This window comes from Paenibacillus sp. GCM10027626 (assembly GCF_042676285.1).
Taxonomy (GTDB): Bacteria; Bacillota; Bacilli; order Paenibacillales; family Paenibacillaceae; genus Paenibacillus_Z.
This window is the reverse complement of record NZ_JBHTHC010000013.1, coordinates 57,672-115,342: the sequence shown is the minus strand read 5'-3', so window position 1 is coordinate 115,342 and position 57,671 is coordinate 57,672. Positions and strand designations below refer to the sequence as shown.

Genomic DNA, 57,671 nt, shown 5'->3' with positions numbered 1-57,671 from the left:
TTGGCTTTGCAGCGCGACAAGCATCGCTTCACCCGACTGCCGATAGGTATCGGCAATGACAGCCGCTGAAGCAGGAGCAGACTCCTCGCCCTCCGGAGCGGCAAATTCCAGCCCTGTGCGGGCCAACATTTCATGAACGGTCGTAGCGATATGCCAGGCAATTTGTCCAAGCGTCCGCTGATTAGGCGCCACTGATTGCTTAAGAGATTCGTCGGTCAATGCGTCCAGCACTCGCTGTGTAGCTGCAGATTCGTGGTTCCAGGCTGCTATAAAATCCTTAATCGTCACAAACATAGTGTCCCGTCCCTCCCAGATCTAGAACGCGCTGCGTTCGTTAGTTACCTCTAGATCATAAGACACCAACACTGACAGCTGTATGTCAGTGATGATCGTACAAGGAAACAATCTCTTTCGCTTTCTCGACCAGCGCAGCAATGACTGACTTCGGCTCCAGCACCTGCACATCCCGGCCATAGCCAAGCAGCATGCTGTAGAGCCAGGGCTCATCAGGCTGTTCTGCAGTAACAAGCAGCGTTCCCTCTGGTTCCACGACAATAGATTGCGGAGAAAAATAGTCCTGCACCCGGGCCTTCGCCCTGGGCTGGAAACGCAGTTTCAGACGCACCATTGGGTGATGCTGATCGATTCCCATCCCGAATCTGAGCTGCTCCACATCCGTTTCTCGCCGTGCAAACGCTTCGTCGAGCTGGCTCAGCCCGCTAATCCGCGACAAGCGGAATATGCGGTAATCTTCCCGCAGACGGCAGTAGCCGTACAGATACCATACGTACCCCTTCAGCACAACAGCCATCGGCTCGCAGACTCGCTGAGAATCCTCCCCGGCTGCGGATGTGTAGGCAAACCGGACAAGTCTCGATTGTCGTATCGCCTGCCGCAGGCCGCTCAGCTTTTCCTTTTCTGCCCGTCCGTCCTGCCACGGGTTGATATCGATAAGCAGCTCTCTGCTCATCTGCTCAGCAGCGCCTTGTTCTGCCCTCGCGACAAGCGCCCCCACTTTATCCAGAAGATTGCCGAACTCACGGTCGTCCATGACAAATCTGACCCCGCGCAGCGCTGTAATAATGGACTGCAGCTCCTCAAGCGAAAGCATCTGACGCTCCAGCCGGTAGCTGTCCATTATCTCATAGCCGCCGCTCGCACCGGCAAACGAAACAATCGGAATACCCGCCTGATTAATCGTCTCCAGATCACGATAGATGGTACGAAGCGATACCTCGAAGCGGTCTGCCAGCTCTTTTGCCCCTACTCGTCTCCGGTTAAGCAGCAGCATCGTAATCGCCAGCAGGCGATCCAGCTTCATTTCCATCCCTCCCAACTAGTTACGATTATATCGTTTTTTTCACGAAATAGCTCCAGCCCCCTAGCAGAAATATTAGGAAGCTGCCCCCGATTACGCCAAACAAAGTAACAGCAGAAATATTAAAAGCGCCAAAGCTCATTTCGGTTGAGGGAATCATCGCCAGCATCGGCTGCGCCCAAGGATAATAAGGTCCATAATCTGCAGAGTTGGCTATCAGCATATTCGGAATGGTAAAAATGACATTGACCGCAAGCGGCGCCGCAAAGCTCGCCCAGGCGCTTGCGACCGCCAGCTGGAGTGCGGCAAGCGGCAGGCAGGCCAGCCAGCCGCCAAATACTGAAAAGAAGAGCGTACTCCAAGGGATCGGCTCCTGAAAGCCAAGCATCGTACCCGTTAACAGCAGCGCAAGCAAAAATAGCGCCTGCGTTACGCCAAGCAGCAGCATAATGACAGCAAGCTTTGTCATATATACCTGCGTGCGCGATACCGGCAAAGCCAGCAGCTGTTTCCAGCCGCCCCCAATATGCTCATAGCGGCACACCAGAGCAGCAAAAACGCCAGTCAATAGCGGCAAAAACAGCATCGCATGCAGTACCGACATCAGACCAAGCGCCTCAAGCCAGCCGCCCTCGTCTCCAGCCGTTCCTTTGCTGCTCAGCCAGCCGGTAAAGGCCGCTAACAGCGGACTGGCGACGATCAGAACCCACATGAGAGAGCCGCGTACCTTCATCCACTCGGAGCGAAACATTTTGATCATACTAGTTCACATCCTTTCGGATAAAATACAGCAGCCCGATCAAAAACAAGGCGATGCCTAAAGCGATGCCGGCGATTGCCGGATAAAAAGGATTGTTGGCAGTAAGGTGCAAATAGACCCATTTATAGGGCACCCAATCCGCGAAGCGGAAGGCAAACATCGAAATAACTGTCCCTGCTATGCCAACCATTAGCGACACAGCCTGATGCTGAAACAGTACAGACAACGATACTTGCAGGGCGATGAAAGGCATGACACCAATATATGACAAATAAATCGCCTCGAGCATCCGCTTATAAGGCAGCTGCTCCAGCGGAAAGCCCAGCGCCGCGCCAAGCGCGATGAAGCCAGGGATCAGCAAGGTTGCAGAGCAAAACAACAGCAGCACATTTAACAGAAACTTGCCGGCAAAAATACGAGTCCGCGATACCGGCAGCGCCAGCGTCTGCTTCCATGTGTTCGTCTGATGCTCGATGCCTGCCGTCATCGAGGCGATAATGGCCAGCCCGACAAATAAGGTCGGCACTGTCAGGAACAATATATTATCAAGCAGACCGCCCCAGAGATCAGCAGCGTGCAGTTTTGTTAAATAATCGTATCTGAGCCCAAAATTCAGCGACTGCAGCCCGACCACGCCAACCGGTCCGAGGAAGATGAGAAACCAAATCATCTTTTTGCGAATTTTCAACAGCTCGGAGGAGAATACAGCGCCCATTACAAACTCCCCTCTCCGCCTGTCATATCGAGGAAAATGCTTTCCAGCGACGCCTTCTCCTCTTCTACCCGGTAGACTGCGAAGCGACTTGAGACCAGTTCCGCGACCATGGCGGCAATTTGGTCGTCAGTTGCTCCTTCTGCCGAAAGCTGCCGACGATCCCAATCCACCCGGTGCCCCTTTGCGAGCAGCAGCTGCCAAGCCGCTTCAGGTTCACTGACGCCTAGCCGGATTCGGCTGCGCGCTTGCTGTCTCAGCACTTCGATGCCATCCTGAAAAATGAGCCGGCCTTTTGTAATAATGCCGACCCGCGTGGCCATCTGCTCAATTTCCGACAAAAGATGGCTGGACACGAGTATCGCGACGCCGCGCTCCTTGGGCAAACTTTTAATCAGCTCTCTAATTTCCAAAATGCCCGCTGGGTCAAGACCGTTAGTCGGTTCATCCAGGATGAGCAGCTCCGGATTGCCGAGCAGCGCGGTCGCAATCCCCAAGCGCTGCTTCATGCCGAGCGAATATCCTTTTACCGCCCGTTTTGCATCCTTAGTCAGACGGACTATGGCCAGCACCTCATCGATTCGCGATTTGGGCACCTCGAGCAATCTCCGTACAACCTCCAAATTATCGATGGCATTCAAATGACCATAATAAGAGGGGTACTCAACGAGCGATCCTACTTTCCGTAATACAGCAATTCTTTCTTTGCGCAGCTCCTTGCCAAAGATGCGGACACTGCCCTCCGTTGGCCGCGTCAGCCCGAGCAGCATGCGGATCGTGGTCGTTTTTCCCGCGCCGTTCGGCCCGAGAAACCCATAAATATCGCCTTTTCCCATGCGGATGTTGACATCATTGACAACAGCTGTACCACCTATTTTTTTCGTCAAACGCTCTGTTTGCAAAATCCATTCCTTCACTCTCGATCACCTCGATAACTATCGTAAACGATCAAGTTTAAAGGTGAGGCGCGATGACGTTTAAATCGCGTTTAAAATTTGCGCGGCATAATTTGAATGGCCGTGCCGCCTTGGCCAGTCTCAACCTCATAATGGAGCTGCATTTCCTTCAGCATAAACTGGACGATCGAAAGCCCCAGGCCAGCCCCCTTTTCCGCTGAGCTGCCGCTCATTCCCGGTCCCCGGTCGCGAATCAGAATCCGCCCTCCCGCTTCTGCAGTAACGGCTACACCAATATAGCGCCCTTCCTTGGCATGACGCAGCACATTTTGAAAAAAGTTGTCCAGCACCCGCTCAAGCCAGGACGGATCAACCTCCCAATAGAGCGATTGTTCCGGCAGCTCGAGCTCAATCTGGAACTGCTGCTCCTCAAATACCGGAAACCAGCCGGCCAGCAGCGTCCGCGTCATGCGAACAATGTCTACCTTGCGGGGATGATAAGGATATTTGCCTGCCGACAGCAGCGCATAAGAAAACAGGTTCTCAATCAGTTGGCCCAAATAATCAATTTTGCGCTCGACAAGCGCCAGCGATTGCTCCCCTTTGGCTGTCAGCGATTCTTGACGCAGACCGAAAGCATGGCCGCGGATCGTTGTCAGCGGTGTACGCAGGTCATGCGACAGCTTGGCGATGAGCTCGCGCCGCAGCGCCTCGTCCTGCGCCTCGCGCCGGCGTCCCGCTTCCAGCTGGAGGATCATACTATTGAACGCCTGCTCCAAACGCCCGATTTCATCGTCATTAAGCACTTCAACCTCGGCAGGGATGCCATGCTCTGTCGGTGTGGTCATCGCCTGCTGCAGGCGTACCAGCCGTTTGCGGATACGGTAAAAGAACATGAAGGACACAAATAAAAATAAGCCCAATATAAACAGCGACCCAATTAAAAATATCACGTTATATCTTTCCCGGCCCTGTACCATGTCCGCTTGCATATATTGCCGCGGCAGCTCAAACACCATAAACGCGCCCTGCTGCTCTGCGCCTATAAAAGCTACAATCGTAAACGGATCGCCGCCGAAGCGCTGCTTCATAAATTGAATGGTATAAGCAGGCGTCCACTGCTCCGGCAGCTCAAGGTTATCCGGCAGGCGCAAACGGGTTGCGCCGCGCTCATCGACCCAGAACATCGCAGCTTTCTCATATTGCCGCTTCAGCTCCCGCAGCCGCTTGTCGATTTCATCGGTATCAGAGACCGAGAGCAGCCGGGCCTCCTTGTGCCACATCGCTTCCAGCGCCTTTCCGTCTTGGTAGCGGTCGCCGCCGCCTTGCTCACTTAACATGAACGGATAATAGACCAGTATGGTGACTAGCGGAAACATGAGCGGCAGCAGCAGCATGGCGCATACAATAATAAGCGCATACTTACTCAACAAAGAGCCGCGTAGGGTAAGCCGCCTCATTGCTTCACCCGGTAGCCCAGACCGCGAATCGTTTCGATAATTGTCGGCTCTCCCGGATTAAGCTCGATTTTCTCCCGCAAATAGCGGATATGCACCATCACAGTTTTGTCCCCTTCCATAAAGGGCTCCTCCCACACCGCCTCGTAAATTTGCTCTTTGGTCAAAATTTGATTAGGATGCTGCACAAAAAAGAGCAAAATTTGCCACTGCTTGGCCGTCAGCGGAACTTCAGCGGATGAACGGTTGTCAATAACGGTTTGCAGCTTAGGCATAATAGTAATATGCCCAAGCCTGATCTCCTGCTCTACCGGCGCAAAGCGGCGCAGCAGCACCTCAATGCGGGCAGCAAGCTCGTCAGGGTGAAACGGTTTGGTCAAATAATCGTCGGCAAAATGCAGGCCATGCAGCTTATCGTCTACAGAGGTGCGCGCCGACAGCATCAGAATCGGCACTTCCGGCGCCTCCTGCTTAAGACGGCGTCCGACTGTAAACCCATCCAGCCCCGGCAGCATGACATCCAGGATGACCAGATCGGCGGCTAGCACACGTTCCGGCGCCTCTTCGCCACTGGTCAACCAGTCCACCTTATACCCGCGCCGCTGCAAATCCTCTTTCGTCCACTGGCCAATTTCAACATCGTCCTCAATATATAAAATGCACTTCATTTTCTCTAATCCTCGTTTCTAATCGCTAAACATTTTTCTCTCATCATAGGAAACGCTGCCGGAAAAATAAAGTTAAATTTGGTGTGAACTACCTCCACCTACGCTACCACTTAGAGGTGGGGGCTTCTAAGGTAATCGCACCTAATGGTACGAAATTGACTTAGCTATCGAGCCTGAACCATGCTCTGGAGATGAATTACGTCAACAACCGTAATCCTTCATTTTTGATATTGATCGCAGCGTTCCAATCCCGATCGGACACAAAACCGCATTCGCAGCGAAATGTACGCTCGGATAACGATAAGGATTCCTTTACCTGACCGCAACAGGAACAGGTTTTGGACGATGGAAACCATTTGTCGATTTTGATCAGCTGCTTTCCTTGTTCGGCTAACTTGTAGTCAAGGAATGTGGTGAACATGCCCCACCCATTATCGGCAACGCTTTTGCCGAAGTTGAGCGCCCGAGACATGCCCTTCATATTCAGGTCTTCGATCGCCACACCATCATAGGTTTGGGCGAGTTGGTAGGACTTTTTGTGCAGAAAGTCCTTGCGTTGGTTCGCGATTTTCTCATGAATCTTGGCAACGGCTATCCGTTGTTTATTCCAACGTGAGGAACCCTTCTTCCGTCTGGATAGAACGCATTGTGCTTTGGCTAATCGCTCTAATGTCCGGCGATAGAATTGAGGGTAATTGGCTTTCTCACCCTCACTATCGACATACAGTTCAGCCATGGCAAAGTCTAATCCGACAACCGTTTCGATTTGTTTGGGCGTGATCTTGGCCTCATATTCCGTCAGAATGGACACATAGTATTTTCCCGTCGCTGTCATCGAGATGGTACATGATTTAATAATGTGTTCAGCAGGAATTTTTCTGTGCTGTTTGATCTTCACCTGTTTCAGTTTGGGTAATTGGATATAACCGTCCATAAGCTTGATGTTTCCGTTGACCACATTGGTTGTATACGATTTTCTCGCCTTCTTACTTTTGAATGCCGGGAAGTCGGCCGTCCCACTAAAGAAGTTTTTGTAAGCCTCCTGCAAGTTGAGCTGTGCGTTTGCCAAGGCTAACGAATCGACTTCTTTCAGCCAACCGAACTCCTCTTTGTACTTGGCGGGAGTAGGGAGTTTCTGCTTTTTCAAAGCTGCTTTGTCGTCCTTGAATTGTTCGTATGTTTCCTTGCGTTCAGCTAGCATTTTATTATACACAAAGCGAACGCAACCGAACGTTTTATGGATCAGGGAGGCTTGTTCTTCCGTTGGATACAAGCGGAACTTATAAGCTTTGTTGGCCATCTCCTTTCACCTCACTTCATCCCCTGGTTTTCGATGTACTTCTTTATCACTCCACAACAAGTAATACAGCAAGAACACGGAATGATAATTACGATTTAACTTCACTGTTATATCAGTTGCTATACTTGATAGGAATGATTATAACAAACCAAAGATACAAAGTAATGATTTTGGCTGCACCAAACCGAAATTCATCTCCACCTTATCATTGGGCTACGCCCCTTCACATGCTTGAAGATGGAGACTTCTTTCGGAAGATCGTTAAAAAAGCGGCCATGCAAGAAGTTATCCTTCCCGCATGACCGCTCATCCTATCCTTATTAATTGCGCAAAGGCGCTTCCTTCAGGTCTGCCTGAACAGACAGGTAACGGAAAAACGCTGTAGCCGCTTCAGCACGCGTTACATCGCGCTCGGGGCTAAATTTGCCATCCTTCAGACTCATAATGCCCAGACCAACGACGATCGCCGCTTGCCCTTTTTGCTTCGTTTTGTCCGCATCCTTAAAGTCGATCTTGAACAGCTCGCTATGCTCAGCCAGCGGATTGTAGCCAAGCGCCCGCACAATCAGCTCCGCCATTTCGCCGCGGTCTACTTTCGCTTCCGGATTAAAGGTGCCGTCGCCGACATCGATCAGATTTTGCTGCAGCGCATTTTGCACGTAGACGAAGTAGCCGGAATCCGCGCTGACATCTTTGAAATCGGCTTTTGCTGCAGTTTCTCCTTCAAACGGCCGCGGCTGGCGCCCGCTATTCATAGCCAGTACGAGCATTTTTATCAGCTCGCCTCTTGTGATGACCTGATTAGGGCGAACCTTGCCATCTACCACATCAAGCGCTTTGTAATCGACCATAAGCTGCAGCTCGCGTTGTGCCCAGTGTCCCTCAATATCCGCTGCATGCGGCTTCTCAAGCGAAGTTCGCTCACCCGTCTCGCGATTGCGCCATTCGCCGGTTTGCGCATCCAGGTACACCCCTTCGTCAATCGGCTTCGGTACAAGACGATAGACGAGCGAAAATTGTGAATCAGCTTCAACTTTTCCCACTTGCGGATCGCCGGAAGCGAGCATTAAATTATATTTTTCAATCGGGATCGGCTGGCCATTGAACCGGTACTGCGTCTCCGAGACATAAGTCAATTCCAGCTTATAGTAGTCCATCCATGCAGCGACTGCTTTATCGCGATCGATGACAGCCGGCAGCTTGCTCGCATATTCAAATGGCGAAACACTTGCATAAAAGTCGCGCACCTCTCCGGTATACGCATCGACGGAAACATTGACATTATCGTAATCCACCCGTGCGCCGGCCACCTTGCGTACAAATTGGAAGGAGATGTTGCCATACTGCTGCTCATCGATTTTCTTTATCTCTTCATCGCCCAGCTCATACATATAAAGCTGATCGGCCAGCCATGGCAGCTGTTTTTTCACGAGCTCCACCGCCGTATTGCGGGCATCCTTGTAAGCAATCCGCTTGTCGCTTTTATTATTTTGCTCCCTCTCCCAATTGTAGGAATTGAAGCTGTTAATGAAGCCTGTATTGCTGTCTACAGACGCATGTACACTGCCGATTTCCTTGTCGCCGTCCTTGATCGTCCAGCTTATATTCCAGCTTGAGGTTGTTATGCCTGTATTCTCATCCTTGTACTCGTTGTAGCTGGAATTTGCCTCGACAGCGTTCGCCGGAATGGCAAATTGCCCGCGCACAATTTTTTCCGCCTCTTCGCGCGTCAAGTTTTTAGCCGCCGCCGGCTTGCTGCCAAGCGCTTTGTCGGCTATCGGCTTCTCTGCCAGCTGGCTAGAGCGGTCATAAGCTTCCTTCACTTGGCCTGTGACGGCGTCAAGCGACAGGGCTGGCATTTCATACGCGAGCTGCGGCTTGCGCGGCTGTTTCATCGCATACGGAATGTAGTAGGCCAACTCCGGCTTTAAGGAAGCTTTAATTTTGGCCAGTGCTTCGTCCTTGGAGATTCCCGGCTTGAGCGGCGTGATTTTCAAATTTTCATTCCATGACACATTATAGCTCAGCACCCGGCCTTCGCTATCGACATCCACCATAATGTAATTTTCCATAAACGGCAGTCCGTCGATGACGCGATTATAGCGTAAGGAATGGCGGAACTGTCCGTTTAACGGCGGCTTGTCGGCTGCGCCATAGTCAGCGTCTGCTTGAATCTGCCCTTTTAATTTAGGCGAGATTTTGGCAATAAACGACTGCGCGATTTCGTCCGCCTTTGCCCGATCCACCTTCAGCGGGTATGACGGCTTGGCCCCCGGATCGTCAATATAGGAAGAAAAGCCGATCAGGCTGCCGTTATCCGCATCAATGCTAGTGTCAATGCTGCCCTTATGCTTGCCGTTGACCATTTTGACAAAGGTTAGATTCCATACGTTTTTATTATTGGCATATTCCCCGCTCGTCGTATAAAGATTGACGCTTTGAAGCTTATAGTCGTCAGGTATGCTGACATAATTTTTCGCTAAGGCTACTGCCTTTTCCTTCGTGATTGTCGCTTTGACCGGCGCAGCGCTTCCCGGATCTGCAGGCATCGTCGATTCAGCCCCTTCTTTCACTGCCACGGATACGCGTGGATCAGTTACTGCTTTATCGGCATATGCTACCGGTACGACTGAAGTTAATGCGACTGCAGCAGAGATTGTGACTAACCATCGTTGTTTACGTTTATTCCGTTTTGCCATTTCACAATTACCCCCTACCATAATTTGCACTTCTGCCATCCTAAACGCGGCATAAGCGGTAAAGGTTGCGAGGCATGCCCTATCTTTTTTAAAAAAAATTTAGAATTAGGCTGGCAATAGACTGTTACTGGCATGCTTCCCATAAAAATGACAATAGATGTGAAGAGAAGCCCTTCACACCGCAGTGCAACGGAACGAAAAAACGCGCCAACCCACCCGGCTGGAACGTCAATCAGGTGAAAAACATTTTTTTAGCATCTCCAAAGACTCCAGCATATGCCGGGCCAATTCAGGGATATCGCCCATCTGCTCTTCATTGATCTGTCTATGAAAGCTCAGCTCAACCGCATTGCTCCAACCTGCCTGCCGATGCCCATATAGATGGCTTAGCGTCTGGCGAATGGAGACTGAAGGTTCCCATATTTCTTTTAAAACCTTGTCGATCCGGCTGCACTGCTCCTGCTCCTCCATCACCGTCATATAGAAAAATATCGACAGCGCACAGCCTGGCTCCGTCCCGGGCTGCTCCAAAATTTCCGCGGCCAGGTCCTTCAGTGACATGTGCATGCTAATCTCCGCGCTAATTTCGGGCTGGCCGGCAAGATGGAAGTGCAGCCTGAATTCGCGCTCCATAACGGAAAGCTCTACCGTATCCTTTCGGCCGGAAATAACAATGCGCTGCTCCAGATTATCCAGATCATACAGTTCATTTTCAAAGGCAACTTTCAAATTATCAAATACAGTCGGATCAAACATGCCTTATTCCCACCTTCTTTTTTTCAGAACATTCTAACGCCACAGTCCGGTGCAACAGGAGCTAACGAACTAGACAATCGTTATCGTCACAAAAATGGCGCCATAAAAATTTTAACGAATCTCACAATCGTTATTGGGGTGAAATATTGCCTGATTCCTCTTTATTTTGCCAAATAGCGTTCCCCAGATTCGTTAGAAAATTAAAAAGCTCCATTTTGCCCGAATAACGATTCAGAAAATAGCGGCCGTTACATCCGTTAGCGTTCGTTCATGCGCCAGGAGGCTGTCAAACCCCGTGGTGGTCACGAATCTGCAAGTTAGGCCAGGTCCAGTTTGAAGCCGCGCACTATTACATTAAAAAAAGCCGCCTCAGAGAGGCAGCCCGGTTGCTGCAAGTTAACCTTACAGCTGACCTTCAATTTTTGATTTCAGGTCGTCTTTCGATTTCAGGCCGACCATTTTGTCAACTGGTTGACCGTCTTTGAACAGAATCAATGTAGGGATACTCATAACGCCGAATTGGGAAGCCAATTCCGGCTCTTCGTCTACGTTGATTTTAGCGATTTTCGCTTGAGCACCCATCTCTTCGGACAATTCCTCGATGATTGGAAGCTGCATTTTGCAAGGGCCGCACCATGGCGCCCAGAAATCGACCAGCGTTACGCCGCTCTCAACATTTTGTTGAAAAGAATCTTTTGTCAATGCTACTGCTGCCATTTTCTATCATTCCTCTCCGTTATTGTTTTCCTTTGTATGAGAAGGGAAACCCATCACACCAATTTCACTTGGCACAAAGCGTTATTCAGCAGGCAAACACAGAACACTAACACTCGCCGCAATCCCGGATTTGTTTTAGCACATCGGCTACTGTAATACCGGCAAAATAAGCTTCAAGCTGCTTTTCAGCCTTGCAGAAGATGCTATTCATTACATCGCGCATATGTGACCCGACGACGCAATCCATATCAGGATCGCCAGAGCACCAGCTCGGAATAACAGATCCTTGGGCTAAAAGCCGGTAAACATCGGCAAGATTGACTAGTGACGGATCAAGTGTCAGCCGATAGCCGCCACCCGCTCCTTCTCGTGTCGCTACATAGCCGCCTTTGCGCAAGCAGCTCATCACTTTACGGATTCTAGCCGGGTTCGTCGACACATTGTCGGCAATCGCTTCGCTGGAAGCCATCCGCTCCGGCAAATAAGCCAAATAAACCAAACTATGCACCGCTATTGTAAACTCGCTGTTCATGAATAAAAGGCACCCCGCTTTGTACTGTAATAATATCAGTTACAGTTGTCTTTGTCAACGTGGTGACAGCTCTATTTTGCGACACTCGTTCAGCAATTATGTCTGGCATTGACTGCATTCGCCAAATTGAATTTCTCTTCCCTTTCCTGGCGCGGCTAAAAAAGCTCTATCTGTTTCGGCGCCATCGGCACAGTCGGCATCCCCAGCAGCTCCATCAACATTTTGGCATTGCTTGCTGCGTCGCCGCCGGAATTGTTGTTAAACAGCACGCAAATCTCTGTGCTCTGCCGCTGCAGCTCGGCAAGCCAATTCTTCCATTCCAGCAGCTCTTCCCGGCTATACCTGTATAAATAGCGAACCTCGCGCCAATCGGCATTGCCTTTTTTGCTCCAGCCCTCCACATTGCGCCCATGCATCCGCACAATCGTTAACCGCTCGTCCGTAGCCTGCAGCACAGCAGGAACAGAATGAGGCTCAACCTGCGGCTCGTCACAGACGCTATGAATCCAGCCTTCACTCCGCATAAAGCTCAAGGTGCGGGCGGCGTAAGCTTCCGAGAACCAACTGCTATGCCTAAATTCGAGCGCAGCAGGCAATTGGCCCAGCAATTGCTTTGTAGCGCGCAGTGTCTCCACATTGAGGCGGGTACAATCAAACCAAGGCGGGTACTGAAACAGCACCGCCTTTAGCTTTCCGGCCTCACGCAACGACTGTATCGATTCGATAAAGGCTTCCATCAATGAAGCCAGCTGCTTATTCTCTGCCTGCTCCGCTGCCGCCGTTTGCCGCTGCGGCTTGCGCTCATGCCCTGTCAATCCTTTGTAGGCTTTGACGACAAAGCTGAAGCCAGGCGGTGTATTTTCCGCCCATTTCCTGCAAGTATCGGCTGCATGGATAGCATAAAATGTCGCGTCTATTTCAACAACCGGGTAATGCTTCGCATATATCCCCAGCTTGTCTCCTGCTTTCACTCCCGGCGCATAAAGCTCATCATGATCGCCCCAGCCTGTCAGACCGATCTCAATCATTCGCATCTCCTCCATCAACCGCCAATCGCCCCACCGCGCGCTGGGAGCTGCGCGCGGTGCAGATAGCAATTGTACGGATCCTCTGGAAGATCATTTTACACAATACGCCCGGCATATTCCAGACTAGCTGCCCGACACAGTTTCTCCCTGCACCGGCCGGCTGCCGTCTTTCCAGCGCACCGGCAAAGATTTGGATTCGTACAGATCCGCGCCGTCCGACACTTGGAAGTGGAGATGAGGCTCGCTGGAATTGCCGGAATTGCCTAACTTGCCTATGACATCCCCTCGTTTAACTTGATCGCCCTTCTGAACAGTTGCCGTGCCTTGCTTAAGGTGGGCTAGATAGCTGTACTCGCCATTCCCATGGTCGATAATAACCACATTGCCCAAAGGTTCCTTCTCATTCATCACGCCAACAGGCGAATTGTCTGCAATGTCATTTACGACAGTGACGACTGTGCCGTCGGCAGGGGCAAGAATATCCTGGCCAAAGGCAAAATAGCTTTCATTGCTCGCTGCATCCCCCGTATACGACATCCCGTCTTTAACCTGCGACAAATCATATGCATATTGCTGGCTTTCGTGCGCGTAGTGGTAATTAATAAACGGATTGTTGCCGCCCCAATATACGAAGTAATCGCCATGGAAGGGCCAGTCAAATTCAGTCTTTGTCAGCTGATTGTCCCGCTCGGGCTGCGGCTCGAAATATTGCATCTGCAGTCCAAGGATGTTCTCGTTAGTGTCGAATACGGCTTGGATGCCCCGATCTCCCTGCGGGGTTAGCCACCCCCTTTTGTCTATGCCATTGAGCCGCATCGACGAGACCGGATCGAAGCTGTCAACGCCTTGTGTAAACTGCTCTCCCAGTGACGCAAAATCCTGCTCGCTTAACTGCTGCTTGAATTCTGCGCTAAACTGGCTGTAAATTGCGGCGAATTTTTGTTCGAGCATAGCATGCCCCACATCTTCCGGCTTGATTTTCGCCATGGTCGTATTGTCAGAAGGCTCCGTCTTCCCCGCAGCCTCCGTTTTCTCCGGCTTCGTCTGCCGATCGTCGCCGCTGCCGCTGCCGCTGCATCCGCCGATCATTGTTGCAGCCGCCAAAATAACTGCCGCAGCGCTAAGCAGCCCTCTTTTTCGGCGATTTCCATCATTGCTTTTCATTCCAATTGCCCCCTCACAGTTGATGTACAAATTGTACACCCCTACTCTTAGTCCCACTTAAACCGAAACTGTACGCCAGCTTAATTATGCTGCGGCTAATTTGGACAAAATTAAGCTTCCGTTAAGAGTCTACGGTCCCTTAACGCGGACTGCTCATGATAAACTAGATAAGGCAGACGTTATAAGTGAAAGGAGCTGAACCGCAAATCATGATGAACAATGCTTCCATATTGCTTGTCGATGACGAGCGTACGATATTGCAGCTGTTGCAGACCGTACTGAAAAAGGAAGGCTTTACGGGGATCGAGACGTCAGGCTCAGCCGAAGAAGCGTTAGCGCTCTGCAAGCTCAAGACGTTCGACCTAATCGTGCTGGATGTTATGCTGCCGGGTCAAAGCGGCATCGATGCCGCTCCATTTTTCCGGCAATTGACCGATGCGCCGATTCTGTTCCTGTCCGCCAAAACCTCGGACTTTGACAAGCTTTCAGGCTTTGCCGTGGGCGGCGACGATTATATCGCCAAGCCTTTCAATCCATTAGAGGTAGTTGCCCGCATCCGTTCTCAGCTGCGGCGATATTTTGCTGCCAAGACGGCAAGCGGCGCGATGCCTGCCTCTGCGCCCGATACGATCTATGATTTCGGCCGGTTTCAACTGTACAAAGAGGCGGGTGAGCTGGTAGTCGAGGGCAGGACCGTAGCTTGTCCAGCGCTTGTTTTTCAATTGCTGCTATTTTTATGCGAACGCCCTAATCGTATTTTCAGTAAGCGCGAGCTGTACGAGCAGGTTTGGGGGGAGGATGCATTCAATGACGACAACACAGTTATGGTACACATCCGCCGGATTCGCGAACGCATCGAGGCAGATCCCTCAAATCCGCAATATATCGTCAATGTGCGCGGCTTAGGGTATAAGTTCATCAAGCAACCTATTACAGATAAGGATCTGCGTCCAGTATGAGTATGAAACGCCGGCTTGCGCTTCGCTTCACTTTACAGATGACTGTAGGCGGCTTGGCCGCATTAATCGTTTTTGTGCTAGGTATGAATTGGATCTTGCAGCGGTTCTCGGATATTAGCATTTCCAAAGATTTTGCCGCAGTAGGATTGGAGGAGCTCGTTGAGCGCTCTGAATTCCATGAGGAAGGCATTCGCTTTGACCCAGCATTGTTAGAACAAGTGAAGTCCAGCCAAGGGTGGCTTCAGACGCTGTCTCCTGCCGGAGAGGTGCAGCAATCGTATAATACACCGCCCGACGTGCCCAAGCATTACGCGCCCGGCGAACTGGTTGATTATTGGCAGCAGCGAAAGCCATTTGCCTACGATATATTGCTGTGGGTGAAAGTTATGGACGGAAAAGAGTATACGATTATTTACGGTTACCACAATCGCCTTAAGCAGCTGCTGGAGCTGGCCGTACATCAGGGCCGGTTAAACGGTGCCGGCGAGTTGGTCATGCCTCAACAGCTATCCAGCGGCTTGACTGCAGCGCAAGGATTCCTGCAGCTTATCGATGCAGCCGGCCATGAAATCGCAAGCTACAATAAGCCGGCAACGATTGCCGGTCATTACACTTCCCAGGATTTGGCCCTGCGCAATCGTTACAACGACCGATACGGCTATCTTTATGCCAGCTCGTATGAGGAGCGCACCGGGCATACGTGGATTGTCGCCCTGCCCAATTACGCTGGCGGCCGGGATGGACAGCCCGATTTGATTCCGGCGGAAACGCGTGCACTGCTGATCGGCGGCGCGTCCATGATCGGCGCGCTCATTGTCATCTTTATTCTGCTTTCCATCTGGAATGCGCATCGCTTCGGTGTACCGCTGCTCCATATACTAACTTGGCTTAATACACTCAGTTCAGGAAGGTATGAAGAACCAAAGGATCGGAAGAGCATCCCCCGCAGCCGTACCCGCGAAGGCAGCTGGCGCTCGAGATACCGGGTATTTGCCGAGGTTTTACTGTCGATCGGGCAATTGTCCCGCACATTGCAGCATAATGCCGAGCTGCGCCGCCAGAACAATCGTCTCAGAGAGGAATGGATCGCGGGCATTACTCATGATCTGAAAACGCCTTTATCGTCGATAAAGGGCTACGCTCATATGCTGGCTGAGGATAGTTACCAATGGAGCACGGAGGAAGTACGCGAATTTTCCCGCATTATTCTCGACAAGGCCGCCCATATGGATCTATTAATGAACGATCTTGCGCTGACCTATCGTCTGAATGCAGGCATCGAGCCGCCGGAAGGCGAGCGGTTTGAGCTGAATGAATGGCTCCGCAATATACTGACTCACGCTGTCGCCCCGCCGCTAAACCGGGATAATATCCGGTTTCAGCCTGCCGAAGATAAGATGACCATCAAGCTTTATATGCCATGGCTGGAACGCATTATATTCAACTTAACCGCCAATGCCCTGCTGCATAATCCTGCCGGCACGCAGCTTGTTGTCTCCGTGCGGCTCGACCACGAGGCGGATAAGCTCGTCATCGATTTCACCGATAATGGACGAGGCATGGATGAGCTTACAGCAAGCCGCTTGTTCGACCGGTATTATCGCGGTACGGATACCGGCGCCGCCTCCGAGGGCTCCGGCCTTGGCATGGCTATAGCGAAAGGGCTGGTCGAAGCGATGGGCGGACATATCGAAGTTTTCACTTCACCGGGCAGCGGTACGACTATTCTCCTCTCCTGGCCGAAACAGCTGGCACTCGCAAGTTGAGTTCTCAACCGATGCGCTTGCTTGCCAGTTGTTTCACTTCTTGCTTCGCGTGTTAGCTGTTTCTACTGGCCAAATACATTGCGAATGGCTTGCAGGTACGCCATCCCGTGCACAGTGTCCGGTTCAAGATAGCTGCCCTCTGTCCATTCGTTCCACGCATTGACTGTAAAGATTTTCGGCTGTGTGCGCCCCTCATCCAAAAAGCTTTTCATAGTGCGCATAGCTTCTTCGAATTGCTCTGGGGTATTGCCGCCTAATGTCGGCATAAATGGATAGCCCAAATTATCGTAGCTGTCTGTCTGAATCGTGCGCGGACTCGCATCCCAGCCCATCGTTACATTCGGATAGTACGGCAGATCGTACTCATCTGTAAACTTTGCATAATCCTCCGCATTCACTTTCCGGAATTGTTCATAGGCGGTGGCCGGGAACTCCGGCAGGACATGATGATGAATCCATACATACGATGTAATGCTGTCGAAACCGAGATCGGCCAGCAATTTGTTGACATCTGTCAGCTTTTCCTCGCCCGGCAAAATTTGCTCGCCCCATACGACCGCATTCAGATGCAGCTCTCCAAGCTCCGCCGCTCGTACACGATCACGAAAATCAGCCAATGCCGCGCGCGTTTCCTCTACAGAACCAAGCCCTTTAATTAAGCTCATCAGTTCATAAATTGAAAAATATAGGCCGCCCTCTACACGCCAGTAGGAGGGGTGGTGGAAATAATTGGCGATCATATGATTAGTCGCCGATTCGAATGCCTGGCGGGACACTGTTCCTGCCGACAACGTATTGTACGGGCGGCTGCGCTGCGCCGGATGAATGTCAACCCAGTCATGATTGGCCCACATCAAGGAAAAGTTGAGCCGGTCATTATTATGCGCCTTCAAGAACCCCTCTTCCAGCGCACGCTGCAAATACGGCCCGTCCTCATACCAGTACCAGTCAAAAATAAAACCGGTAACGCCGTGGTCGGCAGCAGCGTCTATTTTCTTCGCCATCACCTCCGGATCGGCCTCATCCTCGTAGCCCCAAAGCGGAATTTTCGGCTGCTGGTGTCCGTCAAAGCGCGGCTTGGCCTGCTTCGTCAGCTCCCATTCTGTCCAGCCCTTGCCATGCCAGGCTTCATTGCGCGGATCAACATGATAGTTGGGAAAATAATATACCGCAACCTCATAAGTTTTTTTATCCGTAGTCATGTTTAACCATCCTCCCGAGTTTCCTGTTCATCTTCTGCTTCCAGTATGCGGGATTACAGCCGTCTCGTATTTGGAGAAAAACACCGGGAAGTTGGCTTTTTCCCCGCTCTTAGCGGAGTGAACCTCATCTGATCGCATAAAAAAGGTATACTGATATAGAAGCAATGTCTGCCCGAAAGGAGCATTCCCCGGATATGACTCAGCGCGACGATCAAGCCAATAAGTTTATTGCGGCCGTAAATTTTATGAATCTGGCTCCTTATGTCCGGTATATTCATGAATATAAAAGCAGCGAAAGCTATCGCATTCCTCCGCGCATCATTTATGATTACGAAATTATTTTTGTTGTGAGCGGCACATGCCATTATGTTATTGAAGGGGCACCTTACACGCTAACTGCCGGCTGCCTGCATGTCATGCGTCCGCATACCTTGCATCACTGCTACGCTCCAGCCGGCCCCGAATTCCATTATTACGCCGTCCACTTTGATCCTGTTTATATGGGAGAGCATCTGGATTTTTCCGCTGATCATGTCTACGTAAACATCGATTATCCGGGACTGGATTACATCCCTGTAGAGGAGCAATTGGCAGAACGGCCGGTCGCACAACTGGACGGGTTCACTTTCCCTTATACAACTATCGTCCGGGAGCCACAGCATTATATCCGCTTGTTTCAGCGCATGCTGCAGCTGTTTCAGACCCGCCGTTCAGGCTATCATCTGGGGATGCGCGCCTGCATGCTGGATATGATCTCGCTGTTAGTGGAAGAATTAACGACTGCTGAGGGCGTTATGAAACAGCACCCGCATAAAAATGTCATTCATGAAGCGATTCACTGGATGGAAAAGCATTATATGCACGATATTCCGCTGAGCGAATTCTCGAGCCAGTTCTATTTGTCGCCCAACTATTTTCGCACCTTGTTCAAGCAGGCCACCGGAAAAACGCCGATTGAATATTTGACTGCCATCCGCATAGAAAAGGCCAAGCAGCTCATGCAGGAGGACAGCTATACCATCAGTCAGATCAGTACAATGGTCGGTTATGCAGATCTTCATTATTTCAGCCGTTTGTTCAAAAAGCTGGAGGGTCTCTCGCCCAAAAACTATGCCGATTCCATATTACGGCCCTCGCGCTAGACTTGCTTTCGCATTGAAAAAGCTATAACCTCGATCGACGCTATATTCCGCTTATCCCCCCGATAAATTGGCACAATTAATGCCGCGGGTTGTCAGCGGAAAATAAGTAGTCAGAACCTTGACGAAAATTTATTTTTATGTTATGATTAGAATTTAATGTATTTACAAAACAACTCTCGAGCAGTATGATAACTACGATCCTTTGATCGAACTTTATTGCTTTGGGAGGATAACGACATGCGAGTAGCCGAACAAATTGAAATACTGGAGATTTCAACCGTAATGATGGGAAAAACGGAGACGATTTATCCCGCATTGCTGTGGGACGGAGACTGCGCAGTACTAGTAGACACCGGCTATCCGGGGCAGCTCCCTTTAATTCGGGAAGCGATCCGGGCAGCCGGTGTTCCGTTTGAGCAGCTGCAAGCTGTCATTGTGACCCATCAAGATTTGGATCATATCGGCAATCTGCCAGGCCTGCTCCAGGAAGCAAAGCAGCCTCTTCGCATCATGTGCAGCGCGGTTGAGCAACCGTATATTCAAGGTGATAAGCGGCTGGTCAAGCTGACAGCGGAGAGCATCGAGCGGGCCGTCGCCGCTTTGCCGCCGGAAACTCCGGACCAATGGCGCAATGCTTTTCGCGCAACACTTGAACAGCCACCTGCCGCAAAAGTCGACCAAATTATTGCCGGCGGAGAAGTGCTGCCCTATGCCGGCGGCATCACTGTAATCGACACCCCCGGACATACACCCGGACATATTAGTCTATATCATGAACGCAGCCGAACGTTAATAGCCGGTGACGCTTTAATTGTCGCAGATGGTCAGCTGTATGGCTCCAATCCGAATTTTACGGTCGATCCGGCAATGGCCCGCCAATCGCTGCAGACATTAGCGCAGTATCCGATCGATAATGTCATTTGTTACCACGGCGGTCTGTACCGAGGTCAAGCAACTGAACGTATTGCCGAACTAAGCCAGAGCCACTAGCCATTAATCCCGGGCTGCTCCAGCTTGCGATTGCTGCTGCGGGCCAGCCCCGGGAGTGTCACAGCATACAAAATAAAGGCAAGCAGCACTACTACAGCCAGCACTGTATAAATAAGCGGCAGTGACAGCCATTGCGGATACAGCAGCGATATAAGCCCCAAGGCTACAGATTGCCCTAACATCAGCACTGGGTCGGTCAGGCCGATCACCCGCCCCATCATGGCAGGTTCTACGATTTTAGGCAGCCAGCCGCCGATAGCAATATTAAGCGGAGCAAGCAAAATCCCGGCCAGCGAAACCAGGCTTAAATATAGCCATACATTATTTACAACCCCAAGCAATGCCATCATCCCCGACAAAAGCAATAAACTCAGTATGATCACAATATGCGGCTTCAGCCTTTTGCTCAATTCCGCCCCAATCGCACTGCCTATCATAAAGCCAACCCCTAAAAAGATGGCAAATAAGGACATAAATCGCTCATAGGCATCGGGCACAAGTTTATATTTCATTGTAAACATCGGCAGTACAGCAAATGCGCCATTTAGCAGGCCGAATAATAAAAAGCCGATAATGAGCGTGAGCAACAGCCGATTTTGCAGCACATAGATTACGCCGGTCCAGAAATCCTTTAGCACGCTGCGCAAGTTCAGCGACCGCCAGGAAGCTTCTCCCGCAGGCTGCCGCACAGCTTTATCGATTTTACAAGCACGTACCAGCAGAGCGGAAACAATAAATCCCACGCCGTCCAGCATAATCGCCCCATAAATGCCGATCGTCGTATAGGCGAGCGCTCCCATGCCGACACCAAACAGCATAAACACGCCAAAAATCATCTGATTCAAACCGGCAGCCCGCTCATAGAGTTCCTCCGGCATAATGCCTTGCAGCAGCGCGGTTTCAGCCGGAGCATAAAACTTCGCTACACCGCTGCGCAAAAATAAAATGGTAAAGACAAGCGGCAAAATCCCTGCATATACCGAGGCTAACAGTGCAATTGTCAGCACCAGCCGAATCCAGCCGCTATACTCCGCGATACGCTGGCGATCCAGCCGGTCGGCCGCAACGCCGACAAGGAAAAAGACAACCAGTGTCGGCAGGGAATACATTAATTCTGCAAATGAGGCATAAGAAGGCTGGCTCGCAAAGTGGTCAAGCAAATAAAACGCAAACGCCATATTGCCAATTGTCGTCCCCATTTGCGAAGCAAAAGATGCTGTAAACAGCTTTACAAAGGCCGGATTGCGAAATAGCTCCCCCATCATTTATCCCCTTTCTTCATTTTGAACCTGAAGCAAATATCGAATCGATCGCTTCAGTGCATCTATTTGCTCAAGAGCTCCCGACTTCTTCATTCCTAATTGCAGCACGCCGATGAACATCCCATCATGAAAGCTTATAAACATTTGGGCGATCGCCGTAACCGGAACAATCGGCCGGAATTCACCTTGCTCCACGCCTTTATTGAGCAAACTGACGACATACTGCAAGGAGCGCTCATATCGTTCGGCTGTATACTGTGCGTGCTTGCCATTACGCCAGCTCAGGATATGAAATTCGATAAAAACAGGCACAATCGTTTGAGCCAGTTGCTCTATCCCTTGCGTATTCAGCTCAAAAAGCTGTTCCAGCGCTTTCCATAGCGAACCGTACTGCTCATACAGCAGAGTAAAATCGCGGAAATTCAACTTGTCTGCTTCATCAATAATCGCCAGCATCATTTCTTCCGTGCTGGAAAAATATAAATATACCCCGCCGCGGCTCAGTCCGGCCTCCTCGACAACATCCTTCATCGTGGTACGCTCGTAGCCCTGGCGAATGAATACCCGTTTGGCAGCTTCGATAATTAATGCCCGTTTGGAATCCCGGTGTTCCTCCGAAACCTTTGGCGCCATCCACTTCCTCCACCCTTCAATAAATAACAATGACACGTGTGTCGTTATTATAAACGACACACGTGTCATTGTAAATAGCATTATTTAAATCTCTTGTTAAACTGACGAATTCTTTCGTTAAGCTGACTTACTACAGGTGCGCTAACAGCCTCATCAGTCAGCTTGTAGTTCTGTTTCATTTGCAATATGCGCACGACGCTTTCATCAATACGCTGCTCGGTAAGTTCCCCGTCTTTTACAGTTTTCAGCAAAGCTTCAAGGACGAGGTCAACATTTTCGTATTCATGCGCGACAAGGACAATGTCGCCGCCCGCCTTGATGCTGCGTACAGCCGCTTCGCCGATGCCATAGTTTTGTACGATAGCGCCCATAGTCAAATCATCTGTAATGACGACTCCTTTAAAACCAAGTGTGCCGCGCAGCTGATCTGTAATGATTGTCCGCGACAGCGAAGCCGGATAATGCTTGTCCACCTTCGGGAATAAAATATGGGCAATCATGACTGCCTCGGCGCCTTCCTTAATCGCTTCCTTAAACGGCAGCCATTCAAAGGCTTGCAGCTGTGCAAGCTCCTTCTTGACAACCGGCAGCTCCAAATGCGAGTCCACTGCTGTATCCCCATGGCCCGGAAAGTGCTTGACGACAGGAATCACCTTTCCGCCACGAATCGCTTTCATTACTTCGAGTCCCATGGCGGCAACGGTGTCGGCCGTCGTCCCGAAGGAGCGTGTGCCGATAACCGGATTTTTCGGATTGCTGTTAATGTCGAGCACGGGCGCAAAATCCATATTAATGCCCATTAAGCGGCATTCTTCAGCCAGCAGCGCCCCAGCTTCCGCTGCGTATTCCTTTTTCCCCGCCTTGCCGATCGCCGAGGCTTCAGGCAGCTTCTCCATGCCCGGCAGACGGCTGACTTTGCCGCCCTCTTGATCGACTGAGACCAATAACGGCGCGACATTGTTCGCATTCCATGCTTTGAGCTGATTGACATAAGCAGTAACTTCATTGGGCGAGGTCAAATTATATTTATAAAAAATAACGCCGCCGACATGCTGCTCCTCGATCATTTTTTTCGCTTGCTCATCAGGCTCAGCTCCAGCTACTCCTGCAATGATCATCTGTCCGATTTTCTCTTCCAGCGTCATGCCGGCTACGATCTTTTTCAGCTCTGACAGCCCGGCATCACCTTCGGCTGTACGCTCATTCTTGTCCTTCTCCTTCCGCACTGGCGGCAGCTTATTATCGTTTTCCTGCTGTCCTTGGTGATGGTCGTACGAATTCACCTTATTTTCCTTGCCGCAGCCTGTTATAACAACCGCTATTAGCAAGATGACAATAAAGAGTCTCCCATAGTAAACCCGCACCTCAAGCACCTCCTTATTTTTCTAGCTTGCGCACCAACGCTCAATTTCATTACTCTCCATCGCTCCAATTCCACGGCTCGACAGCTCCAAATTGAAATTGGCCGAACAGCGGTTCCTCCTTCAGCCTCTCCAGTTCACGGATCGGACCGGTTACCACTGCCCCATATACCATTACACCATGCTGACGTATAAAATCAAGTCTGGCGAGGTCCCAGTTTTTGTCAGCATAACTCCCTTCCTTATCAAGCCACTCCAAATCCCGGATCAGCATGCTTTGCGATTTTTCCAACTGCTCTGCATTCCCAATCCAGTTCATAAACATTTTTGAATATCTCCCATCATATTCAACCGCCGGACGCAAGTTAAGCGAGGCCACGTGTATGGTGGACGTGCTTGAAGAATGAGGCATCGACTGTAACGCCTCTGTCCGCAGCTCGCCCGCATATATAGGCATGCCAAGTAAACGCACCTTATACTTCTGCAGCATTTGGAAAAGCTCTGCAGGTGTCATCGCCTTGGCTGTCGAGAATCCGAGCTGCCCAACATATCCGTCCTCCATTTTGGCCAGCCGCTCCCAGCCTGGATCAGTCCATTTTTCCACTGTCTTGTCTGGCGCTGTCTCATTCTCTGGCTGCAGCGGATCAGGAGGCAAGTTAAAGAAATATTCCATCTGCTCATTCAAATAACGCTCATTCATATGAAGCGTGTAAGTTACATCGCCAAACAGCCACTTCTTCACTTCCACCTCGCCGGCCACAGCCTGCCAGTCCCCAACCTGCCAATAAGCCTTTAAGACGGTCTTTTGCGTCAACAAGCCGTTCAGCTCTGCTTTCGGCTGGGTCAACCGGTCGATCAGCAGCCCGGTTTCATGCGTCTCAACCAAAGTTTGCGCATAACGGACAAACTGCTCACCTTTCCCCGATTCCATGTAAATAATCGTCGCAATCGTCAAATAAAGCATATATAAAAAATAAAGCGAAAGCGCGGCAATCGCCACACTTCTAACCAGCGAGAAGCGCGTGTTCCAAATCAATCGTTTGAACTGTTTCTTTTCCCATTTCACCGGGTCTGCCGTGATCGGCAGCTGTGTATTATCCTCACGCCATTCGTCCAATAGTTGTTCTATTCGCTCATCCTCTTGCGGTTTCCGCGGCCGCTCACTCATCTCGATCTCCTCCCTCTAATTCCTTGGCCAGCTGCTTGAACTTAAGCTTGCTGCGATGCAAGCCTACCTTTACTTGACTCATGCTCACGCCCAACAATTCAACCAATTCCTGATAAGAAAACCCTTCTATCTCCCGCAGATAAAGAATGGTCCGGTAATGCTCCGGCATTCTCTGCATAATCGCCGCAATCAGGCTGCGCTCCTCCGTCAATTCCAGCGCCTCTTCCGGCTCCTTGTAGCTGCTTATTCCCGTTGAACGAATTTCCATCTGCCTAAGCATCTCCGCTTCCCGCTCTTTGCGCCGGCTCCGGTCGATCAACAGATTACGGGCAACCTTGAACAGCCAGGCGCGGATATGCTTCGTATCCTCAATGCGTAGTGACAGCATCGCACGGTAAAATGTCTCCTGCAGCAGTTCCTCGGCCGCTTCCTTTGATCCGCTTGTCCGGTACAAATAACGATAGATCGGGGATTGGAATGTTTTGAACAGCTCGGCGAAACGATTCCGATTCATGCCGCTGCCCTCCTCTCCACCTGTACGACGAATGAATTTTGTTTTTGTTACAAGTTTTAGAAAACAAACAGGGGCGATCCCAAAATTCAGGCGCCCCTTTCTCGTTCATTTTCAGATATACCCGGTCGGTGTTGCTGCTAAGTAAAATATTCAATCCTCGCATCAGGGAAATGCTCATTGATTTGTTCTGTAATAAAAGCCTTCAGCACTTGAGCCTGCTCATCTGCATAAACGTATTTGCCCTGCCCCCAGCGCCCCCATTTGTACTTCCGCTTTTCTTCGTCCATTTCAAGCTTAGTTTTTGGATAACGCTGGCGAATAACGTTTTTAGCCGTTTTGGTGAACCGGTGCTGAATCAGCTCGAAAGTAAGATCGGCGGCCGCTTCTTGCGGCAGCGCCTCTTTCAAGTTCGTTATCAGCTCTGCATACCCGTCCTCCCAGCCATCATGCCATATAATTGGCGCAATGATGAAACCGAGCGGATAACCTGCACTAGCCACCTTTTGAGCAGCGGCAATACGCTCGTAAAAATTGGATGTGCCCGGCTCAAACTGTTTTATGACATAATTCGCATTGACGCTAAACCGTATACGAGTATGTTTATTGTGTTTAGCATCAAGGAGCGGCTCTACATGGTGAAATTTCGTGACAAAACGAAGCCGGCCCAGCGGCTGCTGCCCCATAAACTCGATACATTCCTTCAGTGAACCGCCAATATGCTCCAAACCTACGGGGTCGGATGTACAGGCCGCCTCGAACCGGGTGATCTCCGGAGAGCGCTCCTCAATATATTGCCTGGCCTGCTCTAAAATTTCGTCGATATTTACATAGATACGGACATAGGGTTTGGCTCCTAGCGTCGTTTGGAGATAACAGTAATGACAATGCGCCATACATCCGGTTGCGATCGGCAGGGCATATTCTGCAGACGGTTTAGATTGGTCGAATTTGAGCGTTTTGCGAATACCGACAACCAATGTTTTTTTAGCGATCCGGTATTTTTCCAAATCGCTTTCGCCCGGCAAATTGGTAATTCGGTTATGAGAGGTCGTCATATGAATAGGAAGCCCCTGCCGCTCGGCCCATTCATATATTTTTTGACCCTTTGGATAATTGAGCGCATCAGGCTCAAAATAAACGAGCTCCGGAATAAATACCGGCCTTTCCCTTGCCATAGCGGACTCCTCCATATACTTAAATGATTCAACGTTACGCTTAGAATCCCCTTCATCACGGCGTCCATGCATTTTGACCTGCGCCGGTTCTTCTTATTTGCTCGCGCTTGACTTTCCGACTTTGTTGTAACTATAATGGTTACATCGAAAGGGTGTTGAAGATGAAAATTAGCAGCCGGTTTTCAATTGCCGTTCATATTTTGTCTTTATTAGCTATTACACCGAGCACTCACTGCACCTCGGAGTGGCTTGCAGGAAGCGTCGGCACGAATCCGGTTATAATCCGCCGTGTGTTAGGGCAGCTTAAGAAGGCAGGCCTTGTAACGGTCCGGGCCGGAAGCGGCGGCGCATCGCTAGTAAAGCAACTGAACGAAGTGCGTTTGCTCGATATTTATCGCGCTGTCGATGTGGTTGAAGCAGGCCAATTGTTTCACATTCACGAAGAGCCTAATCCTGCATGTCCGGTTGGCGCTAATATTCAGACAGTATTGCAGCTGCTGCTTACCCGCGCTCAAGAAGCGATGGAGAACATTTTGGCAGCCGTTACGATGGAGGAATTAGTGCAGGTGCTTGCCAAGGAAATAGAGACAAAGACGCAGTAAAAGCCGAATTCAGGATGGAATAATTTTTTTTAAAATAGTTGTAACCGATGTAGTTACAACTATTCACCCTTTCAAACCCGCATTTCAATAGGAGGATAAGATGATGAAAATTGGAATTATCGGAGCCAGCGGCAAAGTAGGAGCGCTTATTTTAAAGGAAGCAGCAGCACGGGGACATGAAACGACAGCAATTGTCCGCAATGCGGCCAAGCTCAAAGAGACTGAAGCGGCAGCGATACTGGAGAAAGATATTTTTGCTTTAACATCGCAGGATTTAAGCGCATTTGATGTAGTCGTTAATGCTTTCGGGGCGCCGCCAGGGCAGGAGCATCTTCACGTCGAAGCCGGCCGTGCCTTAATTTCAGCCCTTCAAGACGCTCCGCATATCCGGCTAATTGTAGTCGGTGGTGCCGGAAGCTTGTTTGTAGATGAAGCCAAGACGACCCGCCTCGTCGATACACCGGAGTTTCCTGACCAGTATAAGCCGACTGCTCTGAACCAAGGCAAAAATCTGGAAGATTTGCAGCACTCAACAGGAATCAAATGGACATTTGTCAGCCCTGCAGCCTTCTTCAACCCGGATGGCCGGCGTACAGGCGCTTACCAGATTGGCCAGGACAATCTAATTGTTAATTCGCAGGGTGGAAGTTATGTAAGCTATGCCGATTTTGCCATTGCGATTATAGATGAAATTGAGCAGCCAAAACATATGAATCAGCGCTTTACCGTCGTCTCTGAGCCATAATCGACAGGCGCAAGAATGCTAACGGATGTCACAGCCGCTATTTTCGAAAATTCGACCGATCTAAAATTGTAACGGAATTGAGCGCCGCTATTTGAGGATAGTTCGCACTATTTCGCAAGAAAAAGGAGAAATAAGGTCGCTCAAATCCGTTAGATTTCAAAAAGAGGTTCTATTAGCGAAATAAGGTCGGTGACTTCCGTTAGATCAAACAGCTCATCGGCTTGAGCCTCTCGAAGCTCGAACATCTGCGTGTATTGCCGCCAGCGACACGCTCTGCCAATTGAACTCATTTGGACCGAAGAATCTAGAGGGAGAATTCCGGCTGCTTTACGATTCAGTTACAAAGTCGAAAAAATCGCTTTGGCCATCGCGGGCCAAAGCGATTCATATCGTCCATAAACTCCAATCGGTGCGCCGCCTGCCCAAAGCATTGATCCAGCGCACAGTCGCTTCGAAGACATGCTCGCGCGCCGCCTTGGAGGAAAAGGTGTGATCCCCTTGCAATATCACTTCTTTGTCGCATCCGCCTTCCTTGCGCAGCCAAAACATTTTCTGATACAAGAAGCAGTAATCGACAGGAACAACATGATCAGCCGTGCCGTGAATAAGCAGCACATCGCCGTTGTAGCCGCGCAATTCGGTTAGCGGCTGATACTCGATCAACGAATCCGTAAAACGCTTCGTCAACTCATAGTGGAAATGATCGGTTTTGCCTGTATGTTCAATTTCCTCAACCGCTTTCGTACTGATAATATTGCGAATGTCCATATAAGGATGAGCGACTGCCGCCCACAGAATCAACGATTTGACACGATTGTCACGCGCCGCCGTCAGTACCGCTACTGCACCGCCCAAGCTATGCCCAAGCAATGTGAGCCGATCAGGGTCTACCATATCCAGTCCAAGCGCATAATCCAGTACAGTGCGTGTCTGTTCAATCAACACATCCAGACCGCCGCTGCCGTAATCGCCGCTGCTTTCTCCGCAGCCGCCGTAATCAAAACGCAGGACAAGATAGCCCTCCGCCAGCAAACGTTCTGCCGCCTCGACGAACAGCCGGTCTGTTCCCATACGATTGCCGATAAAGCCGTGACAAATAACGACGATCGGATACTTCTCCCGCCCGTCATCAGTTCTATTCGATGCAGGATATTGCAGTACGCCTGACAGCTGTACATCGCCGCTTTGAATGAGAATAGGATGATTCATAATGAGGCACCACCTTAAACCTATAATTCATACCAATTTACTTGGTTATTAAGATACCATGTTAAGCGAGGCCCCGTCAATCCTTTCTTTACCGCTTCAAATGCTTCAATGCTTCGCGCACGCTGAGAGGGGATAATTCCGTCGTTTCAACAAACCGAATAACGGCAGCGGCATTCGTCTTTGCATACTCCCGCAGCGCCCAGCCAATCGCTTTACGAATGAAAAACTCCTCTTCGTGCGCGCATTGCCGAATAAACTGAAACAGCAGCTCCCCATTGATGCGCTCCTTGTAATGCAGCTGAAACAAAATTGCGCTGCGCCGCAGCCACATATTTTCCGAATAGATCCATTTCATCGCATAGCGTTCAATTAATTCCGGAAAACGGGCAAACAAATTTCCCATAAGCTTGCCGGCGATAATATCGACAGTATCCCACCATGATTTGGTCGTGATCATCCATTCCAGCAAATCGATCTGGCCGATCGCCGCCTTTTTCATCCGCCGTTCCAGCAGCAGCATAGCAGAATAGTGAAACTCGCGTTCCGGCAGCAACCACAATTCCCGTACGACCCGCTCCAGCTCATCGTCTGACGGCAGACCTTGTTCAGCGATAAAAGTGCGAGTCAACGCAACTCGTTCCGGGGATCTTATCCCGAGAAAGGGAAAAAGCCCCCGCATATAGGCCGCCATTGGCGCTGCCTGCTCCGGATCGGCATGGCTTCTCAGCCATGACTCAAATTGCGGTACAAAACTCATGACGCTATGCTCCTCCCTCGTCATCTAATATAAACTGCCTTTCTATTGAGTTTACACTTGCAGCACTTCTATAGACAACAAAAAGCCATTCAACGATCCAAAGTTATCGCTGAACGGCTCCCATCACCATTTATAGCACGCCATATTTATCATATACGTCCCGCAAAAATTTGCCCTCCAGCAGCTCCTTGCGGCTGGCGTTTTCCCGTGTCGCCTTATCCATCGCCCGTTCAAAAACCTGATCAAACAAGGCGCTCGGTATAACCACCACACCGTCACGGTCGCCAAAAATAATGTCGCCAGGCATTACACGCACACCGCCGCATTTAACCGGGCAGTCATAATCGATCACCATTCCGCGACCGCGCGAGTCAACCGGTTTCGTTCCAGTTGCAAACACCGGGAAATCAAGCTCCAATATTTTTTTCGTATCCCGGATCAAACCATCGACGACGGCGCCATTGGCTCCGCGCATTTTGGAAGCAGTGGACAACAGCTCGCCCCAAAGGCCGTTGCGCACCGAGTCATTCGTACAGCCGACGATGACCTCGCCCTTTTTCACACTATCGATCGCTTCGATTTCTTTCCCGTACGGATTTTCCGCTTCGTGGTACACATCCACAGCCAGCACCGTTTTTGCCCGCCCGACAAGCACCCAATCAGTCGAAATTGGATTAATATTTTCGCGCATCGCCTGATTCCGGTATCCCAGCTCATCAAGTGTGTCGCAAATTACTGCTGCGTACAGCATTTCCTTCATTTGCGCAAATTTCTGTTCCTCAGTCAGGTTTACATTTGCAGTTGTCATAGTGGCACTCCCCTATCAATTATTTATCGTTAACCTTTTACCGCACCGGCAGACAATCCCTTCACAAAATAACGCTGGAAGGCAATAAAGATCGCCATAATCGGCAGCAGCGTCAGCGCAATTCCACCGAACAGCAGGCTCAAATCCGTTAAACCTCTGCCCCCGAAAAATTTATACAGGCTGATGCTCACGGTCGGATGATCAGCAGAGTTAAGTACGACAAGAGGCAGCAGCAGATCGTTCCAGATGGAAATAAACTGTACGATAATAAGTGAAGCTGTAACAGGCAAAACTAGCGGAAAAATAATTTGGAAAAACGTTCTCGTCGTCGAGCTTCCGTCCAAATAAGCCGACTCCTCCAGTTCATACGGCAGCGCACGCATAAACCCGGTGTACATAAAGATACAGAACGGAGAGAGCATGGCAGCATACATGAAGGAAATGCCGAGAATTGTGTTTTGCAAATGCAAATCCTGCAGCAGGAACACAACAGGAATTAATGCCGATTGGATTGGAATCAATATGGCCGAGGTGTACACCCAGTACATAGAGCCAAAAAATTTATGTTTGATGCGCGCAACCGCATAAGCGGCCAATGCCCCCAGCCCTACCGCAATCAGCAGGGCAATCGCGCCGATGGAGAACGTGACGCCGTACGCCTTGATGACGTCCATTTTGTCGAACGCATTGACGATATTGCTAAAGCCTGCTTCGAAATTCGGGAATGCCAGCGGTTTGTTGACGATTTGTTCATGCGTCTTGAAGGCATTGATCGCCACCAAGTAGAGTGGAATCGAAATAATAAGCGCCAGAATGATGACACCGGCTTCAATGATCCATTTTTTAACCCGCTTCATGCTTACATCACACCCTTCTCATATTGTCTCGATAAGGCAATAAAGAAGAAGGTAACGACTAGTGCCAATACCGTTAAAATAAAGGACGACGCAAGTCCGTAAGATAAATCTGTGGATGCGAAGGCATAACGATATATTTTGACCGCCAACGTCTCGCTTGAGCCGGCAGGCCCTCCTCCGGTAAGTGCAAACGGAAGGTCGAAAATGCGCAATCCATTGGCTAAGCCGATCAGCACGTTAACCGTAATGCCCGGAGCTATCATCGGCAGTGTCAAGCTGAAAAATCTTCTCCATTTTGTAGCGCCGTCAATCATGGCCGCCTCTTTCATATCCTGCGGGATGCCTTGCAGGGCTGCCAAATAAATAATCATAATCGGCCCCCACATTTGCCACACCGTAATCGCTATAATCGAGTAGACAACATAATCAGGCGAGTCGATCCATGGGATGGAGATTCGTCCGCCGGTCAGCTTTGTCAAACCTTCATTCAGCAGTCCTGTATTTGCATCCAGAATGTATCTCCATACAAATGCCGCAACGACAACCGGAACAACGTTGGGAAGATAAAAGATTGCCCGCAGCAAGCTTTTCGTCTTTAAGGATTGGTCAAGCATAAGCGCATATAATAATCCGCTCAAATTAGCCAGCACGGCCGCAGCCAAACCGATAAGCAGCGTTCGTTTCAACGAATTAGTGAACCCTTCATCACTGAAAATGTCCAAGTAGTTCGCAAAGCCGACAAAACTGTAGTCGCCTACGCCTTTCCAGTCTGTGAAGCTATAATAGACAGATTGCAGAATCGGATAGAACAGAAAAATGATCAAAATAATTGTAATCGGGGCGATAAAGAACAGCCCGGTCATAAACATTCGCTTCTGCATAAACTCCCCCCTCCGACCATTTGCGCGACGGCCAGCCACCTGCATACAGAGGGCCGGCCGTCATAGCCTGGTTAGCATTATTTCGCCATCGTTTTGTTATACTCGGCAATAAATTTATCTGCCGCTTTATCCGCACTGCCTTGGAAAGTGAACTCTTGCGCAGCGTTGCCAAGCGCAATCCAGGTTGGGCTAGGTACCGGACCGGTATTGGCAAACGAAATAATCCGATCCGTTTCCAGCCAGCCAGGCACAGCCGCATAAGATTCATCAAGCTCGCCTACACCCGGCATTGCCGAAAAGGAGCCTTTTGCCTTCAAAATTTTCGCATATGTTTCCTTACTGAACAGCCAGTTCAGGAATGTTTTTGCTTCTTCCGGGTGCTTGGATTTGGCATTAACGGCAATGCCGTCCTCCGGAACAAAAATGTAAGCATTCTGGTCTTCCGCCACATAAGGCATGTTCATGAAACCCAGGTTCAGATTCGGATTCAGCTTGCGCAGCATGCCGCCTTCCCATGTGCCGCTGAGCAGCATCGCACTGTCGCCCTCGGCAAAAGCCTGCTGGGCAATTGTAAATTCATTCGTAAAGCTGCCTACGCGCACAAACTCATTCAGTTCTTTGAAACGATTAAGCCCTTCAAGCAATACAGCGCGATACTCCGGCTTGCTCCAGTCAACTTTGTTAGCCAAGTAAGCTTCTTTAAATGCTGGATCTTTGACTGCATAGGAACCGAACGTCCAGTGGAGCACATTGCCCATCATCGTCTCGCCTTTACCAGCGTATACGAGCAAATCCTTCCCTTTTGCCTTCAGTTTTTTGCCCGCATCAATCAGTTCGTCCCATGTTTTAACTCCATCGGCATAACCGATATCCGCCATCATGTCCTTGTTGTAGGCAACGCCAAGCACACCGACACCAAGTGTAAATAATGCCTGCTTGCCATCAATCGACGTAGCGCTGCGGATTGAATCCGAGTAGTTCTTGCTCGACTCATAGCCGCTTAAATCGGAAATAAATCCGGCATTGCTTGCCAACTGAGTCGTCACATGCCCAATATTGATTTGATATAAGTCAGGCACTTCGTTAGTCGAAACCCGAATACGCAGCGCATCAAATATTCCGCTGTCAGGAAGCGTTTCCACTTTCACTTTAATGTTGGGGTATGCGCTTTCAAACTCCTTAATCAAGTCAGTATGAATACCCGCAAACAGAGAATCCGCAAATAGCATCGACAGCTCTACCTTATCGCCTGAATTGCCCGCACCGCCGCTTTCGTTAGATCCGCCATCAGATTTGCCGCAGGCGCCAAGCAGACCGACCACAAGCGTTAATAACATTGCAATAGAAACCCATTTTAACTTCCCCTTAGACATAGCCGGCTTCCTCCTCATCATTGTATGTGCAAGTATTACAATCGACGCTGTATAACGACATTTTGTCTAAATTCAAGTTGCCGCTTCCCCCTCTTAAACGCCGTTTATAATTCACCCCGATTTTAGACTGTATCCCAATTCATTGTCAAGCATAAAATATTATCCAGCCCGGCTCTGCTGAATTCGTTTACAACCAATTGGTGCCTCTACATAATTTTCTCTATTGCCATTCAGGCCATCTATCCACTATACTTTTAAGTAAGCGTATTCAAATCGCATATCTAAACAGCGTTTATAACAACGTTTACCAACAAGGGGGTGCTTCCACGTTGGAAAGCTCCAAAAAATACTCCGTTCCTTCTTTGGAAAAGGCGTTGCTCATCATAGACACTATTGCTGCACAGGACAGTTCTGTAGGCGTATCCGAGTTATGCAAAATGGTCGGTATGCCCAAGACGAGCGCTTTCTTCATGTTGACAACATTAGAGCAGCATAACTATATCGCCAAGACTGACGATGGCAAGTATTCGCTTGGCACTCGTTTCATCAGCCTGGGTCAGCTCGTGCTTGATCGCCTGGATATTCGCCAGCAGGCAAAACCCTTTATGGAGGAGATCTCGCAGGAGATGAAGTTCACCGTACATCTCGCGGTTCTCGACAAGGATGAAGCACTATATTTGGAGAAAGTTGAAGGGCCTTCATTTGTCAAATTTTCCACTTATGTCGGACAGCGGATGCCGCTTCATGTATCTGGGGTCGGAAAGGCGCTGGCAAGCTATTTAAGTGACGAGGAGCTCGAGCAAATCGTGAGCCGCACCGGTCTCCCGCGAAAAACAGAGAACACGGTGACGTCACTAAAGGAATTCAAGTCGATTCTGGCCATTGCGAGGGAACAAGGCTATGCCGTCGAGGATGAGGAGGGCGAGATTGGCATTCGCTGTATCGGCTCCGCTATATTCGGGCATGACGGCAGGCCGCTAGCCGCAATCAGCATTACCGCATTAAGAAGCGAACTGCCGGTACACGACATTCCGATCATTGGCGAGAAAGTGAAGCAGACGGCCATGAAGATTTCCGCCCATCTGGGCTATTCAAGCTGAACGCAGAAGCGGGCAACTGCGAATCATGCGGACATACGATCCGTTATTTGGTCGAACACCGGCTCATTCGGAGGTTTCGCGGACACACGAACCGTTATTGGCTGGCTTTTCCAGGTTTTCGCGGCGTTTTGAGGCCAATAACGGATCTGCGGTCCGCAAACAGGCCGCATCAGCTGTTTTGTTCGCAGATTACGGATCTGCGATCCGCGCAGGTCCGCTACGGTCCGCTTCGTGCTCAAAGTTGGCCGCTCAAGGCGTCTCAACCGCCATTCCCACAATATCGTCGATAAAAGCTTTTAGCGAATGGGTCATGCGCGAGTCGCTGCGGCGAATGAATATTGTTGTTATATCCCGGTACCTCTCGGGCACCCGGTGACAATGCACCATTCCTTTGGCAGCCAGTTCTTTGACGGAGTTTTCCGGGACAATTGTAATTCCCAGGCCCGCGGCCACGCTTCCTATAATCGTATCGAATGTCCCGAACACCATAATTTGCCGCGGGGCGATGCCTTCTTCCTTCAGCCAGGCTTCCAGCCGCCACCGGTAGCTGCATCCTTTATCGTACAACAGCAGCGGCTTGGCCGTTACTTCCTCCAAGGAAAAAGCAGGGCTTTTCGAAACGATAACCAATTCCTCCTGGAATGCCTCATACTGTTCAATTAGCGGATGCTTGACCGGCCCAACTACAAACGCGCCGGCCAGTTTATAATCTAGCACTTCTTGCAGCAGCTGTTCCGTCACGCCTGTTTTCAATGACAGGGCAACGTTCGGATATTTATTATAATAGGATGCCAACAATTGCGGCAAAGAAATAATCGTCTCGACAATGCCGATTTCCAGCATGCCGGCAGGCGATTCCGCACTTTCCCGAAAAACCCGCTGCATCTCCTCGAATTTCGACAAAATTTCCTGCGAATATTCCAGCAGCCGTTTCCCTTCCGTATTTAAAGTCATTCCGCGTTTATGGCGGTCGAATAAGGGCGTTTGCAGCTCGCGCTCCAGCAGCTTGATCCTTGCCGTCACATTGGATTGCACATAGCCAAGCTCCGCTGCCGCCTTGCTGATGCTTCCATAATCGGCAACCGTTTGAAAGATTTTCAAGTCATTCAGATCCACAGGCTTACTCCCCTCCAAACACCGTTTAGAATACAAGTTCAAATTCAATCTCAATCCGAAATCTGCAATGTCATAATATCATTTTAAATGATGATAAGGCTTATTTTCAATCATTTTACCATTCCCTTTTCTTGCATTATGATGAGTGAGGTACAACTTAGACCTAACATGCCACTTAAGGGAGTTATTGTTCAATGTCCAAGATGCAAGTTCTAATTGGTTCCTTGCTTTGCCTGGTCGCCAGCATGTCCTGGGGAGCCATGTTTCCTGTTGCCCAAAGCGCTTTGCAGCAGATCGATCCCTACTATTTCAGCCTCATTCGTTATGCTTCTGTTACCGTTATTTTGTGCATTTTACTGCTGGCGAAGGAGGGCAAGAGGGCGTTTCGTTTCGAAGGAAAAGGGAAGGCGCTGATATTCTACGGAACGATGGCCTTCGTCGTTTACAATATGCTCGTATTTTCCGGCCAGCATCTTATGGGAGAAACCGGCGTCATTGCCGCTTCCCTGGCAGAGGTGCTTATGCCGATGATCTCCGTTCTGATCGTTTGGATTACTACTAGAAAGATGCCGCCCAGGTATACCATCGTCAGCATTGTCATATCTCTGACGGGGGCAATGCTCGTCATTACAAACGGAAATCTGGCATTCTTCGCTGAAGCGGGGAAACATCTCCTGCCTCTGCTGTTGATTATCGCCGGGGTTGTGGGATGGGTAGTCTATTCGATGGGGGGAAGCCGATTCCAAAATTGGTCGACGCTGCGTTATTCGACCCTCACCTGCTTGCTGGGAAGTGCGGTTTCTTTAATCATCGTTGCGGTTGCCACACTGCTGGGCGGCTTGTCTGTCCCTCGCATGGAAACGATTGTTTCCATAAGATACGAGATGGCTTTTATGATCATTCTGCCCGGTATCATCGCTCTGCTCAGCTGGAATAAAGGACTAAAAATACTGTCCTCTTTCAACGGCATTTTGTTTATCAATTTCGTGCCGATCACCACTTTTATTATTATGGCATTTCAAGGTTATCAGATCAGCATGTATGAATGCTTCGGCACATTGCTCGTCATCTTTGCGCTTATCCGCAACAATTTGCATCAAAGAAAAGCCCAAGCGCTGGTAAAGCAGCGTATTCAGCCGGTACGCCGAACGATATTTCCAAAAATAAGCCGGCCATAACGGCAAAGGCAAAGGGGACCGCCGCTACCGGCAAGTCCCCTTATATGTTTATCCTTTTTCATTCCCCTTTACATCAAAAGAGCTTTTCAGCGATACGATCCGGTTGAACACAACCCGCTCAGCGCTTGTCAATTGCGGATCGACATTAAAGTAGCCATGGCGGAAAAATTGGAACTTGTCCTGTCCGGCCGCTTCCTTCATGTTCGGCTCCACGAAGCCCTGCTGAACTTCCATCGAATTCGGATTCACCCGTTCCAGCAGCGGTCTATCATCCTCGCCCTCTCCATCGTGCAGCAGCGGCTCAAACAACCGGAACTCAGCGGCTACCGCCCGGGATGCCTCCACCCAGTGAATTGTCCCCTTTACTTTACGGCCTGTAAATCCGGATCCGCTCTTCGTCTCCGGATCATACGTGCAGCGCAGCTCGACGACGTTGCCGCTCTCATCCTTCACAACCTCCTGGCAAGTAATGAAATAGGCATGCTTCAGACGCACCTCATTGCCAGGGAAAAGCCGGAAATATTTGCTTGGCGGATTTTCCATGAAATCGTCGCGTTCAATATAGATCTCCCGCGAGAACGGGATTTGTCTGCTGCCCATCTCTTCATTCTCGGCGTTATTTTCCGCCTCAAGCCATTCCACTTGCCCTTCCGGATAGTTCGTAATGACAACCTTCAGCGGCTGCAGCACAGCCATTGTGCGCGGAGCCTTCAGCTTCAAATCCTCGCGGATAAAATGCTCCAGCATCCGCTCATCCACCACGCTATATGCACGCGCCACGCCAATTTCGCGGCAAAACGCCCGAATGGCCTCCGGAGTAAACCCTTTGCGGCGCATCCCGCTTACCGTCGGCATCCGCGGATCATCCCAGCCGTCCACCACGCCTTCTTCAACGAGCGCTTTTAAATAGCGTTTGCTCATAATGGTGTTCGTAATGTTCAGCCGGGCAAATTCGTATTGATGCGGCTCCGCTTCCACTTCGCATTCTGCGATCACCCAGTCATACAAGGGGCGATGATCTTCAAATTCCAACGTACAGATCGAATGCGTTACCTTTTCAATCGCATCCCCCAGCGGATGCGCATAATCGTACATCGGATAAATGCACCACGCGTCACCGGTCCGATGGTGATGGGCATGGGCAATCCGGTACAATACCGGATCGCGGAGCGTAATATTAGGCGAGCTCATGTCGATTTTCGCCCGCAGCACCTTTTCTCCGTCCTTAAACTCTCCGGCGCGCATACGTGCAAACAGATCAAGATTCTCTTCAACACTCCGATTGCGGTAAGGGCTCTCCGTACCCGGCGCAGTCAGCGTTCCGCGAGTTTCGCGAATTTGCTCGGCACTCAAATCGCATACATACGCCTTGCCCTTTTTAATCAACAAAATTGCCCGCTCGTACATTTCTTCAAAATAATCGGAAGCAAAATGCAGCTCGTCCCATTCGAATCCCAGCCAAGTTACATCTCCCTTGATTGCGTCCACAAACTCCGTGTCTTCCTTCAACGGATTCGTGTCGTCAAACCGCAGATTCGTTCTGCCGTTAAATTCGTCGGCCAGTTCGAAGTTCAGGCAAATCGATTTGGCATGCCCGATATGCAAATAGCCGTTAGGCTCTGGCGGGAAACGAGTAATAATTTCCTTGACCTTGCCGGACTTCAAATCGGCTTCCACAATGCTTTTAATGAAATTTGAAGATGAGGTCTTATTCTCCACTACTAATCAACCTTTCTCACGACATTTGTCTATCCTTCTATAATACACAATTTTCCGGGCGATTATAAGATCTAACTGGATTAAGCCTTGAGAAGGCCGCAAATTGTTGCACTGAAAAACTAATACAATTATACTTTTGTTACTATCCTCAGAAATGAAGGTGAACAAGCCTAATGGTGAAATTGTTCCGGTTTTTAAAGCCCTACCGCTTTCTCGTCTTTCTCGTCATTTTGCTCGTTTTTCTGCAATCCCTTACCGACCTGCTCCTGCCAACCTTAATGGCCGACATTATCGATGATGGCGTCAAGCTTGGCAACACAGATTACATCTGGAAAACAGGAAGCATCATGCTGCTCGTTGCTGCGCTTGGGGGCATCTGCTCGATCGGCGCCAGCTTCTGGTCCTCCAAAGCGGCAGGGGGCTTCGGCAAAGATTTGCGTTCAAAGCTGTTTACCCATGTTGAGCACTTCTCTTTAAGCGAATTTGACAAGATCGGCACAGCATCGCTCATTACACGGACAACCAATGATATCACCCAGGTACAGCTCGTCTTGACAATGATGATGCGCATTATGGTTATGGCGCCGCTTATGTGCTTTGGCGGCATTATAATGGCGCTCTCCAAAGACGTTCCCCTCTCCTACGTTATTATCGCCATCGTTCCGGTGCTTGGATTAATTATATTCGCCCTGGCCAGCCGCGCAATGCCGTTATTTAAAGCCATGCAATTGAAGATTGACAAGCTCAATCTCGTGCTGCGCGAAAACCTGACCGGCATTCGGGTCATCCGTTCCTTCAACCGCGAGACGCATGAGCAAAAAAGGTTTTATACGGCCAACCAGGATTTAACTGAGACCGCGATTAAAGTTAATCGCCTGATGGCCTTTATGATGCCGGTCATGATGCTGATTATGAACCTGGCAAGCGTCGCTATTATTTGGTTTGGCGGCATGCGGATCGACAGTGGCGCTCTTCAAGTCGGCGAATTAATCGCCTTCATTCAATACGCTTGGCAAATTATGTTTGCCCTGCTCTTTGCCTCCATGATGTTCGTCATGATTCCGCGCGCAGCGGCCTCTGCTACAAGGATTAATGAAGTGCTGGAAATGGAGCCGCAAATCGTCGATCATGTCACCGGCAGCCAAAAACCGCGTGACATGGCTTCAGTTGAATTCGACAATGTCACCTTCCACTATCCGGGAGCGGAAATGCCTGCACTGTCCGGCATCTCTTTCTCGACGGCCCCGGGAGAAGTGACGGCTATTATTGGCGGTACGGGCTCCGGAAAGTCGACGCTGATCAATCTGCTTCCCCGCTTCTACGATGCCAGCGAAGGGCAAATCCGCATCGGCGGCGTGGATGTGCGCAACATGACTCAGGAGCAGTTGCGCGAGAAAATCGGGCTCGTTCCCCAAAAGGCGCTGCTCTTTACCGGTACGGTGGCGGATAATATCCGTTTTGGCAAGGAGGATGCAACTGACGAAGAGGTCCGCCATGCCGCGGCTGTTGCACAAGCTGCCGATTTCGTATCGGAGATGGCTGACGGCTATGATTCCGTAATATCTCAGGGCGGAACAAATGTCTCCGGTGGACAAAAACAGCGGCTGGCTATTGCGCGTGCGCTTGTGCGCAAGCCATCAGTTTATTTGTTTGACGACAGCTTTTCGGCGCTCGACTTCAAAACAGATGCCAAGCTGCGGGCTGCGCTGCGCTCCGAGACAACCGAGGCAACGGTGCTCATCGTCGCCCAGCGAGTCAGTACCGTAATGGACGCCGATCGCATTCTCGTGCTTGAGGAAGGGAAAATTGCCGGTATGGGAACGCATAAAGAGCTGCTGCAAACTTGCCCGGTTTATCGCGAAATCGTTACATCCCAACTGTCTGAGGAGGAAATTGCATGAGTGGACAACATAATGGCGGCTCTGCTTCCGATGCCAGCAAACGGCCTCCCAGAGGACAGCAGGCGGGTCCTGGCTTTGGCCGCGGCGGGATGGGGATGCCTGTACAGAAAGTGAAAAATTTCAAGGCTACGCTGCGCAGGCTTATCGGCTATTTGAAGCCGCATCGCGGAGCGCTCGTCATTGTACTTGCAACCGCAATTTTAAGTACGGTCTTTTCGATCGTCGGCCCTAAAATTTTGGGAAAGGCGACGACCGAGCTTTTCAACACCGTGATGGCTCGCTTCCAGGGCGATACCACTGCCGCAGTTGATTTTACATACATCGGGCAAATACTGCTTGTCCTGATCGCTCTTTATGTCATTAGTTCGCTGTTCAGCTATATCCAGCAATATGTGATGGCCAGCGTAGCGCAAAAAACGGTGTTTGACCTGCGTCAAGATGTCAACAAAAAGCTCGCTCGCCTGCCGCTGAAATATTATGATTCGCGCACGCATGGCGAAATATTGAGCCGGGCCGTCAACGACGTCGACAATATCAGCAGCACGCTGCAGCAAAGCTTGACCCAGTTTATTACAGCGATCGTAACATTAATTGGCGTCATCGTCATGATGCTGACAATTAGCCCGATTATGACGCTTATTACGATCGTTACACTGCCTGTCAGCTTTGCTGCAATTGCGATGATTGCTAAAAAGTCGCAAACCTATTTCAAGGGTCAGCAGGCCGCTCTTGGCGAATTGAATGGCCATGTCGAAGAAATGTACACCGGACATGCAGTCGTCAAAGCTTTCGGCCATGAGCGCAAATCGATCCAAAAATTCGACGCCGTCAATGAGCGGCTTTATGAATCCGGCTGGAAGGCCCAGTTCGTTTCCGGACTAATCATGCCGATCATGGGCTTCATCGGCAACATCGGCTATGTGCTGATCGCCATTGTCGGCGGATTTTTTGTACTGCGCAAGTCGATTGAGGTAGGGGACGTTCAAGCCTTCATCTCCTACTCGCGCCAGTTCACTCAGCCTGTTACGCAAACTGCGCAAATCGCCAACATCATTCAGTCAACGATCGCCTCGGCAGAGCGTGTTTTTGAGCTGCTTGATGAGGAAGAGGAGGTACCGGAAACTGCGAGCCCGGCTGTTATCGCCGAACCATCCGCAGGCCGGCTGTCCATGCGGGGCGATGTGCGGTTCGACCATGTCAATTTCAGCTATAAAGCGGAAAACCCGCTTATTGACGATATGAATATTGATGTAAAATCAGGACAGACAATCGCCATCGTCGGCCCTACCGGCGCAGGCAAGACGACGCTGATCAATTTGCTCATGCGGTTCTATGAATTAAATAGCGGCCGGATTCTGATCGACGGAACGGATATTACCGGGTTGCGGCGGGGCGATCTGCGCAGCCTGTTCGGAATGGTGCTGCAGGATACGTGGCTGTTCAATGGCACGATCCGGGACAATATCGCCTATGGGCGGATGAATGCGACAGAAGAGGAAATCATCGAAGCGGCGAAAGCAGCTTATGCCGACCATTTTATTCGTACACTGCCGGAAGGCTACGATACGATTTTGAATGAGGAAGCTTCGAACATCTCGCAAGGCCAGAAGCAATTGCTGACCATTGCTCGGGCAATATTGGCCGACCCTTCCGTACTTATTCTCGATGAAGCGACCAGCAGCGTCGATACGCGTACGGAGGTGCATATTCAAGAGGCGATGAACCAATTGATGCAAGGCAGAACAAGCTTCGTGATCGCCCACCGTTTATCCACAATCCGCGATGCCGATCTCATCCTCGTGATGAATCACGGCAAGGTTATCGAACAGGGCAATCATGAGCAATTGCTTGCAGCGGGCGGCTTCTATGCCGATTTGTATGAGAGCCAATTTACCGGGCGCAGCCTTTCGCAAGACGCTATCTGACAAATCGAGGCCGTTCCATGTTATCGACAGCGATACATGGAACGGCCTTTATTTTAAAAGTAATCAAGCAAGTAAGTTTGCCGCTGCGGCAGCAGCCGTTCCAGCCGCTCAACATCATGCTCCGCGGCGGCAAATCGCTCGCCTCGCCACAGCTTGTCCGGACGCTGATAACCGATCATCATCGCGGACAGTATTTGGATGGTGCAGCGGATGACAGGTTCATGATCCGGCGCGGCCCCCGCTTTGGCCAACGCGCCTTCGCCTTCGGCGGAGACGGACAATATCCATTCACCATCGTTCCAAGGCGCATAGATATCTTCTACTTGCAAGCGCAGCCGCACTGCTTCCCCGCCCGCCTGGAAACGATACTGGGCGACAAAGGCGGGCAAATCTACGATACGAGCCATAAAATAAGGCATAATCTCATGTCCGATCCGCGGATCGGCAAGCTGCAGAGGCAGCCAGTCATCCGCCGGCCCTTTGGCGACAACCTGCTTAATCATCGAATCGTGATTGGCGATAAACGTCCAGAGTCCCTTTCGCGCCGTCTCGTCCAAATAAATCATCTCTTTCACCGTCAAAACCTGCTGCTCAATACTATAAAGCAAATATCCGCCAGGCTTGCCATTCGGACGATAATACAATGCTGCGTAGCAAGGGTTCCTCAGCACCGATTTCTGCCACCAGTCGTTATGGCGGACAACCATCCCGTTATAGCTAGGCGCATATGCTTCATACACCTCTTGCATCTGAGCGATGGCCTCGGCCGGAGCATGCCGCCGAACTTGCCCTTCAGTTGCTGTACGGGCGGGAAGCTGATCGACGGCGATTTTGTATACCCGCTGATCGGAAAACATCTCCCAGCCGAATTTTCGGTAAAAGTTAAAGGAAAATGGAGCAAGCAACGATACCGCTTGTCCATCCTGCTTCATTTGTTCCAAAGCATGGGTCAGCAGCTTGGCGACATGACCTTTGCGCCGCTCCTCCGGCCAGCTCGCTACACTGGCGATGCCGCCCATCTTCACCTTCTCGCCATGCAAATAAATTTCTAGCGGAATAATACCGAGCTTGGCTTTTAAAGTGCCGTCTTCAAATATTCCCCATTCGCGTTCCGCCTTAAAGCCGGCCCGCAGCGCAGCCAATTGCTCACTTGTCGGCTTATATTGAAATGCATAGGAGGACAGCTCCATTCGTGCCTCGAAATCATCCTGTCTGAGTTGGCGAATTTCCATCTTCACACCCCATTTCGAAGTAAAGACGCGGTACAATTCACCGCGTCTTTTTATTGTACTATATGATTGCAGCTTTTCACACGCTTGCTTCACTAGGCCTTGAAGGCCATCGCCGCCCGGACCGCCCTTTTCCAGCCCTCGTACAATTCCATGCGGCGCTCCTCTGTCATAGCTGGCAAATAGCTGCTGCCTCGCTTCCAGTTGCGCTGCAGCTCGCTGCGATCCTGCCAATAGCCGACAGCAAGCCCGGCCATATAAGCCGCTCCCAGCGCCGTCATCTCGCTGACAGCTTGCCGCTCCACCTCAACGCCAAGAATATCGCTCTGGAATTGCATGAGGAGCGAATTTCCCACTGCCCCGCCATCGACCCGCAGCTTGGATAACTTCAGCCCAGCATCCTCTTCCATCGCACGCAGCACATCTTTGCTCTGATAGGCAAGCGCTTCAAGCGTAGCCAATATGAGATGCTCCTTGCTAGTTCCGCGCGTTAATCCGAACACGGCGCCGCGCACCTCGCTGTCCCAGTAAGGCGTCCCCAGCCCGACAAACGCCGGCACCACGTATACGCCGTCTGTCGATTCAACCTTGCGCGCATATTCCTCAGACTCGGCAGCTGTCCGGATTAATTGCAGACCGTCGCGCAGCCATTGGATCGCCGATCCGGCGACAAAGACGCTGCCCTCCAGCGCATATTCCACCTTGCCGTCCAGTCCCCATGCGATCGTCGTCAACAGCCCGTGCTGCGACGCTATTGCCTGCTCCCCTGTATTCATCAGCATGAAGCAGCCCGTACCGTAAGTGTTCTTGGCCATCCCCTGCTCGAAGCAGGCATTGCCGAACAACGAAGCCTGCTGATCGCCGACAACCCCGGCAATCGGGATCGTGCGGCCGAAGAAGTGCTCCTCTGCAGTATGCGCATAGATTTCCGAGGAGGACTTCACCTCCGGCAGCATCGCCGCCGGCACTTCCAAGATGCGCAGCAGTTCCTCGTCCCAGCACAGCTGATGAATGTTATAGAGCAGCGTTCTCGAAGCGTTGGAATAATCGGTAATATGCGCTTTGCCGCCGCTTAGCTTCCACACCAGCCAGCTGTCGATCGTCCCGAACAGCAAGTCGCCTTGCTGCGCCAGCTCCCGGGCCCCTTCAACATGATCCAGCAGCCATTTAATTTTCGTTCCGGAAAAGTAAGGATCGATCAATAACCCCGTTCGTTCGCGGAAAAGCTCATTATAGCCCGCCTGCTGCAATTGCTCGCAGATGGAAGCTGTCTGCCGGGACTGCCAGACAATGGCATGATGAATCGGCTGACCGGTATGGCGATTCCATACAACCGCAGTTTCCCGCTGATTGGTAATCCCAATAGCGGCAAGTTGCTCCGGCCTGATCGCCGCCTTGCTTACAGCCTCGGACGTAACGGCCAGCACCGAGCGCCAAATCTCTTCGGCATCATGCTCCACCCAGCCTGCCTGCGGATAGTGCTGTGTTATCTCCTGCTGCGCAATCGTTATAATGTCGCCCTCATGACTGAAAATAATCGCTCTCGAACTTGTTGTGCCTTGATCAATGGTCATAATATATTGGGCATCCATCAGCATCCCTCGCTTCCTGCATCGTCAGATGAATTATGAATTCGCCTGGCTTGGCACCGCTGCCTCTTGCAGTGCCTGCTCCAACTGCCCGGTATACCGTGCAATCTGCTCCTCCGTATAGGAGAGCTGGGCAGCCATCGCCTGGATAACTCCGTCTTTCCAGCGGCGCACCCATGCAATGTCGAAAAATAACGCTCCCGTACGCCGGATAAAAAAGTCGACCGGCGCAGTTGTCATCTCATGATCAATACCATACAGCAGAGCCGCATATACTTCTGCCGGCAAACCATATTGATCCGCTTCATTCACCGCTTGCGGCATAAGCGCAAATATTCGGCTTACATTCGTGCCATAGCGCTGGGCCAGTTCAGCAGCAACCTCGCGATCTAACCCTAATTTTACCCCTTCTTGCGTCTTTGTGGCTACAAATTGCGGAAACCCTGCCGATCCGCCCACATCGCCGCCTGACAAAGAAATATTCCTTGTGCTGCAAGGTCTATACCCCGTGCTTCCTTCCTTTCCTAGCTCGGATACGAGCAGATCGACCACCGTCTCGGCCATCTTGCGATAGCCTGTCAGCTTGCCGCCGGCAATCGTGATCAGGCCGGATTCCGAACGGAAAATTTCATCCCGGCGCGAAACCTCTGAAGGGGATTTCCCTTCTTGATAGACCAGCGGCCGCAGGCCGGCCCAGCTGGATTCAATATCATCAACCGTCAGTTTAAGGGAAGGGAACATCTCCTGCGAGGCCTTCAGCACGTAATCGCGGTCAGCCACTGTAGTTACGGGATGCGCTGTATCACCTGTATAGTCTGTATCCGTCGTTCCGACATACGTCTTGCCGTCGCGCGGGATCGCAAACATCATTCTGCCGTCAGGGGTGTCAAAATAGATCGCCTGGCGCAGCGGGAACCGCTCGCCGTTAAACACCAGATGCACGCCTTTCGTTAAGCGCAGCGTCTTGCCTTTTTTGGAGCCGTCCTGCTCCCGCAGCGTATCTACCCATGGCCCTGTCGCATTTACCACTTTCCGCGCACGTACAGTATACGTATGGCCATTGATCAAGTCGGCCACCTCTACGCCGACCAGCTTGCCGTTTTCATAAAGGAGTTTTTCGGCTTTCGCATAATTGACTACATCCGCGCCAAATTCAACCGCTTTTTTCATCGTTTCAATCGTAAGGCGCGCATCATCCGTCCGGTATTCCACATAGTAGCCGCCCCCCTTCAGGTCGGCTTCCTTCAACAGCGGCTCCCTGCGCAGCGTCTCTTCCCGGCTAAGCATCTTTCTCCGCTCTTCGCGTTTGACGCCTGCCAAAAAGTCATAGACTTTAAGTCCGATCGAAGTTGAGAAGGAGCCGAAGGTCCCTCCCTTATAAAAAGGCAGCAGCATCCATTCCGGAGTCGTAATATGCGGGCCGTTCTCATACACAATCGCCCGTTCCTTCCCGACCTCTGCCACTACCTTGATTTCCAGCTGCTTCAAATAACGCAAGCCGCCATGCACAAGTTTCGTAGAACGGCTGGAGGTTCCCGCCGCGAAATCCTGCATCTCGATCAGCGCGGTCTTGAGTCCTCTAGTACGCGCGTCAAGCGCAATACCTGCGCCGGTAATCCCTCCACCGACAATAAGTACATCGTAAAGCTCCTCTTGCTGCATTTTTTTCAATACTGACGACCGTTCCTTGGCTGAAAATAATAATTTCATCGCTGCTTCCTCCTGGTAGTTTAGTTCACGTCTTCGCAGGATTCGACACTTTGCGCCACAAAAAGAACGCAAAAAAGAAACCACGATCATCCCTGCATGCGAGCATGCAAGGTAGACTTGGTTTCTCCAGGGTCTCCCACCAACTATTAACTTGGTGTCATCATATCACGTTCAGCCGCAGAAAGGAAGCCCATTTGCAGAATATAAACAATACAAGCAGTCTGAATGCCGCCTATGCTCCTTAAATCTACTGCTTTAAACCACGACCCTCAAAATGTTTCCAGAGCGTCTTATCCGAGGTTGTCACCGCGCTTGCGCCCGCCTGCAGCGCCGACTCTACATCCGCAATCGAGCGGATCAAGCCGCCGGCAAAGATCGGGATGCCGGTCTTCTCCAGCACCTCGGAAATAACATGCGGAATGACACCAGGCAGCACTTCCGCATAATCGGGCTTAGTGCGCTGCAGCAGGCTGCAGCCCTTCTCCAAGGCGCTCGTATCCAGCAAGAACAGCCGCTGGATCGCGAGCAAGCCGTTCTGCTTCGTCTTCATAATTACCCCGGATTTTGTCGAGATCACGCCCGACGGCCTAACCACCTGGCTTAAATACTCCGCGGCATACTCGTCATTCTTCAAGCCTTCAATCAGATCAGCGTGCAGCAGCGCTTTTTTGCCATTGGCTTTGGCCAAATTAACAATATCCTGCACTCTGCTAATATGGCTGTCGAGCAGGACGATATATTCATAGCTCATATCCATGAGCTTCTCCAGATCCTTCATCTTGCGCACTGCCGGCAAAATGAGCTGTTGCTGAAACACGGCCCGTCAGCTCTCCTCTCCCAAACTGTCTATCCCAAGCGCGCTGCAGCGGGCCTCGAACCCATAAACATCAATTGATCGCTGCTACAGCAATTGCCGGGCCGCTTCCTTCAGATCGGCAATCTCCACGACAGATTCGAATCTTCCCGCCACATGACCGCTCCGGTCAACGAGAAACTTAGTAAAATTCCATTTAATCGAATTATCCTGCATCCATTCCGGCATTTTTTCCCGCAAAAAGCTATCCATCCGTTGTCCGCCCGGTGTCGTTGTATCAAATCCTTTGAACGGCCCAGCCTCGGTCAAATATTGGAAGAGCGGATGCGCCCCTTCATCTCTGACATCTATCTTGGCAAACAGCGGGAAGCTTACCCCATAATTGACTTGACAGAACTGCTCTACTTCCTCGTTGCTCCCAGGCTCCTGCCCGCCAAATTGATTGCAGGGAAAGCCGAGAATCTCCAGCCCCTTGTCCTTATATTGCTCGTACAGCTGCTGCAGATCGGCGTACTGTCTCGTGAAGCCGCATTTGCTGGCCGTATTCACAATCAGCAGTACTTTCCCTTTGTATGCAGACAAGGATTGCAGCTCGCCGCCAATCGTCTCCGCTTGAAAATCATATACTGTCGTCATCTTCTTATTCCCTCCCGGATTATTATTGCCGCTCTGTCTTCGCAGTCTGCTGCAACCGCAAAAACTTGCGCACCATCGTTAACCGCCAAACCAGAATCATGCCGAAAGCAAGGATGAAAAAAAGAGCTGCAGTCTGCGGAATCGTTATATACGCTTCCAATACATCATGAAGTACGAGCCGAATAATCAGCAACGATAATAGTAAAACAATAAACATTTTGGAGCGTATCAAAATAATTTGCCCGTCTCTTAACTCCAGTTTAGACGTTCGTATGAGCGGGTAAGCAAAAAATAACGCACCTGCGGCAAAAGCAGCCAGTGCCCAAAGCCAAGGCACATGTGTTTGCGGTGCTGCAAACATTAGAAAGCCGCTGGACATGGCAACCGGCGGAATCATGATTTTGCGCAACGTCGTCGGGCGGTTGGCCGCGCGCAGCCGCAAAAATACGATTGCAGCCCCAACCGCTATCGAAATGAACAGCGAAGCAAGGTGGGACAGTTGAAAATTAGGCACCGCACTCATGGGGACGAGAATCACCTCTTTTATTGGCCTGCTATTTCTTCTATCGTACTGTATGTACTTACGTGATGCAAGATAAGGGAAAATGCAAAACGGCCCGCCCGGGTTTATCCACGAAACCTTCAGGCGAGCCCATTTCAGTATTAGCGGTATTCCTTTGTTTTCATCTCATCCAGGCTTTTAAACGTATATCCTTTGGCACGGGCATCATCAATAATTCGCGCCAACGCCTCCGCATTATCCTTTGATACAGAATGTAGCAGCAGTACAGCTCCCGGATGAAGCTGTGCCATCACATTATTATAAGCATGCTGTGCTCCACGCTGCGCGTTTACATCCCAGTCTTTGTAGGCTATAGACCAGAACACGCTAATATAGCCGGCCTGACGGCTCACCTCCAACGAACGCTCACTGAAAATACCGCGCGGCGGGCGCAAGTAATGCATCGTCGATTGCCCGGTAACTTCTTGCACAGCCAGCTTGACGCGGTTCAGCTCCGATTGAATCTGCTCGGCTGACAGAGTCGTCATGTCAGGATGGCTCCATGAATGATTGCCAACGATGTGGCCTTCGGCTGTCATTCGTTTGACGAGCTCCGGCTGGTCCTTCACATAATGACCAGTAATAAAAAATGCCGCCGGAACCTGCTTGCTTTTCAGTACATCCAAAATAGGAGCAGTATACCCGTTCTCATAGCCATTATCGAAGGTTAAATACAGCTCTTTGGTTTTGGTATCCCCTAGAAAAATGCCGCCATGCTTTTGCACAATATTCATAAATCCCTCTTCGGCTATAGAAGGCAGCTGACCGTTCTTGCTTTTTTTGAATCCAAAATGGTAAGGCTTCGCACCGCTGGCTTCCGCACGGATTATGCCTGCACCTGCCATCAGTCCAACACATAAGGCGATGGCCAAAGCTTTCCGAAAGAAATTACGGATCGGCATTTTTTTCATACACTCCCCTTTAAAGTCATTCAAGGGGTACTATTTCTCTTTCAGCCTCATTTTATTCAAAGCTTTGATCATTCGTTTCGGAGGCCGGTACAATATGCTTTACCCGCCCGACCGCTCCGCTCGAAAGCCGCACTTTAATGCCATGCGGATGCTGCGGAGACTTCGTCAACAGCTCCTTGACGATTCCCCGCGTTAATTTTCCAGTCCGTTGATCCTGCTTTAATACAATATCGACTGTCATGCCCGGACTAATAGCCGAACGCTGCTGGCCATTCATATGCAATCTCTCCTCCAAAATCCAACGATCATCTAAGCTTATCATGTCATAACACCAAGTACCATTATTATGAGTGACTAATGCCGTTCATTCGATGCACAATAACAAGACGAGCACACGTATTTATGTTACACTATCCGAACAGAAGTTATTATATGGAAAGGTGCGTGCCCCTATGAACGAACAGCTTAGCAAGGCACTTAACGACCAGCTTAATTTTGAATTTTATTCGGCTCAGGTTTATTTGGCCATGGCTGCTTACTGCTCCGGAGAAAGCCTGGACGGCTTTGCCAACTTCTTCATTGTACAAGCTGAAGAGGAACGCTTTCATGCCATGAAAATTTATAAATATTTGAACGACCGCGGCCATCGCGTCACGATCAGCGGCATGGACAACCCCCTGAACGAATATAGATCGGTACTTGACGCGTTCGAGCACGCTTTCGAGCATGAGAAGCTGGTTACCCGCCGGATTTATGATTTATCCGATCTTGCCTTGAATGACCGCGAGCATGCAACCATTCAATTTTTGAAATGGTTTATTGATGAACAAGTCGAAGAAGAAGCGCTTTTCGACAGCATCATTAACAAGCTGAAGCGAATCGATCAAGACAGCAATGCATTTTTCATGCTGGATAACGAGTTTGCGCAGCGTTCCTTTACACCTCCGGCGCTTTAATTTTGTTCACGATAATCCAGCAGCACACCCATCGTCAGTCTTTCGGCTTTCGCGGTGGGTTTTTTGCCGTTGTTCACAAAGGCTTCCTTTTTCCTGTGATTGTAATCACATGTTCTGCATGAAGCAACCTTTACACTTAAAGCATTACTTTAACCGGAAAAGGAAGGCGATTCGTATGTTAGCGACTGCTGCTATTGATATTATCCGTTCCACAGTACCTTTATTAGAAACTCATGGCGAAGCCATTACAAAACGCTTTTATGAGCAAATGTTCGCCGCTCATCCCGAACTATTAAATATTTTCAACCATGCCAACCAAAAGCAAGGACGGCAGCAAGCTGCATTAGCTAACGCTGTATATGCCGCTGCTGTTCATATCGACCGGCTGGAACAAATTTTGCCTGTTGTCAAACAAATTGCCCACAAGCATCGCAGCCTTGGCGTAAAACCGGAGCATTATCCGATTGTCGGACATCATCTGCTGGCAGCTATCAAAGACGTATTGGGCGAAGCAGCTACAGAAGAGGTATTAGCCGCATGGGCTGAGGCTTATGGCGTGATCGCAGATGCTTTCATCGGCGTTGAAGCAGATATGTATGCAGCAGCGGAGCGGCAGCAAGGCGGATGGGAAGAATTCCGGCCATTTATCATTGCCAAGAAGGTGCCGGAAAGCTCCGTCATTACCTCCTTCTATTTGCAGCCGGAGGACGGTAAAGCAATAGCTGTCTTCGAGCCTGGACAATATATTAGTGTCAAACTGTCCATTCCTGGTGAAGTAAATACGCATATCCGCCAGTACAGCTTGTCAGATGCGCCAGGTAAGCCCTATTACAGAATTTCGGTGAAACGCGAGGATGCCGCAAAGGACAAACCGGCCGGCATCGTGTCTAATTATTTGCACCAGCAGCTTGCAGAAGGTGACCGTCTGCTGCTCTCTGCTCCTGCAGGGGATTTTACACTTGGCCGTATCGCCAAACCAGAATTGTCCCGGCCTCTCGTCTTCATAAGCGGCGGTGTTGGCATTACGCCTCTGATGAGCATGCTCTTGCATTTGCAGCAAACAGAGCCGGAACGCAAAGTCACATTCATTCATGCAGCACTTGACGGGCAAACACAAGCTATGCGGGAAGATATGGTCGCCTTGGCCGAGAACAATGCGCAACTAACCGTTCATTTTTGCTATCAGCGCCCTACTGTTGAAGATAAGCGAAGCGCGAATTTTAGCAAGGAAGGCCGTATCGATCTGCCATGGCTGCAAACTGTCATTCCAGCCGCTCCTTATGAAGCGAGCTACTACTGCTGCGGCCCGGTTCCCTTTATGAAACAGATTTATAATGATCTAGGCAAGCTGGGGGTACCGGCTGAACAAATTCATTATGAATTTTTCGGACCTGCCGGCAAGTTGGAGTAAGGAAGTTGTGCAAACACAACGAGCCGTCCTCTCTTGAATGAGGGCGGCTCTTTAGTTAATATGGAACTAATGGAATTTTATCCCATATCCTAGTAAGGGGGAGTTAGCTATGAAAGACAAGGGAGCCATTCATGAGACGCAACCAGCAGAGCAAGCAATTCTGTACCGGGATGAATATTATACAGATGAAAATCTGCGCGCAATCCAACAAATTGAGGGAGGAGGCTCGATAAAGAAAGCTGATTTAAATTCTATGCCGCGCCCTGTGAGGATTTTTGGATACGGTTTTGTTGTAGTAATGGTTTTGATGGCTGCAGCAATAGTTGGAGTCAGTGTGTTCCGGTAGGGAGGCTCGAAGGAGATAGATGGCTTACGTTAACCCTTCGCGTCATCTTTAGCCGCTCTTGCCCGCAATAACCGATTCACCGTCTCGCGGCGCAAGCCAAGAAATTGACCGATCTCCTCCTGTGTCAGCAGCTCCGTGAACGGGATATCTGTTATATAGCTTCGAAACCACTGCTCAAGCCGCTGCAGCCGCTCGCGAGGTTCAATGGCCGTTAATTGGTCAATCCGCTGCTGCATCATACGCAGCTTAGACTGCAGCAAGCTTGCCGCTCTGCGGTAATTGTCCGCTGTTTGCTCCAGCTCCGCATACCATTCCGACGCAGGAATAATCGACACTTCACAAGTCGTTAAGGCAATCGCCGTACCATGATACTCTTTTGGTGTAATTAAGGAGTGATGAGGAATAACTTCGCCAGGTGTTATAATATTGAAAATGAATTGACTGCCATCTTCATGAATGCGAACTACCTTCAGCAGCCCCTGCTCAACACGAAATAAGGGTCCGCTCTCTCCCTGACGAAACAGCACCTCACCTTTATGCAGCCGCACACCAATCGCCTCCACACCTAATTTTTCGAGCAAGAAGAAACGGCTGACGCCGTCCTTGGCGCGAGGCAAGTTTCTTCCCTTTGAAATATAAGCTGTGTATAAGGTGAAACTTATACTTTCTTATATTTAAAAAAAGACCAGACTCCGCTTGCTCTCATCTGGCCGCAATCCTCATATTTACTCTGCTGCTGATTTCGCTTCCCGGTCAGGCAACTGAATAACATAGCTGTCCGAATAGTGAAGCAGCTGCAGCGCCCGATTGTATTCGTCCTCTGTCGCCAAATGACCGGTTCCCTTCTCGCCCGCCAATGGGTCAGCAAGCGGATATTCCGTCCCATCCTCGAAGCCGTTGCCGGGCATAAAAAGCGATTCCGAGCTGAGGAACGACCCGGTCGGCAAATAATAACGCTGAGGCAAAATATTATAATTTTGGTTAAACAGATCCTGTCCAAAATAAATTTGGTTATCCAGCGATATCCCGAGAAGATTGGCAATCGTCGGAAACAGATCCACTTGACCGCCAATTTGTTCATAGACAGCCGGCTTAGTAATGCCCGCCGAGGCGATAATTAACGGGATGTTAATCATATCTGTATAGCTGTAGTCTCTCCCGTAGATCTCTTTCATCAACTGCTCTTCTGCACTATTCAAGGAATACATAGGCAGACCGAGATGGTCGCCATAAATGACGATCAGACTGTTATCCCACAACCCTCTGGCCTGCAAATCGCTGATAAAACCGCCCAATGCCGCATCAGCATAGCTTTGCGCCCGCAAATAATCGCCGACAAGAGTGTCCTGATAACGTTCAGGCAGTGTAATGCGGTCCTTTTCCTTTGGCGTGGAGAAAGGGTGATGCGCAGTCATTGAAATAACATGGGCGTAAAATGGCTTGCCCGCCTGCTGCATGCGATCCAGCTCCTCGGCTGTTTTGCGGTAGAGCACCTCATCCGAAGGGCCGAAAAAGACTGTATCTTCATTGCCGAAAAAAGCCTGATCGTAATAACGGTCAAATCCAAGCCCCTTGTACAGCTCGCCGCGATTCCAAAACTCCACCATATTCGTATGGAAGGTGGCCGTATCATAACCATGCTGCTGGAACGTTCTTGGCATGCTCGGCAATACCTTGCCCGCATAAGCCATCGTCGCCGCGCCGCGCGGCGGAATATAAAACGATGTATTTACGACAAATTCAGCATCGGACGTATTCCCTTGACCGACCTGCTGATAAAAGTTCGGGAAATAAAAATGTTCTTTCATGAGCCGGTTCATATTCGGCGTCACTTCCTGCCCGTCAATTTCCAGCCCGAGCAAAAAGTTCTGAAAAGATTCCAGCTGAATAACAATGAGATTTTTGCCCTGTGCAGCCTTCCACAACGCTGGTGTCGCAGGTTTTTGAATCCCTTTGATGGCCATAATCGCTTTTTCTGTAATTTGCTCTGGATTAACCGGCTCAGGCTTCTCACGATTGAATATCGTGTACGCCTCATAATTCAATATTCCCATCTCTGACGCCTGCTTGATTTCATTCATGCTGGCTCGGTTCGGCCAAATATTCATCAAGCATACCGCAAATGAAATGGTAAACAATACAACGACCGCCGTCCGTCTTTCTTGCCTAGGTTTGAAATTCGCACGGATTTCCTTATATTTACTGCGGAATGACCATGCCATAAAAATGAGAATATCAGTAAATATAAACAGAAAATATGGATCGAGCAATGAAAATACACTATTTTTCACCGCTGTTACTTGGTTGACCTGCTCCAGCGCGTGGTAAGTTACGATGATGCCAAAGTATTTGTAATACATGATGACAGCAAAAAACACGCTAGTGAACAGCAAATTAACTGCATTATAAAGGAGCAGGCGGCGCTTGCCGGCAAAGCACTCAATCAGGCAAAACGCGAGCCACATAAACGGCATCTCAGTAACGAACGGCTGCCAAGTCGGTACCGTATCAAAGGTGACTAACCAAGCGATGTAACTTTTAATCAACAAAACAACAGTAAAAAATATGAATGGTCTTGTAGTTACCAAACGGCTCGCCGCTGATAAAGACATTTCCACACCTCCGTGACTACCTTAAAAATATAGTAGGCGGCAGACTGGTGTCAGAGCTGGGACAACTAATGCCAGTTCTTCTGCTGTGGGCATAATTTGAGCTACATGAACTATTATGCCCTCCTCTTTGTATGATGTCAAAAAAAAGCAAATCTTATAACCGCCGATGTAACGGTCATATTGAGGCTGTCGATTTTCTGCGCACAACGATTTTCTGCCGCAGTAGCGGGCAACTGGAGGTCCTGCGGACCTACGATCCGCTATTTTGTCCAAACCCGGCTCATTTGAAGTTTCGCGGACACACGATCCGTTGATATGAACGATTTTGCCGGGTTTTTGCGCCGTTTTGAGGCAAATAACGGAACCACGGTCCGCAAGCACACCCATTAGCCACTTTGTTCACAGATAACCGATCTACGGTCCGCTCATGCCCGCTTCGCCCGCGCTTACAGATGTCCACGATGAATCGACAGCCTCATATTGCAAACAAACCGCTTCTGAAAGGCGCATGCCGGATAGCAAACAAAGGGCCAGCGCTAACTAACTGGATTTTATGCAGGTAAATAAGCCAAAACAGATGATTTTGGCATTCTAAATGGATATTATTCAGCTAGATCTGACCAAATCGGGCATAACCATCGCTATCCCCCTATCCCCCCAGTTCTAACTGCAGATTTTCCATTTAGTCGGCTATCTAGAGCAAAAAAACGGAAATTACCTGTAGAAAATCCATTTAGCCGGCAAAGTATCCGGGCAGGCCGCGGTACTGGACTGCAGGCAGTGCAGTCCGGTGCCGCTTGCGCTTCGAGAGCTAGCCTCTTGTACGTCTTGACCTTGCGTTGCCGCCTTTTTTGCCCGAATCACGCCCGCGGCCGCGTTCGCGACCGGGATTATCGCCATAACGCGCAGGACGTTCGCCACGGCCCCACTGGGCTTCCTGCTGCTGTCCGCGCGTTTTCGCCGCACGCGCTTGGCTGCCGCCTGCCGCACCTTGTCTCCCCCGTGCCGGGCGAGCCTCCGTCTCCGCACCTTGTCTCCCCCGTGCCGGGCGAGCCTCCGTCTCCGCACCTTGTCTCCCCCGTGCCGGGCGAGCCTCCGTCTCTGCACCTTGTCTCCCCCGTGCCGGGCGAGCCCCCGCCTCCGGACGCTGGCGCTGTCCGCCGCGGCCGCGGCCGCCGGCACTGCTCCTGCCGGCAGCAGACCTGCCCGCGCTGACTCCGGCTTCTGCGCGTTCCCTGCGCCCTTCATCGCGCTCAGGGCGCGCTTGCTGTCCGGCAGCGGAGCCGTCCGCACGTTTGCGCTCCATCGTCATCCCGATGCCCCGCTCGATCATATCGATCAAATTGCGGTCGCGCGGCGCGACGAATGTAACCGCCAGACCGTCGCTGCCTGCGCGGCCGGTTCTGCCGATACGGTGAATATAGCTTTCTACATCATGCGGGATATCATAGTTGTACACATGCGTAACGCCTTCCACATCAAGCCCCCGGGCCGCTACATCCGTCGCCACCAGCAGCTGCAGCTTCGCATCGCGGAACCGCTTCATGACCTGCTCCCGCTTCGCTTGCGACAAATCGCCGTGCAGCTCGTCGCTGGCGTAGCCCATTTCCTGCAGCGCTTCGTTCAGCGTGCTTGCACGGCGTTTCGTCCGGCAGAAAATCATGGCCAGGTACGGATTATGCGCATCAATTTGCTGGCGCAGCGCCGCCTGCTTCCCCCGGTCTGTCGTCTCGATCACGAGCTGGCGAATTCCTTTGACGGTCACCTGCGGGGCACGCACCGTAATGTCGTGCGGCTCCTTCATGAACTGGGCAGCCAGTGCCCGAACACCTTGCGGCATCGTAGCCGAGAAGAGCATCGTTTGCCGTCTTGCCGGAACTTGCTCCAATATTTCTGCCACTTCATTCAAAAAGCCCATATGGAGCATCTGGTCGGCCTCATCCAGTACAAGCATCGTCACCGAACCGAGGCTCAGCGTTCCGCGGCGCATATGGTCGAGCAATCTGCCCGGCGTCGCCACGGCAATATGTACGCCATTTTCAAGCTTTCTCATCTGGGCTTCGACATCCTGCCCGCCATATACCGCCAGTACGCGAAACTCGCCCGAGGAAGCAAGCCAACGCTTCAGCTCGGCGGTAATTTGCAAGGCCAGCTCTCTCGTCGGCGTAAGAATCAGCCCTTGCAGCTTCTGTTTCGCTGGATTAAGCATCTCCAGCATCGGAAGCAAAAAGGCCAGCGTCTTTCCCGTTCCGGTCTGTGCCTGGCACACGACATCGCGGCCTTTTAATATTTGGGGGATCGCTCCCTCCTGAATCGGTGTCGCCTCATGAATGCCTCCTTGATGGAGCGCCGATACCCGACCCGGTGAAATTCCTAACTCTGTAAAACCTGCCATAACTGCCACCTCATCCGTATATAGACAAAATCGTCATTCTGAATCGAATCCATGGAAATCCGCTTCTGAATTTTACTCATCCTATCCTATCATAATTTGCCGACTTTGACTCTCTTCCATACCAGCCTGACAATAAAAAAGATCGCCCGA

53 protein-coding genes (1 of these 53 only partly in view) are annotated in these 57,671 nt (G+C 50.5%); 13 read left to right on the top strand and 40 right to left on the bottom strand.

Features of this window, described 5'->3' with window-relative positions:
* The 14 genes from ACFQ0N_RS23470 to ACFQ0N_RS23405 all read right to left on the bottom strand — a co-directional run.
* Window positions 1-294, bottom strand: partial view of a DinB family protein gene (locus tag ACFQ0N_RS23470; RefSeq protein WP_379330812.1) — the 5' portion only. 207 nt of this gene lie to the left of the window's left edge; only the first 294 of its 501 coding nucleotides appear in the window; its start codon is at window positions 292-294; the stop codon falls past the left edge of the window.
* An 85-nt stretch (window positions 295-379) separates the two neighbouring features.
* Window positions 380-1,321, bottom strand: a complete 942-nt coding sequence (locus tag ACFQ0N_RS23465) for a helix-turn-helix transcriptional regulator (RefSeq protein ID WP_379330810.1) — start codon at window positions 1,319-1,321, stop codon at window positions 380-382.
* Window positions 1,322-1,346: 25 nt separating this feature from the next.
* Window positions 1,347-2,078: an ABC transporter permease gene (locus tag ACFQ0N_RS23460; protein ID WP_379330808.1), complete on the bottom strand. Its 732-nt coding sequence runs from the start codon at window positions 2,076-2,078 to the stop codon at window positions 1,347-1,349.
* Between the two features lies 1 nt (window position 2,079).
* A complete protein-coding gene (locus tag ACFQ0N_RS23455) occupies window positions 2,080-2,793 on the bottom strand; it encodes an ABC transporter permease (RefSeq protein WP_379330806.1) in 714 nt (237 codons plus the stop codon).
* The gene (locus ACFQ0N_RS23450) at window positions 2,793-3,707 is read right to left on the bottom strand and encodes an ABC transporter ATP-binding protein (protein WP_379330804.1); all 915 of its coding nucleotides are present in this window, start codon (window positions 3,705-3,707) and stop codon (window positions 2,793-2,795) included. The genes ACFQ0N_RS23455 and ACFQ0N_RS23450 overlap by 1 nt, the downstream gene beginning before the upstream one ends.
* A gap of 71 nt (window positions 3,708-3,778) precedes the next feature.
* The gene (locus ACFQ0N_RS23445; protein ID WP_379330802.1) at window positions 3,779-5,116 is read right to left on the bottom strand and encodes a sensor histidine kinase; all 1,338 of its coding nucleotides are present in this window, start codon (window positions 5,114-5,116) and stop codon (window positions 3,779-3,781) included.
* Between the two features lie 26 nt (window positions 5,117-5,142).
* Window positions 5,143-5,811 carry a response regulator transcription factor gene (locus ACFQ0N_RS23440; protein WP_379330800.1) on the bottom strand — a complete coding sequence of 223 codons (669 nt, stop codon included), beginning with the start codon at window positions 5,809-5,811 and terminating at the stop codon, window positions 5,143-5,145.
* A gap of 196 nt (window positions 5,812-6,007) precedes the next feature.
* On the bottom strand, window positions 6,008-7,111 hold the full coding sequence (locus ACFQ0N_RS23435) for an RNA-guided endonuclease TnpB family protein (protein ID WP_379330798.1): 1,104 nt from the start codon (window positions 7,109-7,111) through the stop codon (window positions 6,008-6,010).
* 320 nt (window positions 7,112-7,431) lie between these two features.
* Entirely contained in the window at window positions 7,432-9,810 is a 2,379-nt protein-coding gene (locus tag ACFQ0N_RS23430; protein WP_379330796.1) for an S-layer homology domain-containing protein, read from the bottom strand.
* Window positions 9,811-10,038: 228 nt separating this feature from the next.
* Entirely contained in the window at window positions 10,039-10,566 is a 528-nt protein-coding gene (locus ACFQ0N_RS23425) for a hypothetical protein (RefSeq protein WP_379330793.1), read from the bottom strand.
* A 402-nt stretch (window positions 10,567-10,968) separates the two neighbouring features.
* On the bottom strand, window positions 10,969-11,283 hold the full coding sequence (gene trxA / locus ACFQ0N_RS23420; RefSeq protein WP_379330791.1) for a thioredoxin: 315 nt from the start codon (window positions 11,281-11,283) through the stop codon (window positions 10,969-10,971).
* 106 nt (window positions 11,284-11,389) lie between these two features.
* The gene (locus tag ACFQ0N_RS23415) at window positions 11,390-11,815 is read right to left on the bottom strand and encodes an RrF2 family transcriptional regulator (RefSeq protein WP_379330789.1); all 426 of its coding nucleotides are present in this window, start codon (window positions 11,813-11,815) and stop codon (window positions 11,390-11,392) included.
* A 155-nt stretch (window positions 11,816-11,970) separates the two neighbouring features.
* On the bottom strand, window positions 11,971-12,843 hold the full coding sequence (locus tag ACFQ0N_RS23410; RefSeq protein ID WP_379330787.1) for a DUF72 domain-containing protein: 873 nt from the start codon (window positions 12,841-12,843) through the stop codon (window positions 11,971-11,973).
* A gap of 123 nt (window positions 12,844-12,966) precedes the next feature.
* The gene (locus ACFQ0N_RS23405) at window positions 12,967-14,007 is read right to left on the bottom strand and encodes a peptidoglycan DD-metalloendopeptidase family protein (RefSeq protein WP_379330785.1); all 1,041 of its coding nucleotides are present in this window, start codon (window positions 14,005-14,007) and stop codon (window positions 12,967-12,969) included.
* A 212-nt stretch (window positions 14,008-14,219) separates the two neighbouring features.
* Here ACFQ0N_RS23405 and ACFQ0N_RS23400 point away from each other — a divergent pair, with 212 nt between their 5' ends.
* Entirely contained in the window at window positions 14,220-14,966 is a 747-nt protein-coding gene (locus ACFQ0N_RS23400; RefSeq protein ID WP_379331054.1) for a response regulator transcription factor, read from the top strand.
* The gene (locus ACFQ0N_RS23395; RefSeq protein ID WP_379330783.1) at window positions 14,963-16,732 is read left to right on the top strand and encodes a sensor histidine kinase; all 1,770 of its coding nucleotides are present in this window, start codon (window positions 14,963-14,965) and stop codon (window positions 16,730-16,732) included. Before ACFQ0N_RS23400 ends, ACFQ0N_RS23395 begins: the two co-directional genes overlap by 4 nt.
* Before the next feature lie 62 nt (window positions 16,733-16,794).
* Here ACFQ0N_RS23395 and ACFQ0N_RS23390 read toward each other — a convergent pair whose 3' ends face one another.
* A complete protein-coding gene (locus tag ACFQ0N_RS23390; protein ID WP_379330781.1) occupies window positions 16,795-17,934 on the bottom strand; it encodes a glycosyltransferase WbsX family protein in 1,140 nt (379 codons plus the stop codon).
* 194 nt (window positions 17,935-18,128) lie between these two features.
* Between ACFQ0N_RS23390 and ACFQ0N_RS23385 the strand changes: the two genes are divergently transcribed.
* The gene (locus ACFQ0N_RS23385) at window positions 18,129-19,076 is read left to right on the top strand and encodes an AraC family transcriptional regulator (protein WP_379330779.1); all 948 of its coding nucleotides are present in this window, start codon (window positions 18,129-18,131) and stop codon (window positions 19,074-19,076) included.
* 237 nt (window positions 19,077-19,313) lie between these two features.
* Window positions 19,314-20,066, top strand: coding sequence for an MBL fold metallo-hydrolase (locus tag ACFQ0N_RS23380; protein WP_379330777.1), 753 nt, complete (start codon window positions 19,314-19,316; stop codon window positions 20,064-20,066).
* Here ACFQ0N_RS23380 and ACFQ0N_RS23375 read toward each other — a convergent pair.
* From ACFQ0N_RS23375 to splB, 6 genes are all read right to left on the bottom strand, one after another.
* Window positions 20,063-21,328 carry an MFS transporter gene (locus tag ACFQ0N_RS23375; protein WP_379330775.1) on the bottom strand — a complete coding sequence of 422 codons (1,266 nt, stop codon included), beginning with the start codon at window positions 21,326-21,328 and terminating at the stop codon, window positions 20,063-20,065. The two genes, ACFQ0N_RS23380 and ACFQ0N_RS23375, sit on opposite strands and share 4 nt — an antisense overlap.
* A 3-nt stretch (window positions 21,329-21,331) precedes the next feature.
* Window positions 21,332-21,961 (bottom strand): TetR/AcrR family transcriptional regulator, encoded by a 630-nt coding sequence (locus tag ACFQ0N_RS23370; RefSeq protein ID WP_379330773.1) that lies wholly within the window; start codon window positions 21,959-21,961, stop codon window positions 21,332-21,334.
* Between the two features lie 80 nt (window positions 21,962-22,041).
* Window positions 22,042-23,325, bottom strand: coding sequence for a beta-N-acetylhexosaminidase (gene nagZ, locus ACFQ0N_RS23365; RefSeq protein WP_379330771.1), 1,284 nt, complete (start codon window positions 23,323-23,325; stop codon window positions 22,042-22,044).
* A gap of 49 nt (window positions 23,326-23,374) precedes the next feature.
* Window positions 23,375-24,490 (bottom strand): anti sigma factor C-terminal domain-containing protein, encoded by a 1,116-nt coding sequence (locus ACFQ0N_RS23360; RefSeq protein ID WP_379330769.1) that lies wholly within the window; start codon window positions 24,488-24,490, stop codon window positions 23,375-23,377.
* Window positions 24,483-25,004 (bottom strand): RNA polymerase sigma factor, encoded by a 522-nt coding sequence (locus ACFQ0N_RS23355; protein WP_379330767.1) that lies wholly within the window; start codon window positions 25,002-25,004, stop codon window positions 24,483-24,485. Before ACFQ0N_RS23355 ends, ACFQ0N_RS23360 begins: the two co-directional genes overlap by 8 nt.
* Window positions 25,005-25,141: 137 nt before the next feature.
* Window positions 25,142-26,179 (bottom strand): spore photoproduct lyase, encoded by a 1,038-nt coding sequence (splB, locus tag ACFQ0N_RS23350; protein ID WP_379330765.1) that lies wholly within the window; start codon window positions 26,177-26,179, stop codon window positions 25,142-25,144.
* 161 nt (window positions 26,180-26,340) lie between these two features.
* Between splB and ACFQ0N_RS23345 the strand changes: the two genes are divergently transcribed.
* A complete protein-coding gene (locus ACFQ0N_RS23345) occupies window positions 26,341-26,781 on the top strand; it encodes an Rrf2 family transcriptional regulator (RefSeq protein ID WP_379330763.1) in 441 nt (146 codons plus the stop codon).
* 103 nt (window positions 26,782-26,884) lie between these two features.
* Complete coding sequence (locus ACFQ0N_RS23340; protein ID WP_379331052.1) at window positions 26,885-27,526, top strand: NAD(P)-dependent oxidoreductase; 642 nt, start codon at window positions 26,885-26,887, stop codon at window positions 27,524-27,526.
* Window positions 27,527-27,910: 384 nt separating this feature from the next.
* Here the strand turns inward: ACFQ0N_RS23340 and ACFQ0N_RS23335 are convergent, their stop codons facing one another.
* The 6 genes from ACFQ0N_RS23335 to ACFQ0N_RS23310 all read right to left on the bottom strand — a co-directional run bounded on the left by ACFQ0N_RS23335 (window position 27,911) and on the right by ACFQ0N_RS23310 (window position 33,411).
* On the bottom strand, window positions 27,911-28,735 hold the full coding sequence (locus ACFQ0N_RS23335; protein WP_379330761.1) for an alpha/beta hydrolase family protein: 825 nt from the start codon (window positions 28,733-28,735) through the stop codon (window positions 27,911-27,913).
* A gap of 88 nt (window positions 28,736-28,823) precedes the next feature.
* Entirely contained in the window at window positions 28,824-29,492 is a 669-nt protein-coding gene (locus ACFQ0N_RS23330) for a DNA alkylation repair protein (RefSeq protein WP_379330759.1), read from the bottom strand.
* A gap of 130 nt (window positions 29,493-29,622) precedes the next feature.
* On the bottom strand, window positions 29,623-30,300 hold the full coding sequence (locus tag ACFQ0N_RS23325; RefSeq protein ID WP_379330757.1) for an RraA family protein: 678 nt from the start codon (window positions 30,298-30,300) through the stop codon (window positions 29,623-29,625).
* Between the two features lie 29 nt (window positions 30,301-30,329).
* Window positions 30,330-31,157 carry a carbohydrate ABC transporter permease gene (locus tag ACFQ0N_RS23320; RefSeq protein ID WP_379330755.1) on the bottom strand — a complete coding sequence of 276 codons (828 nt, stop codon included), beginning with the start codon at window positions 31,155-31,157 and terminating at the stop codon, window positions 30,330-30,332.
* Between the two features lie 2 nt (window positions 31,158-31,159).
* Entirely contained in the window at window positions 31,160-32,038 is an 879-nt protein-coding gene (locus ACFQ0N_RS23315) for a carbohydrate ABC transporter permease (RefSeq protein ID WP_379330753.1), read from the bottom strand.
* A 77-nt stretch (window positions 32,039-32,115) separates the two neighbouring features.
* Window positions 32,116-33,411 (bottom strand): ABC transporter substrate-binding protein, encoded by a 1,296-nt coding sequence (locus tag ACFQ0N_RS23310; RefSeq protein ID WP_379330750.1) that lies wholly within the window; start codon window positions 33,409-33,411, stop codon window positions 32,116-32,118.
* Between the two features lie 329 nt (window positions 33,412-33,740).
* On the opposite strand from ACFQ0N_RS23310, the gene ACFQ0N_RS23305 reads away from it, so the two are divergent.
* Entirely contained in the window at window positions 33,741-34,511 is a 771-nt protein-coding gene (locus tag ACFQ0N_RS23305; protein WP_379330748.1) for an IclR family transcriptional regulator, read from the top strand.
* Window positions 34,512-34,760: 249 nt separating this feature from the next.
* Here ACFQ0N_RS23305 and ACFQ0N_RS23300 read toward each other — a convergent pair whose 3' ends face one another.
* Window positions 34,761-35,627: a LysR family transcriptional regulator gene (locus ACFQ0N_RS23300; protein ID WP_379330746.1), complete on the bottom strand. Its 867-nt coding sequence runs from the start codon at window positions 35,625-35,627 to the stop codon at window positions 34,761-34,763.
* Window positions 35,628-35,821: 194 nt separating this feature from the next.
* Here ACFQ0N_RS23300 and ACFQ0N_RS23295 point away from each other — a divergent pair, with 194 nt between their 5' ends.
* Window positions 35,822-36,805 (top strand): DMT family transporter, encoded by a 984-nt coding sequence (locus tag ACFQ0N_RS23295; RefSeq protein ID WP_379330744.1) that lies wholly within the window; start codon window positions 35,822-35,824, stop codon window positions 36,803-36,805.
* A gap of 48 nt (window positions 36,806-36,853) precedes the next feature.
* Here ACFQ0N_RS23295 and ACFQ0N_RS23290 read toward each other — a convergent pair whose 3' ends face one another.
* Window positions 36,854-38,524 carry a glutamine--tRNA ligase/YqeY domain fusion protein gene (locus ACFQ0N_RS23290; RefSeq protein WP_379330742.1) on the bottom strand — a complete coding sequence of 557 codons (1,671 nt, stop codon included), beginning with the start codon at window positions 38,522-38,524 and terminating at the stop codon, window positions 36,854-36,856.
* A gap of 173 nt (window positions 38,525-38,697) precedes the next feature.
* Here ACFQ0N_RS23290 and ACFQ0N_RS23285 point away from each other — a divergent pair, with 173 nt between their 5' ends.
* Window positions 38,698-40,425 carry an ABC transporter ATP-binding protein gene (locus tag ACFQ0N_RS23285; RefSeq protein WP_379330740.1) on the top strand — a complete coding sequence of 576 codons (1,728 nt, stop codon included), beginning with the start codon at window positions 38,698-38,700 and terminating at the stop codon, window positions 40,423-40,425.
* Window positions 40,422-42,350 (top strand): ABC transporter ATP-binding protein, encoded by a 1,929-nt coding sequence (locus ACFQ0N_RS23280; protein WP_379330737.1) that lies wholly within the window; start codon window positions 40,422-40,424, stop codon window positions 42,348-42,350. The genes ACFQ0N_RS23285 and ACFQ0N_RS23280 overlap by 4 nt, the downstream gene beginning before the upstream one ends.
* 53 nt (window positions 42,351-42,403) lie before the next feature.
* Here the strand turns inward: ACFQ0N_RS23280 and ACFQ0N_RS23275 are convergent, their stop codons facing one another.
* The 8 genes from ACFQ0N_RS23275 to ACFQ0N_RS23240 all read right to left on the bottom strand — a co-directional run bounded on the left by ACFQ0N_RS23275 (window position 42,404) and on the right by ACFQ0N_RS23240 (window position 50,078).
* Window positions 42,404-43,582 (bottom strand): GNAT family N-acetyltransferase, encoded by a 1,179-nt coding sequence (locus ACFQ0N_RS23275; RefSeq protein ID WP_379330735.1) that lies wholly within the window; start codon window positions 43,580-43,582, stop codon window positions 42,404-42,406.
* A 92-nt stretch (window positions 43,583-43,674) separates the two neighbouring features.
* Window positions 43,675-45,177 (bottom strand): glycerol kinase GlpK, encoded by a 1,503-nt coding sequence (glpK, locus tag ACFQ0N_RS23270; protein WP_379330733.1) that lies wholly within the window; start codon window positions 45,175-45,177, stop codon window positions 43,675-43,677.
* A 27-nt stretch (window positions 45,178-45,204) separates the two neighbouring features.
* Window positions 45,205-46,878 carry a glycerol-3-phosphate dehydrogenase/oxidase gene (locus ACFQ0N_RS23265; RefSeq protein ID WP_379330731.1) on the bottom strand — a complete coding sequence of 558 codons (1,674 nt, stop codon included), beginning with the start codon at window positions 46,876-46,878 and terminating at the stop codon, window positions 45,205-45,207.
* Between the two features lie 247 nt (window positions 46,879-47,125).
* Window positions 47,126-47,695, bottom strand: a complete 570-nt coding sequence (locus tag ACFQ0N_RS23260; protein WP_379330729.1) for a glycerol-3-phosphate responsive antiterminator — start codon at window positions 47,693-47,695, stop codon at window positions 47,126-47,128.
* A gap of 84 nt (window positions 47,696-47,779) precedes the next feature.
* Window positions 47,780-48,328 carry a glutathione peroxidase gene (locus tag ACFQ0N_RS23255; RefSeq protein ID WP_379330727.1) on the bottom strand — a complete coding sequence of 183 codons (549 nt, stop codon included), beginning with the start codon at window positions 48,326-48,328 and terminating at the stop codon, window positions 47,780-47,782.
* 22 nt (window positions 48,329-48,350) lie between these two features.
* Entirely contained in the window at window positions 48,351-48,851 is a 501-nt protein-coding gene (locus ACFQ0N_RS23250; protein ID WP_379330725.1) for a CcdC family protein, read from the bottom strand.
* A 140-nt stretch (window positions 48,852-48,991) separates the two neighbouring features.
* Window positions 48,992-49,792 (bottom strand): delta-lactam-biosynthetic de-N-acetylase, encoded by an 801-nt coding sequence (gene pdaA / locus ACFQ0N_RS23245; protein ID WP_379331050.1) that lies wholly within the window; start codon window positions 49,790-49,792, stop codon window positions 48,992-48,994.
* 61 nt (window positions 49,793-49,853) lie between these two features.
* Window positions 49,854-50,078 carry a YwbE family protein gene (locus tag ACFQ0N_RS23240; RefSeq protein WP_379330723.1) on the bottom strand — a complete coding sequence of 75 codons (225 nt, stop codon included), beginning with the start codon at window positions 50,076-50,078 and terminating at the stop codon, window positions 49,854-49,856.
* Between the two features lie 175 nt (window positions 50,079-50,253).
* On the opposite strand from ACFQ0N_RS23240, the gene ACFQ0N_RS23235 reads away from it, so the two are divergent.
* The 3 genes from ACFQ0N_RS23235 to ACFQ0N_RS23225 all read left to right on the top strand — a co-directional run bounded on the left by ACFQ0N_RS23235 (window position 50,254) and on the right by ACFQ0N_RS23225 (window position 52,514).
* Complete coding sequence (locus tag ACFQ0N_RS23235; RefSeq protein WP_379330721.1) at window positions 50,254-50,757, top strand: ferritin; 504 nt, start codon at window positions 50,254-50,256, stop codon at window positions 50,755-50,757.
* Window positions 50,758-50,932: 175 nt separating this feature from the next.
* On the top strand, window positions 50,933-52,168 hold the full coding sequence (gene hmpA / locus ACFQ0N_RS23230; RefSeq protein ID WP_379330719.1) for an NO-inducible flavohemoprotein: 1,236 nt from the start codon (window positions 50,933-50,935) through the stop codon (window positions 52,166-52,168).
* Between the two features lie 109 nt (window positions 52,169-52,277).
* Entirely contained in the window at window positions 52,278-52,514 is a 237-nt protein-coding gene (locus ACFQ0N_RS23225; protein ID WP_379330717.1) for a hypothetical protein, read from the top strand.
* Between the two features lie 29 nt (window positions 52,515-52,543).
* Here ACFQ0N_RS23225 and ACFQ0N_RS23220 read toward each other — a convergent pair whose 3' ends face one another.
* The 3 genes from ACFQ0N_RS23220 to ACFQ0N_RS23210 all read right to left on the bottom strand — a co-directional run bounded on the left by ACFQ0N_RS23220 (window position 52,544) and on the right by ACFQ0N_RS23210 (window position 57,521).
* Window positions 52,544-53,062 (bottom strand): Crp/Fnr family transcriptional regulator, encoded by a 519-nt coding sequence (locus ACFQ0N_RS23220; protein WP_379331048.1) that lies wholly within the window; start codon window positions 53,060-53,062, stop codon window positions 52,544-52,546.
* A gap of 177 nt (window positions 53,063-53,239) precedes the next feature.
* Window positions 53,240-55,126, bottom strand: a complete 1,887-nt coding sequence (locus ACFQ0N_RS23215; RefSeq protein ID WP_379330715.1) for an LTA synthase family protein — start codon at window positions 55,124-55,126, stop codon at window positions 53,240-53,242.
* Between the two features lie 811 nt (window positions 55,127-55,937).
* A complete protein-coding gene (locus tag ACFQ0N_RS23210) occupies window positions 55,938-57,521 on the bottom strand; it encodes a DEAD/DEAH box helicase (RefSeq protein ID WP_379330713.1) in 1,584 nt (527 codons plus the stop codon).
* Between the last annotated feature and the right edge of the window lie 150 nt (window positions 57,522-57,671).

Excerpts from the sequence above, each read along its gene's own strand:
- ACFQ0N_RS23465 (WP_379330810.1), bottom strand. The coding sequence starts at position 1,321 with ATGAAGCTGGATCGCCTGCTGGCGATTACGATGCTGCTGCTTAACCGG.
- ACFQ0N_RS23460 (WP_379330808.1), bottom strand. The coding sequence starts at position 2,078 with ATGATCAAAATGTTTCGCTCCGAGTGGATGAAGGTACGCGGCTCTCTC.
- ACFQ0N_RS23455 (WP_379330806.1), bottom strand. The coding sequence starts at position 2,793 with ATGGGCGCTGTATTCTCCTCCGAGCTGTTGAAAATTCGCAAAAAGATG.
- ACFQ0N_RS23440 (WP_379330800.1), bottom strand. The coding sequence starts at position 5,811 with ATGAAGTGCATTTTATATATTGAGGACGATGTTGAAATTGGCCAGTGG.
- ACFQ0N_RS23435 (WP_379330798.1), bottom strand. The coding sequence starts at position 7,111 with ATGGCCAACAAAGCTTATAAGTTCCGCTTGTATCCAACGGAAGAACAA.
- ACFQ0N_RS23430 (WP_379330796.1), bottom strand. The coding sequence starts at position 9,810 with ATGGCAAAACGGAATAAACGTAAACAACGATGGTTAGTCACAATCTCT.
- ACFQ0N_RS23425 (WP_379330793.1), bottom strand. The coding sequence starts at position 10,566 with ATGTTTGATCCGACTGTATTTGATAATTTGAAAGTTGCCTTTGAAAAT.
- trxA (WP_379330791.1), bottom strand. The coding sequence starts at position 11,283 with ATGGCAGCAGTAGCATTGACAAAAGATTCTTTTCAACAAAATGTTGAG.
- ACFQ0N_RS23415 (WP_379330789.1), bottom strand. The coding sequence starts at position 11,815 with ATGAACAGCGAGTTTACAATAGCGGTGCATAGTTTGGTTTATTTGGCT.
- ACFQ0N_RS23410 (WP_379330787.1), bottom strand. The coding sequence starts at position 12,843 with ATGATTGAGATCGGTCTGACAGGCTGGGGCGATCATGATGAGCTTTAT.
- ACFQ0N_RS23405 (WP_379330785.1), bottom strand. The coding sequence starts at position 14,007 with ATGAAAAGCAATGATGGAAATCGCCGAAAAAGAGGGCTGCTTAGCGCT.
- ACFQ0N_RS23400 (WP_379331054.1), top strand. The coding sequence starts at position 14,220 with ATGAACAATGCTTCCATATTGCTTGTCGATGACGAGCGTACGATATTG.
- ACFQ0N_RS23395 (WP_379330783.1), top strand. The coding sequence starts at position 14,963 with ATGAGTATGAAACGCCGGCTTGCGCTTCGCTTCACTTTACAGATGACT.
- ACFQ0N_RS23390 (WP_379330781.1), bottom strand. The coding sequence starts at position 17,934 with ATGACTACGGATAAAAAAACTTATGAGGTTGCGGTATATTATTTTCCC.
- ACFQ0N_RS23385 (WP_379330779.1), top strand. The coding sequence starts at position 18,129 with ATGACTCAGCGCGACGATCAAGCCAATAAGTTTATTGCGGCCGTAAAT.
- ACFQ0N_RS23380 (WP_379330777.1), top strand. The coding sequence starts at position 19,314 with ATGCGAGTAGCCGAACAAATTGAAATACTGGAGATTTCAACCGTAATG.
- ACFQ0N_RS23375 (WP_379330775.1), bottom strand. The coding sequence starts at position 21,328 with ATGGGGGAGCTATTTCGCAATCCGGCCTTTGTAAAGCTGTTTACAGCA.
- ACFQ0N_RS23370 (WP_379330773.1), bottom strand. The coding sequence starts at position 21,961 with ATGGCGCCAAAGGTTTCGGAGGAACACCGGGATTCCAAACGGGCATTA.
- ACFQ0N_RS23360 (WP_379330769.1), bottom strand. The coding sequence starts at position 24,490 with ATGAGTGAGCGGCCGCGGAAACCGCAAGAGGATGAGCGAATAGAACAA.
- ACFQ0N_RS23355 (WP_379330767.1), bottom strand. The coding sequence starts at position 25,004 with ATGAATCGGAATCGTTTCGCCGAGCTGTTCAAAACATTCCAATCCCCG.
- splB (WP_379330765.1), bottom strand. The coding sequence starts at position 26,179 with ATGGCAAGGGAAAGGCCGGTATTTATTCCGGAGCTCGTTTATTTTGAG.
- ACFQ0N_RS23345 (WP_379330763.1), top strand. The coding sequence starts at position 26,341 with ATGAAAATTAGCAGCCGGTTTTCAATTGCCGTTCATATTTTGTCTTTA.
- ACFQ0N_RS23340 (WP_379331052.1), top strand. The coding sequence starts at position 26,885 with ATGAAAATTGGAATTATCGGAGCCAGCGGCAAAGTAGGAGCGCTTATT.
- ACFQ0N_RS23335 (WP_379330761.1), bottom strand. The coding sequence starts at position 28,735 with ATGAATCATCCTATTCTCATTCAAAGCGGCGATGTACAGCTGTCAGGC.
- ACFQ0N_RS23330 (WP_379330759.1), bottom strand. The coding sequence starts at position 29,492 with ATGAGTTTTGTACCGCAATTTGAGTCATGGCTGAGAAGCCATGCCGAT.
- ACFQ0N_RS23325 (WP_379330757.1), bottom strand. The coding sequence starts at position 30,300 with ATGACAACTGCAAATGTAAACCTGACTGAGGAACAGAAATTTGCGCAA.
- ACFQ0N_RS23320 (WP_379330755.1), bottom strand. The coding sequence starts at position 31,157 with ATGAAGCGGGTTAAAAAATGGATCATTGAAGCCGGTGTCATCATTCTG.
- ACFQ0N_RS23315 (WP_379330753.1), bottom strand. The coding sequence starts at position 32,038 with ATGCAGAAGCGAATGTTTATGACCGGGCTGTTCTTTATCGCCCCGATT.
- ACFQ0N_RS23310 (WP_379330750.1), bottom strand. The coding sequence starts at position 33,411 with ATGTCTAAGGGGAAGTTAAAATGGGTTTCTATTGCAATGTTATTAACG.
- ACFQ0N_RS23295 (WP_379330744.1), top strand. The coding sequence starts at position 35,822 with ATGTCCAAGATGCAAGTTCTAATTGGTTCCTTGCTTTGCCTGGTCGCC.
- ACFQ0N_RS23285 (WP_379330740.1), top strand. The coding sequence starts at position 38,698 with ATGGTGAAATTGTTCCGGTTTTTAAAGCCCTACCGCTTTCTCGTCTTT.
- ACFQ0N_RS23280 (WP_379330737.1), top strand. The coding sequence starts at position 40,422 with ATGAGTGGACAACATAATGGCGGCTCTGCTTCCGATGCCAGCAAACGG.
- ACFQ0N_RS23275 (WP_379330735.1), bottom strand. The coding sequence starts at position 43,582 with ATGGAAATTCGCCAACTCAGACAGGATGATTTCGAGGCACGAATGGAG.
- glpK (WP_379330733.1), bottom strand. The coding sequence starts at position 45,177 with ATGCTGATGGATGCCCAATATATTATGACCATTGATCAAGGCACAACA.
- ACFQ0N_RS23265 (WP_379330731.1), bottom strand. The coding sequence starts at position 46,878 with ATGAAATTATTATTTTCAGCCAAGGAACGGTCGTCAGTATTGAAAAAA.
- ACFQ0N_RS23255 (WP_379330727.1), bottom strand. The coding sequence starts at position 48,328 with ATGACGACAGTATATGATTTTCAAGCGGAGACGATTGGCGGCGAGCTG.
- ACFQ0N_RS23250 (WP_379330725.1), bottom strand. The coding sequence starts at position 48,851 with ATGAGTGCGGTGCCTAATTTTCAACTGTCCCACCTTGCTTCGCTGTTC.
- pdaA (WP_379331050.1), bottom strand. The coding sequence starts at position 49,792 with ATGCCGATCCGTAATTTCTTTCGGAAAGCTTTGGCCATCGCCTTATGT.
- ACFQ0N_RS23240 (WP_379330723.1), bottom strand. The coding sequence starts at position 50,078 with ATGAATGGCCAGCAGCGTTCGGCTATTAGTCCGGGCATGACAGTCGAT.
- ACFQ0N_RS23235 (WP_379330721.1), top strand. The coding sequence starts at position 50,254 with ATGAACGAACAGCTTAGCAAGGCACTTAACGACCAGCTTAATTTTGAA.
- hmpA (WP_379330719.1), top strand. The coding sequence starts at position 50,933 with ATGTTAGCGACTGCTGCTATTGATATTATCCGTTCCACAGTACCTTTA.
- ACFQ0N_RS23225 (WP_379330717.1), top strand. The coding sequence starts at position 52,278 with ATGAAAGACAAGGGAGCCATTCATGAGACGCAACCAGCAGAGCAAGCA.
- ACFQ0N_RS23215 (WP_379330715.1), bottom strand. The coding sequence starts at position 55,126 with ATGTCTTTATCAGCGGCGAGCCGTTTGGTAACTACAAGACCATTCATA.
- ACFQ0N_RS23210 (WP_379330713.1), bottom strand. The coding sequence starts at position 57,521 with ATGGCAGGTTTTACAGAGTTAGGAATTTCACCGGGTCGGGTATCGGCG.